Consider the following 57,671-nt stretch of genomic DNA (forward strand, 5'->3'; position numbering starts at 1 on the left):
GATCACAAAAAATAGCGCAACGACCGGTTTGGTGAGGCCTTCTTTGTAAGAATAATAGTCGCCCAACCTTTTTAGCACCGGTTTAAGCACTTTCAGCATTAAAAAAACGTAGGATGCGGCCAGTATAATGGTATAAACCGAACTGATAAATGAGCCCGCTTTGACAATGGCGATAACCGCAGCAAGGATACACCAGGCGGTAATGTCGTCTGTCGCCGCGCAGGTAATGACCATCGTGCCTAGTTTGGTGCGCGACAATCCGCGCTCTTGTACAATGCGCGCGAGCACTGGAAAAGCGGTGATACTCAATGCGATTCCGATGAACAATGAGAAAGAAAGAAAGCTGATGCCATCCGGTGCGAACTGCTGGTAAATGTACAGTGCCACACCTACGCCAAGCGCGAAAGGAAGGATAATACTGGCGTGGCTGATCACAATTGCTTCCTGCGCTTTGGATTTTAACACTTTGAGGTCCAGCTCCATACCAATGATGAACATGAAGAGGATCAGACCTACCTGGCTGAGGAATTGCAGGTTACCCAATGATTGGGTAGGGAATAGGAACGCGGAAAAACCAGGAAAGACCATGCCCACCAGCGATGGACCGAGGAAAATCCCCGCCGCAATTTCTCCGATCACCGTCGGCTGCCCGATGGATTTACAGATCCAACCGAAAATGCGTGCAACAATGATGATGGTAATGATTTGGAGGAGGAGAATGGCAAGCGGGTGGGTGATATTGTGGCCGAAGGTGTCCAAAAACTGGTCCCAGGAGGAACCGACAATGGCTTTGCTATGGGCTTGGGTACTGGCTGTTTCGAGTAGTGTGCCCTGTCTGATGAAAAAGTACAGCAGGGCTGAAAAGGCACCAATGGTAATCGTGTAAAAGAGTACGTTGCGAATATTCTTCATTTTTCCGGATTGGAGTGAAAACCGCAAAATACTATAATTGACAAGACTTGCCAAGTCTCCAAGACTTGGTAAGTCTCGCTCGGGAATCCCATTGTTACCTATTTATTAAAACAGCGTCTCAATAGGAAACAATAATCTAACATGTCCAAGCACTTTGAGTCTCCTCTGGAAGAGGGTTGCTACTATCATATCTTTAACAGAGGAAACAACGGCAATAATCTGTTCTATCAAAGTAAAAACTACATTTACTTTTTGAGAAAATACGATGCATATCTGTCTGACTATATTGAAACATATTCTTACTGCCTAATGCCAAACCACTTTCATATACTAATAAGAGTTAAGGATAGGCAAGAATTTAAGATCAAAGAAAAGGAATTCCCCAAAGCTGTCGATATGGAACGTTTCACAACAGAAGAATTGATCAGCGAGCTGTTCAGGCGCTTTTTTATGAGCTATTCGAAAGCCATTAATATTCAGGAAGGAAGGACGGGGAGTTTGTTTCAAAAGATTTTCCGTCGAAAGAAGGTTGACAATGATCTCTATTTCACGAGATTGGTTCATTACATACATCATCAGCCGGAGCATCATGGGTTTAGTGACTGGGACTATAAAAGTTACCTTTGGAGTTCGTATCGTAGGTTGTTGATAGATACTAAGACGAGCTTGATGAAGGTAGAAATGATGGATTGGTTTGGAGGTAAAGAAAAATTTTCAAAATTCCATGAACTGTCCTTCGACAAAAAAGTAATTGAGCATTTGATTGTTGAGGAGGATTGAAAAAAGACTTGGCAAGTCTTGAAGACTTACCAAGTCTACTTTCTCCTAACTCCACAACCGATCATGCGATCGCTTGTCATTCCAATCAGGCGTGGGCGCAAAATAGCTTTTGTCTTTTGGATTGAGGTGTTTTTTAACTTCTTCGTCAACCAGCTCGATGCCAAGTCCTGGTGCGTCCAGCGGAACCGGTGCGTAGCCTTTGTCGATCAGCTTGCGGCCGTCGGTTGTTTTCACAAGGCTTTCCCACCATGGAACATCTACCGAATGGTGTTCAAGCGCGAGGAAGTTTTGAGTGGCAGCTGCGCAATGGACATTGGCCATAAAGCTCACAGGTGTACCTGCAAAGTGCATGGCCATCGCGATACCGTGGTCTTCGGCGAAGTCACCGATGCGTTTGGTTTCCAATAACCCGCCGGAAGATGCAAGATCCGGGTGGATAATGTCTACCGCACGTTTCATGATCAGGTCTTTGAATCCTTCTTTCAGGTAAATGTCCTCGCCAGTCAATGTCGGCGTTTCCAGTGCGTCGGAAATGGTTTTCCATTGATCGGTATACTCCCAGGGAACCATGTCTTCCAGCCAGGCGAGGCGGTATTTGTCCAGTGCTTTTCCAAGACGAATACCATTATTTAAGTCAAAATGGCCGTAATGGTCGGTGGAGAGTGGAATTTCGTAGCCAACTACGCTGCGAACGTCTTCCACGACTTTCGCCATTTCATCCAATCCTTTCGGCGTAATCTGAATGGCAGTGAATGGGTGCTTGGTATTGGCATAGGAGTTGTAATCACCGGCCCATTGTGAAAAGCCGCCACCCCAAACCTTGTTATTCACCACACTGTTTTCCTTGTTCCGCAACATACCAATAGACACGTCCATTTTCAGCCAGGTATACCCCTGGTCCTGGGTACGGAATTTGATTTTCTGTTTAAATTCATTGAGGTCATCCGATTCAGGCGTGTCAGCATAAAGCCTTACCTTATCGCGGTAACGGCCTCCCAGCAACTGCCAGCAAGGTACGCCGTACGCTTTTCCGCAAAGGTCCCAAAGCGCCATTTCAACCCCGCAAACACCTCCCGCCTGGCGACCATGGTAGCCAAATTGCTTAATAGACTTGAAAAGCATCTCGACATTACACGGATTTTGACCAATAATGTGACTTTTCAAAAACAATGCATAACGCTCGTCAGCACCGTCGCGCACTTCTCCCAAACCATAAATTCCCTGGTTGGTATCAATGCGGATAATAGGTGTACGGCCTACATTCTGAACAATGCAGTACCGTAAATCAGTGATTTTAAGCTCAGAGGGTTTAGAAGCTCGGTTCACCTTTGAAGTTGCCTGCGCAATAGTATCCTCAGTCGACATGGACATAAAACCGCCCAATGCAATACCGCCTACTGCTGTTTTTCTAAGAAAGTTCCGGCGGCTGTCCTTGGTCGCCCGATCATTAATTTCGGCCAAAGTAGCTTCCTTTTCCGCTTGCTCTACTTGTTTGTTGGAAGCAATGATGTCTTTTAGGATGTTTTTCATTGTTGTAAATTTTTGTGGTGAAGAATTTCGAAATTGAGAACCGATGATGTTAATTTTTGGGTGACAAGTCAGTCCTCAATAATTCCGCTCTTTCAAATAGTCATCTAGCTCTTTCTTCGTCATCGGCAACTTGCCCGGGTAATTGTTAACCCAGTTCAAAAAGTCCTTTGAAATTACATCAGACCATTTTGTATCGATTTCGCCAGGCGTGTACTTACCTTCCCGCAGCCGCAGGTGACCAAATTCGTCGCGCAATGCGGTTACCTCAGAAGTGAGTACCAGTTCCTCCACCAAATGGGCCGGAATGAAGATCGTCCCGTACTTTTTCGCTAGTACCACATCACCGGGAAGCACCGTTGCACGACCAATGCGGATAGGCGTATTGATGTTAGAAAGCATCATTTGCTGAATGTAAGAAGGATCCTGCCCCTTCATCCATGCATTGAAACCTTTGATTTCACTCAGCCCTTCCACGTCCCTCACAGAGCCGTAAAATATCACCCCGCGTTTGGATTTGGCATAAATGGAGTTTCCGAGGTTATCGCCGATCAAAGTTCCGTCCGCGATTTTTCCATAACCATCGGCCACGTACACGTCACCTTCTTTCAACACGTCGATGGGCCAGGAGTTGGTCCCGCCCGTTTGTACGCGGCCTTCTTTTTTACCTGTTTCTTTGACGAGATCAGCCAAATCAGGACGCAGGGGCACATACTGGGCGGTCACTACCCGGCCTGTCATGGAGCTGTCGGTATGAATGAGCTGCCATTCGCCTTCAAACTGGTTATGATAGCCCTTGTTTCTCAGAACACCCCATGCTTCTTCCATGGAAATGTTCTTTAATCTTGCCAAAATGGCGTCAGAAACCTTCGGACGCCCGTCGGGTGAGCGCTCGCCCTTCCATGCGGAGGTGTAGGCTTTGATCTGATCAGGAGTGGGGGAAATCGATTGTGCGTTCGAAACGAATCCCAAAAGCACAAGCGCTCCCGCAAACAAATTTTGTTTAAGCATAAAAGAAAAATTAAGGGTTAAGGATTATGGATTATTATTTGTCCCAAAATACCGGCGTACCCAGCTCGTCTGCACCCATTCTTGCTACTGCTTCCTTGTAATTAGCCTCATTAACAGACTTTTCTCTAACCGGGTATACCAGTCTTTTTATAAAGTCTTTCACCGAAGGATCTTTGCCGGGATAAGTGTTCACCGGCAGGGTAGGGAAGCCGCTCCTGCGGAAATTCGCCCACGCTTCGGAACCATTCAGAAAGGACGAAACCCAGTACTGGTTATTGATTTGTTCCAATGCTTTTGCGGGAGCAAATGGGTTCGCAGTCAGATATTCATCCTGGCTGGCTGTCGGAATAGTTGCCAACACATCGTATGTGGCCATTTGTGCCATATGCGCTTTAACCCCGGCTTCGTAAAGCGCTTTCACATCACCGGTAGCCCAGCCTCTCTGCACCGCTTCGGCCAGTAAAAGAGAAGTTTGCGAATAGGTAATAAAAAACTCAGGGGCATCGATTTTCCCTGTTGTCCGGCGGTTGATCTGCGAATATTTAAATGCCGAACCGATCTTTCCCGGAAATCCTGGCGCACCGGTGAGGGTTGATTCATTGTAGCCATAAGGCATCCCTTCCTGGCTAGCCGGCGTTGTATCTTCTGCTCCGGCGGTCGCAATCGGGTTGCTGGGTGTTTCATACTTCACGGCAATCACTTTCAGTCGCGGATCTTTGGTCGTTTTCAGGAAATCCACAAATGCTTTGCCGAGGTATACATTGGCTCTTTCCGTTCCCTGAAAATAGCCAGCCAATGGATGGTTAAATGTGCTGTTGAAGGCGATCAGCGCATTATCAGCATTGGAACTTTGCAGTCCGCCTGCTGCTGCATCGGTCGCTTTGGCTACGTATTGTTTTGCTTTGGCCGCATCGATTTTGGAATAGCGCATGGCTGCACGTAGCAGCAATGAATTGCCCAATTTTTTCCATTGTGCAATATTCCCTTTGAAAAACAAATCCCCGCTTTCAATTGGCTTGGAAGCGTCCAGTGCCTTGGTACCTTCTTCCAGCTCTTTCAGAATGTCCTCGTAAATGGCTTTCTGATCGTCATATTTGGGCAAATTGATCCCTTCCAAAAATGCTTTTCCAGCTTCAAAATAGGGTACATCTCCATAAGTATCTACCAAAACCATAAATACATACGCCTTCCATACGCGCGACATATTGTAGAGGTTAGCGCGCGCAGGATTGTCTTTCGTTTGGGCGATAACGGTGGTTAACAGGTTTACCGGGCCGTTTTGCAGGTACAGCGAGTTGAAATTTGCATTGGAATTCGGATCGTAAACCGTATTGTGATTGCCGCCTTCCATAACACCGGTATAAGGTGAGTTGATTTGCTGTACAATCTGCATTTGATAAAACTGCGTAGCGATAGCGGACCCGAATTCAGCATTGGAAAAAAGGTAAATCGGATCAACGCTCGTAGCGAGAACAGGATTTTTGTTCACGTCTTCAAAGCCTTTATCGCAGGAGCTGGCACCAGCAAGGACTGCAATGCTTGTGATATATATGAATATTCGCTTCATGAATTTAATAATTTTGAATGACTGAATGACTGAATGAGTGAATGAGTGAATACTTTTCTTTTTCTATTGTCCCTCTCGTCCCTTTGTTCCTTTTTTTACAATTTAAGGTTCAGATTGAGCCCGTAGCTTCTGGTAGTAGGGAGCGTATGGGTTTCTATTCCCTGTAAATTGTCTGAGGCGGATACCTGTGCTTCGGGGTCGAGGTTATCGATGTATTTCTTGATCATCAGCACATTGTTACACATCGCAGAGATGGTCAGGCCTTTGATGAATGTCTTATCTCGAAGGAACCGTGAAAGATCGTAGCCTACTGTAATGCTTCTCCAACGCACAAATGCGCCATTGTAGACAAACGGGGTAGCTATACCAGTACTTCTGTAAGCCGTGTAAAATTGTTCAGCTTCCACTTTTGTTGCATTGGGAGTGCCATCGGCGGCAACACCATCCAATAGAACGCCACCTTCTCTGCCCACCAGTGATGGTTTTGACAATCCTTCGCGCAAGAAATTCAGGTTAGAATTTGAAAGGACCTTGTTTCCTGCTTTAAAATCTATCTGGGTTCCAATGCGGACACCTTTCACATTCACTGAGTTTACCCACGCACCAACCCATTTTGGAATGGCGCTGCCGTACGTCATGAGGTTGCCTTGCTGTGGAAGACCTCCGGAAGTGACAATGCGTCCCTGAGCATCCCTTTTATAGTCAAACCCGCGCAGCGATGCCAATGGATGGCCTACCTCATGAGATACAATCCCGAAGAATTCGCCGGTACCTACATCAAATCTTTGCTGACCTGCTGCGAGTTCAAGTACCTTACTAATGTTGTAGCTTCCATTAAAGCTTGTTTCCCAGGTGATACCGTCCGTTTTTACCGGTACGATCGTTAATAAGAATTCAACACCCTGGTTGCGCAGTTTTCCAACATTCACTTTTGTCTGGCTGAATCCTGAGGAATTTGATATATCAACATTCAAGATCTCATCGACAGTGTTTTTCCGGTATAATGAAAGATCCAGGTTAAGCCGGTTATCAAAAGTTTTCATTTCAATACCTACCTCTGTTTCTTTTACTTTCAATGGTCTGAGGTTAGCGTTCGGGCTTACGGCCGAAGGCAGGTTCCCCAAAGCTGTTCCGTTAAAAGGATTGGCATTGATACCATAGTAAAGGTTATTGGAATAAGGATCGGTATCACCACCTACTTCTGCATACGCAGCACGTAATTTACCGTAATTCAACCAGTTAGGTGCATTGGCGAATGCCTGGCTAAATACAAAACTTGCGCTGACCGAAGGATAGAGATAGCTGTTGGATTCGGGGTTAAGCGTTGAGAACCAATCGTTCCTGCCCGTAACATTCACAAACAGAAAGTTCTTGAAAGAAAACTCAGCAGCTCCATAAATGGAATTTACCTTTTTCTTGCTATAACCGTAGTTCGGATTTTTCACCTGACCATTCGTTATCGTATAAAGGTCGCGTACGTAAAAGTTGGTCACTGCTGTAGAAACGTTATCGCTGATCTGCAACATCTGGTTGCCACCCAATGTGATATCAATCCCAAAATCGCCGAATGTGCGGTTTCCTCCAATCAGGATGTCCAGATTCCTTTCGCGGAATGTTGCAATATCCTGATAATAGTAGCCATTGAATCCAGTTGTCACTGCACCAATCGACCTTGTGCCAGTCGGACGATTGTAATTATATGGCCGGGTGTAATAATCCTGCCCAACGCGGCCTTGTACAAATAACCATTTGGTAAAATCGTAACGAACCGAAGTGTTACCGAATATCCGGTCACGGCGCACATTCTCGAAACGATCGTAGGCTACCCAGTAAGGATTATTACGGTTTGTAAAGCGCGATAGAGGCATTTCGTTTCCATTTGCGTCTTTCCGGTTTTTCAGCCAATCGGCATCAATACTGGTTGCCATGGTATAAATGGTCGTATTCGCATTCATATCCTGGATACCAATCTGCGGCGGATTTTTATTGTACTCGTTCGAGTAGTTGGCATTCAGCTGCGCGGAGAGCTTTTCTGAAAACTTATAATTGAGCCCCAGGTTAAAGATCCTCTTATGGTATGCCGAATTGGGTATGATTGCATTGGCATCAGTATTGGCAAATGAGAGGCGAAAATTGCCTTTTTCATTGCCTCCCGAAAGTGCTACTGAGTTAGTGAAACTGGTTCCGGTACGATAAAAATCCTTTATACGATCTTTATTTGGCGAGTACGGCTGGGTACTGCCGTCAAACTGAGGTGTCGGCTTACCATCAAACTTTTCTCCAAATGCGAACACACCTGAACCCTGTGCCTCAGCGGTGTTGGTAGGTCGTTTTCCAAATTCCCCCTGGCCATATTCATATTGGAAGTCAGTGTAGTCCAATGCTTCCTGCGCCTGGAAATTAGAGTTGACTTCTACGCCGATGCCGGTCGTTTTGCTACCACTTTTGGTCGTAATGATGATAGCGCCATCTTTGGCACGAAAACCATACAATGCCGCTGCTGCCGCACCTTTTAAGACAGTCATCGATTCAATGTCGTCCTGGTTAATGCTTTGCAATCCGTCGCCGGCATCGGAAGATCCGCCGGTAGGATTACCTGTCCCGTTTCCTGCGGAGCCACCCGCGGATACGCTGCTATTGTTGATCGGGATTCCGTTTACAATAATCAGTGGAGAGTTATTGCCTCCAAATGAAGACTGTCCGCGTATACGGATCTTCGTGGATCCGCCCGGCCCGCTCGCGGGAGGCGTTACATTTAAACCAGCCACTTTTCCTTGTAAGCTGTTTCCAAGGTTGGTAGTACGGTTGGTTGTAAGTTCCTCAGTATTAACAGTAGCCGTGGAATAGCCGAGTTTTTTAGCATCTCTTTTGATACCTAAGGCAGTAACCACGACCATTTCCAGGTTTCGAACATCGGGTTTCATCGTCAGATCATAAACCGACTGGTTTCCCAATGCTAATTCTTCCGGTGAGTAACCGACGTAAGAAAAAATCAATGTGCCGCCTGCATCGGGAACGCTCAGCTGGTATTTGCCATCCGTATCGGTAGCAGTTCCGGATTTTGTTCCTTTCACCACAATGCTCACGCCGGGTAGTGGCTGGCCTTTTTCGTCGAGGATTTTTCCGGTAATGTTGCGGTCAATGATAGCCGGATCATCGATGGGCGCAGGCAATGCACTGCCTGGTTCGGCAGCGGTTTTAACTAGCACTACCTGTTTTCCTTCGATCTTGTAAGTAATGTTGATCGGCTTGAAAAGCTCATTCAGTACATCGCCGAGCGGACGATCAACGGCATTGATCGATACCTTTTGCTGGGCGCGGATCAACGCAGAACTGTATGTAAAACGGATCTGGGTAAGCTTATTCAATTTTGTCAGTACGGTCTTGATTTCTTGGTTGTTAACCTGGATGGTCACCTTCTGATTGAGAACATCCTGGGCTCCTACTGTACCTGCTGCGGAGATGGTCGCAAAGATAAAGGCTATAAATAATTGGTAAAGTGATATTTTCATAACCCCGTAGAGTAGCCTGGACAAGTGTAGGTGTTTTTTCATACTTTTGGTTGTTTTGTTCAGTATTGGAAAAGATGGGACAAAATGCCTCCTGAACATCTGAAAAGATGTGAACGAAATGGAGGATTAGGGCCGGTGATGGTGCAATCATCACTGGCTCTTTCAAAAATTTGGTAATGAATTACATCATAGGCAAGAGGTGGTTTGTTATGCTGGATTAAAGTGGTTGGTTACATCCTTTCGAGCTGATCACGATCTGCCCGTTCACCATTTCGTAGGTGGCGTCGATGGCCTGACAAATAGCATTCATTCGCTGTTTCAGGGTTTCGTCGTTGAACTGCGCACTGATTACGCAATCGGCCAATATTTCGGTATCATACACGATTTCAATTCCGTATACTTTTTCAAGTGCCTGCAAAACCTGCGTCACAGGCTTGTCGTCGAATATCAATTCTTTTTGAGTGATCGATTCTGAGAGCATTTGCGGGTTGGCCACTTTGCCTTTTTCCAACCTGTTTTCGTTTCGGATAAAAACAACCTGCTGGTTAGGATTAAGCACCACGCCAGATACTTTGCTGCTGGTATTGGCTGCAATGGTCTCGTATTCTCTTTTGGGATAAACCGATACCCGACCGGTTTTGACGACCACCATCTCCGTATTTTCCTGATCAAAGGCTTTTACCCGAAAACTGGTGCCGAGAACTTTGATAACCGTTTCGGCGGTGTATACCAGGAAGGGTTGCTCCGGATTTTTGGTTACATCGAAAAACGCCTCGCCGGTCAGGTACACCCTGCGCTCGCCGCCGTTGAACTGTTTTGGGAAAGTAATGGTGCTTCCTTTCGCAAGAGTTGCCACGCTATTATCGCTGAGCAATACGGTCATTTCCTGCTTATCCCGGTTAGTACGAACTACCATGGAGTCGGCCTTGGCTGCAACAGACTGAGCGACGTTAGCGCTGGCTCTGGAGCTCTGGTTCAGATAGTACAGCAAACCAAGGCCTGAGACCAACAGCACGACGGCCGCAGCTCTCCATATTGCCGCCCAGCGTATTATCTTATTTTCAATATGTTGCTTTCTTAGTTCAGCTAACCGTGTGATCTCTTGAATTTCGTGGCTGAGCACTTCGTCTGACAGGTCGTCTTTGTAAATTTCATGCACAGCCAGCACCAGTTCTTTTGCCTGGGTTACGATATACCTTTTGTCCGGATTTTCTTCTGTCCACCGATGCCAGAAAAACGAAATTTCCGGAGTGCTGTCTATGACCCAACGCCGGAACATGTCGTCAATCGCCAGTTCTTCGACGGTATGTGAACGATAATTGATCATAACTTGATTCTTATCATTACCGCAAACCGTTTTGGTCCGCAGTAAAAGGGTTATTTATAATGTATGTCAGATATACACTTATATATAACCAAAAAAATCAAATTATTTTTTGAAATAATGCTATGGGGGCCTTGCGCTATATGAAGAATGAGCCAACGATCAGTGCCCAAAAGAATTCGGCAGGCACCCATATATCCTTGATTTCCTTCAAAGTACGGTAAAGCAGATTGGAAACGCTTTGGCGACCCAAACCCATGATCTGGGCAATGTCCTCATTTTCAAGATTTTGGTAAAAACGCAGATAAATAATTTCCTGCTGACGCTTAGTGAGCAAAGTAATGATTCTTTTCAGTCTTCCGTTTTGGAAACGGATATTTTCATCGTCAATGATATTGGATTCAATGGAAGGGTCCACGTTTTCGCCATCAAAAAAAACCTGTTTGGGTTCCTGAAAACGTTTCAGGCGAATGCTTTCCTTGATGAGTTTGTGACGTAATGCTTTGAGCAGATATGACTTTACAAAAGCTGTTTCGGACAAAAAACTGCGGCGTTCCCACAGGTCTAGATAAAGCTCCTGAATGGAATCGCGGATGAAATCGGGATCGGAGGAGAACTTGGAAGCGTAGTTATAAAGCGCACGGTAATGCACCTGGGCAATTTTTCCCAGGGCTTCCGAATCACCGGCTTTGAACCTTTGCCAAAGCTGGATATGGAGGTCAGAAGGGTGATTGTTATACTTCGAACTGTTCAAATCGTATAATTATTGACATTGTGTTATTAATTCAATGAATTATGCTAATCAAAGTAAAGCGTAGTTTTAATCTCCTGGTTATTATAATGTTCAAAATAGAGACCTGGCAAGTCTGCAAGACGTTGACGCCTAGTCTTGCCAAGTCTTTTTAACCTCTATTTTAAAACTTTCAATTTCCCTTGTATCAATGTGTAATGGCCTGGGAATGTGCATACAAATTGGTAGGTACCCGTTTGTTTTGGGATAGAGAGACTTAGCAAGTCTTAAAGACGGGGACGCCTAGTCTTACCAAGTCTTTTTAACCTCTATTTTACAACTTTCAATTTGCCCTGCATCAGCGTGTAATGCCCCGGGAAAGTGCATACATACTGATAGGTACCCGCTTGTTTCGGTGCTACAAAGTAGATGGATTCTGATTTTTCCGGCTCTACAATGTTGCTATGAAACAGCACATCATTGGATTTGGGAACATAATTCAGCTCTGAGCCTTTTAATCCAAGATTCAGACCTGCTTCGCCCACCGCATTGGCTGTACCTGGCTTGGTAATCACCAGGTTGTGCAGCATATCATCGTTGTTATTGAAAACCACTTTGATGCGGCTTCCGGCCTTCACCTGAATCTCCGAAATGTCGAATTTCAATCCGGGAACAGTACCGATCGTAATCACCTGATCAGGGCCACCAGTCCAGCTGGCAGGCATTTCCGTAACCCTTTTCGCAGATGGAGCCGACTCGGTCGTTTCTGTTGTAGGCATAGTGCTATGGCTGCTGTGGTCAACAGCTTTCACGGTGGTAGTAAACTGTGAAGCATTAACCGCATTACCACCCGCAATTTCGTTCAAAGTATAGTAGCCGGTAGCGTGCAGCAATGCATTTCCGTCCGCCGCTTTCACGCCATCCGCCTTCACTTCATGAATGTATCCTTTGCGTAAAACAGCCGGATCAACGACAAGCCTCACGCGTAGGCCATCCTCTGAAACCACAATGCCTTTCAATGCAAGTTCCTGTGTATTCACGATCGGGCTGCCGTAAGTGGAGTGGTATTTGTAAGTGAAGCTGTTCAATTTATATGCGTCCTGGCTTGCAGCAGCTTTTTTGTCAACCGGGCTAGTGAATGTGATTTCAAAGCCGTCGGGCATAGAGCGCACTGTTTTCATTTCAAATGGCATTTTCCCAGTCCATACCAGTCGCTGGATCCCGAACTCTTCTTTTCCCGTCGCTGACCAGCCACGGCTGGTTTGACCTACAAAAAGAGAGCCATCCAGTCCCCATTCCAAACGCAAAATGCCTGACATAAAGCCTTCACGGAACGGAAAAACAGTTCCCTGCCATACGCCATTCACTTTTTCAAGATCTACACGGGTAATGATGCTATGTCCCTGGTCTCCCACGAACATCTGCCCGGCAAAAGGTCCGAAAGCTCCGTTGGTAACATCTTCTTTAAAGTCGGAAGTAGAAATACCCACCAAGGTATGCGGAAACCAAACAGCCGGAGGTTTGATGCCCGGTACTCTTTTGGCTACGTCATATAATGGTTCTCCTGTGTTTGGAATGTCGCTGGCGCTTAGTTTAACTGGTGAGCCTTCTTCTTTGCTCCATTTCAAACCGGCAGGGTTTCCTGCGAAATCACCTTTTTCCAAATGCGTCATACGACCTGAACCTACCCAGTCACCCTGGTTTTCAGTATAGAAAATATCACCTTTGTATGAGCCAAAACCTGATGGCGACCGAAGTCCTGTCGCATAAGGAGTAAGCTTGCCATCTTCGCCTAGTTTCAGCATCCAGCCTCTCCATTTGGATTGGCTCGCACCGCGACCTACCCAGTCAAGATTGAGCGTTACCAGTAGTTCGCCATTTGGCATCGCTACCGGTCCGTACGAATATTGGTGGTAATTGCCTGAAAGAGGCCATTTTGCAAATGAATCGTAAACATCCGCGACGCCGTCGTTATCGGTATCGACTAGTCTGGTTACCTCTCCGCGCTGCGAGATAAGAAAGTCTTTGCCGCGGTTTAGTAATCCCAATGGTTCATGCAAACCCGTCGCGAACCGCTGGAATGAAGGCTGTCCGTCACCTTTCAGGTAAGGGTTACCGATCATCCATACCTCACCGCGGCGGGTTGATGCCGCCAGCCTGCCGTCGGGTAGAACCTGCATTCCGCCCACTTCCATTTTAATGTTTTCCGGGATCGGAATGGTAACGATCCGGTAAAAGTCATCCTCTTTATTGGGCTTGGATTGGGCATAAGCCGTGACGCAGCCGAAAGAAATCAGGGTACTTAAAAGAATATTTTTCATTGATTGAAATCAAGTAATGCGAATAAATGTGTTGAAGCCTGGCAGTCTACCAGAACATGGAATAGCTGGTTGTGCCTGAAACCGGAAGAATCAATTCCTTCACCTCGCCAACCGGCCTTATAATGACCTTCACTTTTTTGTCAGTCTGAACATAATAGCGATCATCCACCTGGTACAGGCCTTTTTCGATTTCAACGATTTGTTTTCCACTCGCCAGAAGAGAGTAAAGTGGACCGTTAGCATTGCCTTCAACCGTAAATGTGCGTGACAAGCTACTTCCACCCGAAGTAAGCGCATCACTCACCGTCGCTGAACCAATCGCATATCGGAACACGGGATAACCCTGCGCATTGATCTTATAACCCAGGAAGTTAATGTTAGAAGAGTCCGGCCATGCTTTGCCCGCATCATCCAAAACAGCCAGGCTGCTTCTTCCTGATACATGAACTTTCAGACCCGCCGGGAAAAGCAATTGCGGCTCGCCGCGTTCGTACCACATTTCGGTCACATCGGCAAACTTACCACGCCATGCCTGTATCAGCGCGCCACGGTTGAGATCAACGGTGTAGTTCCATCCATCAGGGCTGCCTACTGATATACAATGGGTACGTTTGTATTTTTCACCATTCAATAAAATGAATGAACGAACCATTTCCGGGCGCATGTCGGGCGTTACGCTGATGTAAGGCTTGGGCTCAGGCTCGGGTAGTGATGATAATACGTGAAGATCGTATGGACGAATACCCGCTTTTTCGACCCTAAGGCCCAATGCAGGCTGTCTCCAGGGAAAGCGTGAATAATGTATTTTGAACTGATGCTTACCCTGGCTCAGATTCACCGAACCGGTGTGGCTTTCCTGTGAAGTACTTTCTCCGGCTGCAATGATGCTCTTCCCGTCTACATCAAGAGAGAAAACCGGCCCTGAATAAATGGTAGTAAAAATGTATTCACCCGCTTCGGTCACGTCCAGGTCGCCTTCATAAACCAGGTGAAATTCACGCATACCGTTTGTTACTTCCTGGGTCAATATGGCTGATTTGCCTTCGTGGTCGATTTTGCTGTATTCCTTGCTGTCCCATTTGTCGGAGTAAACCTTGTAATTCAGGTTGGCAAGGGCGAGTGGCTTGCGGCTTGCCAGTAACTGGTAGCCAATGTTACGAAAAGCAATGGAGCCCTTCGTTACTTCCAGCGATATGGGCTGGCCGTCACCGGTTGTTTTTGAATTAGGAAGATAGACAGTTTCCAAAACAGTCACTCCATTTAATGCAAGGCTATTAAGTCTGGCAGAATTGGCAAGATTCGGAACCGACGCGTCGTACGACAGTTCGATCGTTTGCCATAAACCAGGCGCTTTCGCTGCGTTCTGGGTTGGAAATTGTCCTACATAGCCGGAAGTGCTGGCGCTGGCGGAACCTTGTTGCTTGCTGCTGTCCGAAATACGAACTTTTTGTCCACCAGGCAAGATCAGGCTTCCTTCGGCGCCAGGAGATACATTGAACTCGGCATACAGGCGCAGGTCGCTGGCTTTGAGTTTCGTGGTGAGCGCGTTACCGGCATTGCCAAGCAGCACGCCTTCGCCATTCTGGGTTTTAACTTTGGCTGCTCCCGCTGGAAGTATGGAAATATTCCCTTGCACGGACCAGTTGGCACTACTACTTTCAAAGGAACTGAGGTCTTTAAGGGGAAGAGGAGAATAGTTTCCTTTAACCGTTTGTCCCACAACCATTACCGGACAGGTCAGTAGCAGAAGGGAGACTTTCTGAATCAAATGATGCATTGGATATATTAAGTGTATTGTTTACAATTAAAAAGCTAAGTTCGCACTTTTTTCTACTAATATACCCGGATTTATTATGAATTTTTTTCAAGGGAAATAAGGGGTGGTGCCAATGAAAACGACTGCCAATTGACGGCAGTCGTTTTCATTGTTATACAAAAGAGAATATCAGTTTGCTGTTTTTATTTTTTTGTACAGGTACAAGTGTTTGCGCAGGTGGCGTAGTAACCTGTGCCGCAGGAAATACTGCAGCAAGCGTTGGAGCAGGAGACGGTTCCAGTACCACCAGATGTGGAACAACCGCCAGGCACTAACCCTGGTTGGTCTCGTAAAGCGCTATGCTGGCCTGAAATGGAAATTCCAATCGTATTTATTGCAGATGCTGCTAAGTAATTTTTCGGCAGCTTAGCCAATGTCTCCGCTAACGGTTGGCAATTAATTATAAATTCATGTTTTTGTCCTGTCAAAGGATTATTTATGATTAAAGCATATTTTAAAAATAGGATTTCATACTGCCCAGAAACTAGTTCGATTCCTTTCCAATCCTTTTCTTCCAGATAGATTTTTACTATTTGAGGCTTGATGTGACTATTTGAAATCGTCAGTTGTAGTTTGTGCTGCTTGTTTTCAATATTTTTTTCAACAGTGACCTGACTGACTTCGGAATAAAAGCCATCCGTCTGATTTGCCAGATTATTTGCATCAATCAGAAACATTGGTTTGTCTGGGTCTTTCGCATTTTTTTCACATGAAAGAAATATGAATACAAACGCCAAGCTGAACAATCCTACTAGCAATGAAATCCTTTTCATAATAGTATGTAAGTTTAGTGTGGTTCAAAGGTAATAACGCTGATCAGCAACGTCAATCCCCCTTCAAGGGGGATTTTTTGTGTTCATTTGGGTATTGAATACAAAATTCAAGGAGGGAGATCTCCTTATCATCTTCCCGAACTTTTTCCAGTATATTTTTTCTGTGTGATTTGATGGTTTCAGTACTTACACATAATACCTCGGCAACTGCTTTGGATTTCAGCCCCCTGGCAATCAGCCAGATGATCTCAATCTCCCGTTTTGTGAACATATCTCAACGTTTATGTTTTGGAATAAATCTGTTGATTGATACGGGTTGTAATGTGAAAAGTAACGGGGAAATTTTACAAAAATCCGGGAGGCATTTTCAAGGATGTTTAACCCCGTTGAATTTTGTGGCGCCACGTATAGCCTTACAGGTGCGACTTTTATTGCCTTTCGCTAATTAATTTCGCCGATAATCCTATGCGGAAACCACAAAGCCGGATAGCCCGATTATTAACAAAGGCTGTACTATTCCTAACAAAAATGTTAATCTGGGAAGTCGGTCGCTAGAAGTAACCCTAATTAACTTACTAATAAGTCAATAACTTGAATATCGAATGTATTTTTTGTGATTCAAATGTTTTAAATTGACAGGAATTCAGAGTCTTTGTAGTAGTGAGATCATTTTTACAGGAAAGAGTGTAGTCCGGCCGTGGCCGCGCACAATGCAATGATACCGTTGCCTGACCTCCTGAGAATTTGTTGATGTCGGACTGTTAGCGAACAGTTTGATTTGTTTATATAATGTTAATAAATACTTAACACAGTTTGTGCGATTAAATAAGACTTTTGCGCTTTGTAAACCATGTATTTTTCCCTTTTAACAATTATAATCAACCGTTCTAGCTCATGACAAAAAAGTTTTACTCACACTTACGGCTGGATATTTTCAGACGAAGTACGCAGGCTTGTTTACTACTCGGATGTTTGCTGTTCTCGCAAATATCAATGGCTCAGATTGTTGTGACTGGGCAGGTCAAATCCCAGGAGGATAGCCAGCCGATCCCGGGGGTAAGTATCATCGGTAAGGGATCAACCAACGGGACCATTTCAGATGCAGATGGGAAATACCGTTTAGAAGTATCCGAAAAGACAACAGACATCATTTTCTCTTTTTTGGGCTTTTCCAGCCAGGAAGTGAAAATCAATGGTCGTAACACCATTGACATTACCCTGAAAACAGATCTGCGTCAGCTTAATGAGGTGGTTGTGACTGCATTAGGTATCAAGAAAGACATACGCAGAATTGGTGTCGCGATCCAGACTGTTGACGGAAATGCAACGGTGAAGGCGAGGGAACCGAATGCGATCAATGCATTGGCAGGTAAGGTTGCCGGACTTACGGTGGGTGTGCAGCAGGAAATGCTCCGCAAGCCTAACATTCAGCTTCGAGGTAATTCCGATGTACTTTTCGTGGTAGACGGTGTTCCGGTAAACTCGGATACTTGGAATGTTAGCCCGGATGACATTGATACTTATTCTGTATTGAAAGGTGCTTCGGCATCAGCGCTTTATGGATTCCGTGGTAAGAACGGTGCCATTTTGATCACTACCAAAAGGGGGTCCAAAGACAAACGTGGATTTTCAGTTGATTTCAATTCATCGACGATGGTGGATAATGGTTTCTATGCAATTCCAAAAGTGCAGGATTTGTACGGACCAGGCGACCACGGCCGATATGCATTCGGCGACGGTAAAGGTGGTGGTTTGAATGATGGTGACTATGATGGTGGCTGGGGACCGAAATTTGAAGGCCAGAGCATCCCGCAATATGATAGCCCGGTTGATCCCGTAACAGGTGTACGCTCGGGAACGCCGTGGGTAGCGCGTGGAAAAGACAATTTGAGCCGCTTTTTGCAGCCAGGTATTTTGTCAACCAACAACATTTCAGTATCTGCTACCGGTGAAAAATACAACGTACGTTTTTCTACGTCACATATGCACCAAAAAGGTATTGTTCCAAATACGAAGCTGAACATTACCAACTTCAACATTGTAGCGGATTACAATTTCTCCAAAAAGCTGACATTCAATTCTTCGCTTCAATATAACCGTCAATACACTCCGAACATCCCGGATGTGAATTATGGGCCTAACTCGATCATTTACAACATTGTATTGTGGGCAGGTGCTGACTGGAACGTAGACGATATGAAAAACTACTGGCAGCCAGGTAAGGAAGGTATTCAGCAGATCTATGCGGAATATCAGCGTTACAATAACCCTTATTTCATGAGTTATGAGTGGTTGAGAGGTCACCAGAAGTCGGATATCATCGGCCAGGCGGCTATGACTTACAAGTTCACCGATTTCCTGGAAGCTACTTTCCGTACCCAGGTGAACACGTGGAGTATGTTCCGCAGCGAAAAAATGCCTTATTCGGCTGGTGCTTACGATCGTGACGAGCGTCGTGGTGACTACCGTGAAGACCGTCGAAACCTATTCGAAAACAATACTGACCTGCTTATCAAATTTGATAAAGACATTCTTCCGGGATTGAATGCTAAGATCTGGGGTGGTGGTAATATTCGTAGCTTCGAGTACAACTCTCAGTACACAACGACTGACTATCTGAACGTACCAGGACTTTACAACTTTGGAAACTCCGCTAACCCGGTGAAAACATCCAACTTTATCTCGGATATGCGTGTGGCTTCTGCTTACTATTCTGCGGATTTTACATTCAAAGATTTCTTCACGATTTCTACAACAGGTCGGATGGATAAGTTGTCGACGCTTCCAAAAGGTCACAATTCGTTCTTCTATCCTTCGGTTGCCGTGTCAACGGTTATTTCTGACTATACCAAACTGCCGGCAGTGATCTCCTTCCTGAAATTGCGCGGATCATATGCGAATGTAAAAGACGGTCTGACATCGGCTAACATTGGCGCAACACCGGGTGTTAGTTACTTTTTGGGATATGGAGAGCAGTATAGCTCTTCTTACGGCGGACCAAACTACCAGAACTCAGCCGTATACTCTACACCATTTGCTTATAACAACAAGCCTGCGGCGTACTATACCAACACATTGAATAACCCAAGTATCGTTCCCAGCACGACTTCTCAAACCGAAGTGGGATTGGATATCAGGGTCATGAACAACCGTTTGGGATTGGATGTGGCTTACTATGTGTCGAATGACGGACCCAGCATCTTCGCTTTGCCGATCTCATCTACCACAGGTTATACAGCTGCATTGGTAAATGGTATCAAAACCCAGAAAAAAGGTCTTGAAATTTCCTTGACAGGCTCACCGATCCGCACAGAGAAAGGATTTAACTGGGACATTGTAGCTAACTATTCAACTTACAAACAAACACTTACCGATATTTACCCAGGTCAGGACCAGTTCAATACATTCTTTAAAGTTGGTGACAGACTGGATAAGTTTTATGGTCGCGCATTTGCAAAAACGGCTGACGGACAGATCATTAATGACGCCTCAGGTCGTCCGATTTACTCGACTCAATCGAGATATCTGGGCAATGCCAATTCCAAGTTTGTTTTTGGTATCAACAACAAATTCTCTTACGGAAACTTCAACCTTGGCTTCCAGTTTGACGGACGTATTGGTGGTGTGATTTCTAACTATGTTCAGAAACAGACTTTCCGCGGCGGACGTCACATCGCATTGAACCAGGGACAATTGGGAGCTTCCCGTGAAACGGATTATATCGCTTTCAAAAACAATACTGAAAACAAAACGTATGTGGGTGAAGGTGTTCAGGTAGTAGGTGGAACAGCGCTTAATTTCGACGCAGAAGGAAACATTACCAACCTTGGCGAGCTGAAATTCACGCCGAATGCAACTGCTCAGAACGTACAGGACTGGGTAAGCCGCTACTACAATTCGGATGAAGGTAACCTCATGAGCCGTTCATTTGGTATGCTGCGTGAAGTAGTGATCGGATACAAGTTTCCTGCTGCAATGCTTGAAAAAACCAAGTTTATCCGCAATGCTTCGGTATCATTGGTAGGCCGCAATCTGCTTTATTTCGCCGAGAAAAAGGATGTGGATCTGAACCAATACATCACAGATGGTGGCTCAGGCCTGCAAACTCCTTCGGTACGCCGTTACGGTATCAATGTGAGCCTTACATTCTAACACGTAGTCCCGGACAGGTTGTCCCGGACAGGAAGTCTAAGACAGATTATTTCAAACAATCCAATTCTGAACAATGAAATTCAATCATAAACTTATCGGATTATGCACGGCTTTTGCACTGATGCTATCAGGCTGCGAAAGAAGCTTCGAAGAACTCGAAAAAGATCCAAACCGTCCTGTAACTGCTCCGGCATCCCTTGTTTTGCAAGGCATCGAGTCTGACATGTACGGTAACATTGGTACCCCTTTCAGTGATGAAATGCGTTGGAACCAGTTTTATGCGATCAATTATAATTACTACGGTAACAACGAATACAACTGGTCGTCATTCACAGATCATTATGCTACTTTGAAAAATGTAGTTAAAATGGAAGAGGAAGCGAAACGCGCCGGCTTGGCAGACGTAAACGTTTATTCAGCGGTCGGTAAGTTCTTCCGCGCATTCTTTTTTGATCAAATGTCGGTAAGAGGCGGGGACATTCCAGCATCAGAGGCTTTGAAAGGGTTGGAGATCATTACTCCGAAATATGATTCACAAAAGGATGTGTACATTCAAATCCTGGCGTGGCTGGATCAGTCTAACTCCGAAATGACGTCATTGATCGCTGGCGGGAATTCGAAGCTGACCGGAGATTTTTACCTGGGAGAAGACCTCGCGAAATGGCAGAAAGTGGTTAACAGCTTCCGTTTAAGGATACTGATCCGGTTGAGCAAAAAAGAAGGCGAAGCCGGAATGAATGTTAAAAGCCAGTTTGCCGAAATTCTTGCTAACCCAACAAAGTATCCTCTAATGGGTGGCATGTCTGATAACCTGGAATTCAAGTCAAACCTTTTCAATAAGTATCCATCTAACCCTGATAACTTCGGTTTTGATGCGACACGCCAGAATATGGCCCAGACTTACGTAGGCTTGCTGACAGCGCGCAAAGATCCGCGCGTCATGGTGACGACTGAGCCCGCTGGCGCACAGCTTAAAGCAGGCAAACTTCCTTCCGATTTTACCGCATTTATCGCAGCAAACTCAGGAGAAGACCTTTCGGATATGTCAAACAAAGCTGGTAAAGACAACGGACCAGGTTTTGCGCCGGGAGAATATTCTTTCCAAAGCAGATCACGTTATTATTCGAACTACATTGGCGAAAGCACATTCCTCGTAGGCTATCCTGAAATGTGCTTCAACATTGCAGAAGGTATTGCCAGAGGCTGGGCCACAGGCAGCGCAGAAACGTGGTATAAGAAAGGTATTCAGGCTTCTCAGGAGTTTTATGGTGTTAAAACAGGCGCTCTTACGATGACTTATTCCAAAACAGGAGGACGTGCCGCATCTGACTTCGCGAACTATACCGTCAATTTCAATTTTGACGACTACTATGCGCAGCCGATCGTGAAGTTTGCAGGAAACAACATTGCAGGCATCGAGCAGATCGTTACCCAGAAATACCTTGCATTCTTCATGAACTCAGGTATGGAAGCGTATTTCAACTATATCCGGACCGGTTTCCCTAAATTTATGACAGGTGTGGGAACAGGTAACTCAGGCCGTATCGCAGTTCGCTGGCAGTACCCACTTTCGGAGCGTACGACCAACGAAACAAACTACAACGCCGCAATCCAGAGCCAGTTCGCAGGTAAGGACGACATCAACCAGCAACTTTGGTTGTCAAAATAATAGAAGGTTCAAGTAAAAAAGAGAGGTCCGCAAATCAGCTTTGCAGACCTCTCTTTTGTTGTTGTTTTAGCTGTTTTGTCATCCTGAGCGCAGTCGAAGGGTCAATGCGCTTCCAACCAGTTCCCACCAACCCCAATCCCCGTCTCCATCCTCACTGCCATTGGGATCGCATTGCGCATGAGTTCATCTACTTTTTCTTTCAATAACGGTACTTCGTCGCGGTGGGCGTCGAATACCAATTCATCATGCACTTGCAGGATCATGCGGGATTTTAGTTTTTCATTGGCTATAAAATCATGAATGTTGATCATCGCAACTTTGATCATATCCGCCGCAGAGCCCTGTATTGGCGCGTTAATGGCATTTCGCTCCGCATAGCCGCGGTTCGTCTGGTTTCTTGAATTAATATCCGGCACATACCTCCTGCGACCCAGGATCGTCTCCACAAATTCCTTTTCCCTTGCCTCATTGACCACTCTGTCCATATAACCCTTCACGGCCGGGAATTCTTCAAAATACGCCCTGATGATCTCGCTGGCCTCTCCGCGCGCTATTGCGAGGCGCTGCGCCAGCCCAAATGCTGAGATCCCGTAAATGATACCAAAATTGACCATTTTAGACTTCCGACGCATATCAGAAGTGACTTCCTCCAAAGGCACTTTAAACACCTTGCTGGCCGTAGTGGCATGAATGTCACGTCCCTGGTTAAATGCCTCGATCATACTGACATCACCGCTGAATGCCGCCATAATGCGCAGTTCAATCTGCGAATAATCCGCAGAAAGGATCTGGAATTCATCAGTATCCGGTACGAATGCCTTGCGGATCTCACGACCGCGCGGCGTACGGATGGGAATGTTCTGTAAGTTGGGATTGGTAGAGCTGAGCCTTCCGGTAGCTGCCACAGCCTGGTTATAGGAGGTATGAATGCGGCCAGTTTTGGCATTGACCAATAAAGGCAAGGCATCTACATAGGTGGATTTTAATTTTTGTAATTCCCTGTAATCCAATATTTTCCTGGCAATGGCGTGGTTATTTTCCAGTTCGGAAAGAATGTCCTCCCCAGTCGCATATTGACCGGTCTTGGTCTTTTTTGGTTTGTCGATCAGCTTCATTTTGTCGAAGAGCACCTCGCCGAGCTGTTTGGGAGAGCTGATGTTGAATGATTGTCCCGCAATCTCGTAGATCTCCGATTCTGTTTGTCTCAGATCCAGTTCCAGCACACCGGACATGTCTTTTAAAGTACCAATGTCAAGCCTTACACCGGTACTTTCCATCGAAGCTAATACTTTCAAAAGCGGCATTTCGACGCCGTGAAACAGTTTTGAGGCATTCACCTTTGGAAGCTCCCTGGAAAAGATTGTGTTGAGCTGCAATGTAATGTCGGCGTCCTCGCCCGCGTATTGCGTGATCTCGGGTATCGCCACATCACGCATAGTACCTTGCTTCACGCCCTTTTTACCGATCAGCGAAGTAATCGAAACGGGGGCATAATTCAGGTAGGAAGCCGCCAGAATGTCCATACCGTGGCGTTTATCAGGTTCCAGAAGATAATGTGCCAGCATGGTGTCACTCAACTTCCCATGAACTTCAATGCCATAGTTTTTCAGTACCAGCAGGTCATATTTGATATTCTGGCCTATTTTTTCAATGGCTTCATTTTCAAAAACTCCCCTGAAATTTTCAACGATCTCCTGCGCTTTTTCTTTGTCTGCCGGTACGGGTATGTAGAATGCCTCTCCCGGAAGATATGCAAATGACAAACCTACCAGCTCCGCGTCCATGGTGTCCAGCGAAGTTGTTTCCGTGTCAAAACAGAATGCTTCCTGCAAACCGAGGTAGTACGCCAGGCTTTTTTGCAGTTCGGGCGTGTCGACAGTGTGGTACCGGTGGAAAGTGTTGTCAATGGTACGTTTGTTGGTCGGGATTCTCAGGTCTTCGTAAGCTTGGTCGGGTGAATCGTCGTCCGCTATATTTTCGCTGATGATTGCTGGTTGTTTGCCCAGTTCTTCCGTAGGGTTACCGAACAGATCCAGCTGGCCCTTTTTGTCTTTGGTAGCCGGCTTGGGCGCAGCAGGTGAAGAAGAAGTTTGGCCTATTCCTAAAACCCGCTGTTTAAGCGTTTTGAATTCCAGTTCGTCAAACAGCTCCACGATCATATCGGAATTAACTGCGCAAATGGTCAGGTCTTCCGCATCGAATGGTACCGGTACATGCACGTCGATCGTGGCCAGCTGCTTGCTGAGAACCGCTTTGTCCATATTATCACGGATCTTCTCGCCGAGTTTTCCGCCAATCTCGTTTGCATGCGTGATCAGGTTTTCAATGGTATCGTATTCGGCGATCAGTTTTTGAGCCGTTTTTTCGCCTACGCCCGGGATACCCGGAATGTTGTCCACGGCATCGCCCATAAGGCCCAGTATGTCAATCACCTGGTCTATCCGCTTGATCTGCCAGCGTTCGAGAATCTCCGGAATTCCTAAAACTTCGGCTCCTTTTCCCAGGAAGGCAGGCTTGTACATATATACGTGCTCCTCTACCAGCTGCCCGTAGTCTTTATCCGGCGTCATCATGAAAACCTCAAAACCCGCGACTGACGCTTCTCTGGCAATGGTACCGATAATGTCATCCGCTTCGTAGCCGTCGAGTTCGAGCACCGGAATACACATGCCTTTCAGCAAACGTTTTACGAGCGGAATGGCCACGGAAATGTCCTCAGGCTGCGCCTCGCGTTGTGCTTTATACGCTTCATATTGTATGTGTCTGAAAGTAGGGGCAGAGGTGTCAAAAGCGACTCCGATGTGTGTGGGCTTTTCCTTGATCAATACTTCCAGCAATGTGTTGGTGAAACCGAAAACCGCGCTGGTATTCAGTCCTTTGGAAGTAATTCTGGGCGCCTTGATAAATGCGAAATGTGCGCGGTATATCAACGCCATGGCGTCAAGAAGGAAAAGCTTGTGAACGGGTTTATCCATGAGGTAAGTTTATTAACGAAACTCAAATATAATGTATGTGCAGAGACTGAAATGGATTGCTGGCGGATTTTTGTAGATTGTCGGGAAGAAAACATCAATAGTTTTTCCCATTTCCGCCGTATAAAAAGCTATATACTTTTAAATCATTTATAACATTTAAAACTTATTATATTTTTTAATTTAAATTAACAGTATCACTCTTATTATACATTTAATAAAGCCCGGACTTATGCGAATTATTTTAATGTTTTTAGCTGTTATCATTTTTTCCTGTAACCAAAAAAAAGAAGTGAAAGAAGCATATCAATGGCCGGGAGCAACTCCTCCCGTAGCAGAAATGAAGGATTACGAAGCCGGAATGCACGGTGACAAGCGTAATGATGAGTATTATTGGATGGCAGATTTTTTCAAAGAAGGCCCCGACAGCACCAATGTTGTGGATTATTTGAAAGAAGAAAATGCGTACACCGACACGATGATGGCGGGTACCAAGAAGTTTCAGGAAAACCTTTTTACTGAAATGAAAGGTAGGATCAAAGAAAAAGACGAGTCAGTACCCGTTTATAGCAGCGGCTATTGGTACTACACCAGAAGCGAAGAAGGACAGCAGTATTTTAAATATTGTCGAAAAAAGGGCACATTGGAAGCTCCTGAGGAAATCCTGCTGGACGTAGATAAAATGGCGGAAGGACATGCCTACTACTCGGCGGTGGGTTTCAACATTAGCCCTGATAACAAGTTACTGGCCTATGGTGTAGATACAGTCTCGCGCCGGCAGTATACTATTTATATCAAAAACCTGGAAACAGGGCAGAACTTTAAGGATGTAATTTATCCGGCGAGCGGTGGGTCGGAGTGGGGCAATGATAACAAGACATTGTTTTATACGGCAACCAATCCTAAGACATTGCTGAGCGAAAAGATCAAGCGTCACGCGCTGGGTACGGACGCTAAGAAAGATGTGGTCGTTTATACCGAAAAAGATAAGAGCAACTACATTGGTGTAGGCAAAACGAAGTCGGAGAAATACATCATTATCGCGTCTTCGGCGACCATGTCGTCGGAATACCGGATACTGGACGCTGATAAGCCGGAAGGAAGTTTTGAAGTTTTCCAGCCCAGAATAAAGGATGTGCTATATGACATTGATCATCAGGACGACAAGTTTTTGATCGTGACCAATAAGGACGCGCTCAATTTCAGACTGATGGAAACACCGCTTACCAAGACAGGCGTGGAGAACTGGAAGGAAGTGATTCCGAACCGAAAAGATGTTCTGCTGGAAGGAATCGATGTTTTTAAAGATTATCTCGTCATCACTGAACGTAAAAATGGCTTGCTGCAACTCAGGATCAGGGACTTGAAATCAAAAGCGGAGCATTATGTGGATTTTGGAGAACCAGCCTACACTGCGTACACTGGCTCCAATCCGGAGTACAATACGAAGACACTCCGGTATGTGTACACTTCGCTAACCACGCCAAATTCTGTTTATGACTATGGCATGGACTCAAAAGCGAAGGAGCTGAAAAAGCGCCAAGAAGTAGTAGGAGGGTACAATCCCGAAGAATACGTGACGGAACGCTTGTACGCCACTTCGCGTGACGGTGTTAAAGTTCCCATTTCTTTGGTATACAAAAAAGGTACCGAAAAATCTGCGGAAACGCCTTTGCTACTTTACGCTTACGGCTCCTATGGCAATAGTATCGACGCGGGATTCAGCAGTACCAGACTTAGTTTATTGAACCGTGGCTTCATATACGCGATTGCACACGTACGCGGCGGCCAGGAAATGGGGCGTCAATGGTATGAGGACGGCAAATTGTTCAAAAAGAAAAACACATTCTTTGACTTCATCGACTGCGCAGAATATCTGGTGAAGGAAAAATACACGTCATCAGCACATTTGTTTGCAGAAGGTGGCAGCGCGGGTGGTTTGCTGATGGGCGCGATCTCCAATCTCCGCCCGGATCTTTGGAGAGGAATCATCGCCGATGTGCCATTTGTGGATGTGGTGACTACCATGCTCGACGAAAGTATCCCGCTGACAACCAATGAGTTTGATGAATGGGGCAATCCCAAAAGCAAAGAGTCATACACGTACATGAAATCGTACTCTCCGTATGACAATGTGGAGAGAAAAGCCTATCCGAATATGCTGGTAACTACCGGGTTGCATGACAGCCAGGTTCAATATTTCGAGCCTGCAAAGTGGGTTGCAAGACTCAGAACGCATAAAACCGATAAAAACGTGCTGCTTCTAAAAACCAATATGGAAGCCGGGCACGGTGGTGCTTCGGGAAGGTTTGAATATCTGAAAGAAGTGGCCTTGCAATTTGCATTCATGTTTGCTTTGGAAGGCATACACGAATAAAGAGAGGAGCCGAAATGCTTTCCTGTTGTCACGTTGAGCGGAGTCGAAATGCAAACGCGAACTGCATGAGCCCTTCGACTCCACTCAGGTTGACAAACAGAATTACCTTGACTATAAATGACAACCTAACTACAACTGGGCCAACGAACCCTCTACATCTGCAATAATGTCGTCAATATGCTCAATACCCACAGAAATACGTAACTGAGTAGGATGTACGCCAGCTGAAAGTTGCTCTGTTTCAGATAATTGTGAATGTGTTGTCGATGCGGGGTGAATGATCAATGTTTTTGCATCGCCTACATTGGCCAGGTTACTGATTAGGGTCAGATGATCCACGAAGCTCTCTGCGGTTTTCTTATCACCTTTTAATGTGAAGGAAAGGACGCCACCAAATCCACGTGTGAGGTATTTTTTAGCCAACGCATTGTACTTATTTCCTTCCAGCCCAATGTAGTTCACGCTTTCCACTTTTGGATGTTTTTCCAGCCATTGCGCCAGTTTCAATGCATTTTCTGCAATACGTTCAACACGTAATGTCAGCGTTTCAAGGCCTTGAAGGAATAGGAATGAGTTGAAAGGAGCCAATGACGGACCCCAGTCGCGCAGGCCTTCCACACGGGCACGAATGATGTATTGAATGTTACCAAAAGGTCCGCCGATCCCAAAAACATCATTTAAAACCAGTCCATGATAGCTCGGCGACGGCTCAGTAAACTGTGGGAATTTGCCATTGCCCCAGTTGTAAGTACCAGCATCCACGATCACACCGCCGATGGATGTACCATGTCCGCCGATCCATTTGGTGGCCGACTGTACTACCACGTGTGCGCCGTATTTGATAGGCTGAAATATAGCCCCAGCTGCTCCAAACGTATTATCCACGATCAATGGAAGGTCATACTTCGTAGCTAATGCTGAAAATGCCTCGAAATCAGGGACGCTGTAACTTGGGTTACCAATGGTTTCCAGGTAAATGAATTTCGTTTTGTCGTCGATGAGTTTTTCAAAGCTGCTCACATCGTCGCCGTCGGCAAAGCGCGCTTCGACACCGATGTTTTTAAAAGAATTTTTGAACTGATTATATGATCCACCGTAAAGGAAAGACGTCGTTACAAAATTATCGCCGACAGTTGTGATGTTATTGATCGCCAAAAACTGCGCGGAATGCCCCGAGCCAGTTGCAAGTGCTGCTACGCCACCTTCCAATGCTGCCACTCTTTTTTCAAAAACATCATTGGTAGGATTCATGATCCTGGAATATATATTGCCAAACTCCTTCAATGCGAACAGGTTAGCGGCGTGTTCAGCGTTGTTGAACACGTATGAGGTAGTCTGATAAATGGGTACTGCTCTTGAATTGGTAGCAGGATCTGGCTGCTGGCCGGCATGAAGCTGCAAGGTTTCAAATTTCATTTTTAGAACGTTTAAAGGTGGATAAAGATCAAATGTATTAAAATAAAGATATATAGTATACTGAAACAGTAGTCTTTTGTTTGCCGAATAATAAATAGCATTTTATCAACAGGACCAATGTCGATAGCTATGAAGCAATGATAGTCATCAGGTTATCGCACTGGCCTTTTAATGCCAAAAGCGTTTCCTGATCCGATACTGTTTTGTCGGGACCGATCTTGTGCTTGATATTTGGAATGGATAAGGAAGAATGGTCGTTTCGGCGTGTGCCCAGTGCTGTGAGCGTGAGCAGGAGGGAAGCGAGGGCTTTGTCGCCGCCGGTATTGAGGGGAGAAGCGCTGATTGCAGAAACGGGTTTGTCATTCAGATCACCCGTCGCGACAGTCCAGTCCAGCGCGTTTTTCAATGTGCCGGGTACACCAAACGCATACTCGGGCGTGCAGATAATGACGCCGTCGGCCTGTTGGATGGCTTTTTTGAACCGGATTACTGCCTCCGTATCATCAAGGCCCGGACTGAAATGGGGGATTTCGTCCAGGCCCTGAAATATTTGAAAATGGGTATCCGCTGGTAAAAGACCTTTGAATGCGCTTAAAATGATGGTATTCGTCGAATCAGGACGTAAGCTGCCCGAGATTCCCAGTATGCTGAAACTTTTCATACCGGTAATTTACGGAGGCAATTCTGAGATAGCAATGCCCGGGGTAGGGTATTATTTTGCCATTACATTGTAAAAATTGTAGTCGGTCATCGGCGCATCCGTAAAGCCCAGGTTGCGCCCCATCGTAACGATCTGTCCGCGGTGATAGGTGCTGTGGTTCATACAATGCATAATGTACTCGAAGTTAGGGAAATTACATTCAAACCACTGGCTGATCACCAGCGTATCTTCCTGCAACATGTCAATGCCCAGGTTTTCAATGTAAATCGCCATTTCTTCTGACTGGGCAATAATGCGTTCGAAGGTTTCTTCCAGGTTTCCGGTAAAATCTTCGTCCTCATAGCTAATCTGCGGACGAATGATTGAGTACCAGTAACTTTGCGTCTGAAGTATATGGATCAGCGTTTGTCGAATGGTGTTGAAGCTGGAATGGACCTCAATTTCCAGAACTGCGTGTGGCTTGGTTTTGAGCCAGTTAACCAATGTACAATTAGCCCAATGATTGTAATCGGTGTAATTTTTCATCAAATACGCAAGACTGGTTTCCACGGTTGATAGTACTGTTAGCTCCGACATGTTGTTCTTTGTTTAAGTGCAATACAAAGAAAAGCCAGGCCCGTGACAACAGTGTGTCAACAGTCATCCGGATTATTTCAAATTTTCGGAAATCTGTTCAATGAGCTGCCTAACCATGTTTTTGAGGGTTTCCGGCTCCAAAATTGTAGCGTTTGGAGCGATCATCATATACCATCTGGCAAAGCCTTCCAGCGACGGGCTTAGAAACGACATTTCAATGTGATCGCCTTTCTGGATTTCCGACACGAAGCCATAATAGGTACGCTGGTCCCGCACATATCTGGAAACCTTTTTTTCCAACCTGATCCGAACCAGCCGCATGTTGTCAGACTCCCAAGTACCCGACATGAATTCTTTGAGGGGAGCGTGCTTGTGCTCGAAAGGCTGCTCAGTCAGCTCACATTGCAGAATCCGGTCGGAGCGGAAATTACGGTAATCATTTCTTAAGTGACAGTAGGCAATGGTGTACCAGTAGTTATTTTCGTGGTAAATGCCCACCGGTTCAATGATCCTTTCGGCCGGGTCAGTAGCACTTAGCGGGTAATAGTTGATCTTGCAGATCTTTTTTTCGGAGATACTTTTGAGCAGTACATCCAGGGTGTTACTGTTCTGTTTGTGGAACGGTTTGTAGTCCTGTCGCATTTCAATGTGGTTTTCCAAGTTTTCCACCATTGATTTTTCACTGGTGCGCAACACCGCCTTCACCTTATACATGGCCGACTGGTACTGCGACTGCGTGGAAAGATCAGTAAACTTTTCCATCAGCTTTTCAGCGGTGATGAATGTACGCGCCTCCTCTTTGGTGAACATGACGGGAGGCAGGCGATAGCCTTCCATAATGGAATAACCAACACCTGCCTCCCCTGAAATAGGCACTCCGGCTTCCGCCAACGAGCTGATATCTCTGTATACGGTCCTCAAACTAATTTCAAATCGCTCTGCGAGATCCTGAGCCTTTACAACTTTGCGGGATTGAAGCTGGATCAGGATGGCTGTAATGCGGTCAAAGCGGTTCATGGTGTCGGATAATAGGTCCGGCACAAAAATAATCTTAAAGAACCGGTTCTCTCAAATTAAATGCGTCCGAAATCAATTCAAATGATTTAACACGGTTCGCGGCACTGTCCGCCATCGTGGAAATGATGATTTCATCTACTTCAAATTGCTGTGCCAGCTCGGTCAGCTGCTCTTTGACGTCTTCCTGCGTACCCGAAATAATACGCCCGCTGTTGTATCTGATGCGTTCCAGTTCACCGGCAGAGAAACGGTATTTTTTGACAGTTTCCGCGTCGGGGAACGGGCCGAATTTGCCTCTTTCGAATTCGACCAGGATATAATCCATCATTTTACGCATTTGCGCAGCCTTTTCCTCCGTCTCCCCGCAAAGCACAAATACCGACAGGATTGCATGTGGCTTTTCGTATTGATCCGAAGGCCTGAAACTTTTGCGGTAGGTTTCGACTACATCCGGGCGCACAAAGCCGTTGATAAACTTCGCTACTGCTAATCCCATCCCGAATTTGGCGGCGATACTACTGCTTCCGCCGCTGGAACTCAATATCCATTGCATCGGTATGGTAGGCGACTGTGGTGTGGCATAGATAAAACCTCGGTCGGTACCCGCTGTATCTCTAAAAAAGTGCTGTAAGTGCTCTAATTGGCGTAAATAGCTGGATTCGCTGAAATCATTGGAGGGATTGAGCAGCGAAGAAGTAATCCTGTCCGTACCTGGCGCACGGCCCATACCCAGGTCTATACGGCCGGGGAAGAGTGTTTCCAGCATCCTGAAATTCTCTGCTACCTTTAATGCGCTGTGGTTAGGAAGCATAATTCCGCCCGATCCGATCCTGATGTGCTGGGTGGCATCGGCCAGCTTGACCATCAGTACTTCCGGCGTTGATCCTGCTATGAAAGTTGAATTATGGTGCTCAGAAATCCAAAAACGGCTATAACCAAGGTCCTCTGCGAGCTTTGCGGTGGCAATGGTCTCCTGAATTGCTTCCTGAACCGTAGATCCTTGTCGTACAATGGATTGGTCCAGTATTCCTATTTTAATATCACCCATGATGTCGTTACGTATTTTATAATTAACACCGGGACTACAAATTGTATTCCTTTTCTAAGCAACAAAGGGCTTCCCTGAGGGAAAGTAACGTTCTCGTAAGACGGAAGGGGAGGAGGTACCGGGAAGCGATTACAGCGAACGCTTCCAATATGTAGAGCGCCCGAACAATGGAATTCCTACGTAGCTGCGAATTTCAAGCGTTTCATCTTTGAATTTCATCAGGCAGTTGTAGGTTTTCCCGCTTTTGGGGTCGTACATTTTGCCATTATCCCAAATATCTTCGGTGAAAGTGAAGTCGTGGAGGATATCAATGTTATGCAGACTGCGCGTCCGCAAACTCTTATCGGTATTGCTAATGTCTTTTCTGAATGTTTTGCCGTCAGCTTCGAAGTAATTTTGCGCCCACATTAGTTTGCCGAGGTACTCGCTGCCATTTTTATAAATCTCGATTCTCATATCTTTTTCCTCATTCAACCATTCCCCTAAAATCTGGTCGGCGACTATATCTTGTGCTTTCGAAAGAAAGGATAGGGAAAGAAAAAATATTAAAAATGTTATTTTATACATTCGGGCAGGAGTAATTTGAATTGAGTGCAAGCTGACGGTTCTCTTTAAAATGTTCAAATTTTCGATTTAGACAAAATATGCCTGTTTTTCTGTGAAATTGGTAAAAGCTGTTTTATGTACTCCAAATACGTTTTTCTATCATTGGTTTTTTAATTAACATTGATAGATATTTAATTTAACACTGTTAATCATTTTTTACAGCAAGGTCACCCTAGTTTTAGTGCTAATCTGCTATGTCACTTTTCTGGCAATATACGATTCTTATTTGATTATGAAAAACTGAATTATTCCAAGATCAAGCCAGCGAATTTTTAATCGGCGTACATAACTATTTTTGTGGCTTGTGCTAAACTCTTACTCGAATTAATCCTATTTTTGATACTAGCACTCTAAAAACAGTGCGCGTAAACCTATGAGTCATACTGCACCTCCTGTTCCGATTAATGAAATGGAGCGGTTACTAAGCCTCTCCGAATTTGATATAGATTATTCAGACCATTATGAGACATTCAAAGACCTTGCCAAACTAGCAGCAAAAGTAACTGGAACGAAGATTTCCCTGGTAAACCTCATCGATTCGCTTACCCAATGGACCATTTCCAATTACGGACTGGATCTGGATCAGATGTTGCGGGAGGATTCAGTTTGCCAGTACACGATTATGGAAACGGATCATTTTGAGATCGACGACCTCAGTCTTGATGATCGTTTCAAAAATAAATTTTACGTTACCGGCGATCCCAAAGTGCGGTATTATTACGGGATACCACTTAAAACCAGCACAGGATTGAACATTGGCGCACTTTGCGTGCTGGATCAAGAACAAAAATCGCTTGATCCTGAGAAAATTGAGCTCCTGAAGATCATTGCCGATGAGATCGTCGCCAGGCTTAAAACCTATAAGGTTATGGAAGGCCTTAAATCCAAGCTGCTCGAAGCAAAACAGACGCAGAAGAAGGTGGCGCATGATATCCGTGGGCCGTTAGGTGGAATCGTCGGATTGGCGCAGATCATTCGCGATCAGGGAGATAGCAACCAAATGGATGAAGTACTAGAATTCATCAATCTGATCCATAAGAGTGGTAATTCCATCCTGGACCTGGCGGAAGAAATCCTCGAAAGTCACAAAGAAAAAGGGCCTGTCGCTCCGTCTGTTAATGCCAAGGAAAATGAATTTAACCTTGCCGTTTTTAAGGACAAATTGGAAAAGCTTTATGGCCCCCAGGCCAAGCATAAAAATGTCAGTTTTAATGTATTCACCACGCCATTGACTGAGAAAGTACCTTTTGCAAAGAATAAACTGCTTCAAATTACCGGGAACCTGATCTCCAATTCGATGAAATTTACGCCGGAAGGGGGCGAAGTGCGCGTGGATCTGCGGCTGATCATTGACCCGAACTGGCCCGCGTTACAGATCCTGGTGAAAGATACAGGTGTGGGCATGAGTCAGGAAGCTATTACAGCCATTCTTTCAGGTACGGCTTCCTCGACGGAGGGCACGGGTGGTGAACAGGGCTTTGGTTTCGGTCTTGCGTTGGTTAAACATCTGGTAGACAGCCTGGAAGGTACCATGAACATTACTTCCGAGCCGGGTAAAGGAACAACTTTCGAAATCAATTTGCCGCAAAATATGTAAGGTAGTAAAGGCATGCAGGGTTACGCGCCTGCATGCCTTTTATTAATCAACTGGACGGGACATTCGCTCTTCCAGTTGATCTAAAATCATGGGCCAGGCTTCCTGATGCTTGTTTTTAGACTCCTCAGTCAGGAAGCCAGCGTGTGTGAGGCTCAGGAATGTTCCGTTTTCATGTGCTGAAAGTTCGACAGTCAAAACAGTCTCGACGCCCTCCGTTCCTCCCTCGCCTGAAACCCAGGTCATCTCGATTCTTTCGCCCTCCTCAATGCTCAGGAAACGCCCATAATGTGGATGTCTGGCGCCTTGATAGGAAGTTTCGAAGTAAAAAGCAGTGTTGGGTTCCGCTTTTCCCAGAAACGAGCCTGGTGAGGCAAACCATAGGTCAAATTCTGTTGTCCAGGCTTTAAATAATTTCCCTGCCGGTAAAGCAACCAGGCGTTCAACTTTCAATCCCAGCGGACGCGATGCGAGGTCAGGCGGGCATATAACTGCGGTTTTGGTTTCCATCATGGTGAAAGGTCATTGCTACCAGCATTGTGAATAAAATCATGCCTTACCGTCGTGATTTTTGTTTTATACCGAAGACGTGACCAACTTTACCCATATAGTAGAAGATAAAGCCAGTTGACTGGCTACTGAAATAACGTAACAAAGAGAGCAAATTGAAACTATACAAAGGTTTGGTAGCTGCAACTGTGGATGCATTGCAGCAGATTTTTATCAAAGGCAGACAAGCTGACAAGGTTGTTGAGCAGGTACTGAAATCCAACAAGAAATGGGGAGCACGGGACCGGGCCTTCATCGCTGAAAATACCTACGAGATCGTGCGCTGGTGGCGACTGGTGAAATACGCCGCTGCTATCAAGAAAGCGAGCGAGGAGAGCGATTTCTGGGACATAGTGGGCACCTGGCAACTCATCAAGCCGACGCATTTGCATCTCGAATCAGATCATATTCTCCCTGAGTGGCCGGAGTTCGAGAATATCAATGCAGAATCTGTAACGGAAAGATACCGGGAAGGCCTGGAAACCAGAAAAATAGCGGAATCCATTCCGGATTGGATCGACGTAACAGGTGAATTGGAGCTAGGGAAGAAATGGGACATCGAACTGGCCGCATTAAACCAGCAGGCACCGCTTACTATTCGTGTCAATTCGTTGAAAAGCAACAATGCAGACGTAGCAGCGCTTTTTGGCGAGGATAATTGTGCAGTCGTACCCCATGTTCCCAGTGCATTTATTCTGAAAAAAAGGCAGAATGTACTCAACCAGGAAGGCTTCAAGCAGGGCTTTTTCGAGGTGCAGGATGCAGGCTCTCAGCTGATAGCGCTTTACCTTGACATCAGGCCCGGTATGAGCGTGATTGATGCCTGTGCAGGTGCGGGTGGCAAGACGTTACACATAGCGGCTTTGCTCCAAAACGAAGGTTCTATCTTAGCCATGGACATCGAGGACAACAAATTGACCGAATTGAAAAGGCGGGCAAGCAGAAATGGTGTGAAAAACCTGGAAACCATGCTGATCGAGTCCGATGAGGTTATTAGCCAGCTTTCGGAAACCGCCGACCGGCTGTTATTGGATGTTCCGTGTTCAGGTCTGGGCGTATTGCGCAGGCACCCGGATACGAAATGGAAGCTGAAACCTGAATTTCTGGAAAACATCCGCAAAGTACAGTGGCACATTCTGAGTACCTATTCGAATATGGTTAAAAAGGGCGGTAAAATGGTGTATGCCACTTGTAGCGTGCTTCCTTCTGAGTCGGAACAACAGGTAAAGCGTTTCTTGAAAGCGGAAAAGAAAACGTGGAAACTGGTTTCAGAGCATCGCACCTCCGTTTCAAAAGACGGGTTTGATGGTTTTTACATGGCATTGCTCGAACGGAAGTAATCCTGATAGGAGGAATATTTAATCCGCTGCCGAATTAGTTCCCTTCAAGCAGTTTTTTAATCTCAACCAGTATAGGGTTCCAGCCTTCGCCATTATTGTATGAATCCTGGTATCTCCGCTCGCCATCCGCGACGGTACTGTAATCGCCCTGTGTCACATTCAAAATGGTTTGATCTCCATCAGGAATCAGCTCATACGTGACGCTCAGGTAGTTTTCTGACGTGTCATCAATGTCGGAGTTAGGATCGATGGTCGTGTATTCGAGAAATTTTTCGGGCTCTATTTGCACGACTTCTCCTTTCACAAACACCATTTCATTGCCTTCGTATGTTCCTTTCCAGAGCAGTTCGCTACCTGGTTTCCAGTCTGATACCGTCTCGGAGCCAAACATATACTGTTTCGTTTGTTCCGGATTGACCAGCGCGTCCCACACGGCAGCCACCGGCGCGTTAATAGTAATGCTGTTTTTGATAATAAGTGGCTCGGCCATTGGTTTGATGTTTTGATGAATGATTGAAAGAAGAAATTCGAATTGCCGATACAATATTAGCAGGTTTTGAGGAGTCTGAAATTGCGTATTACGGATTATTTCTAACCAAATAAGGTGTTATACCAAACTTCTTTTTGAATGCATTATTGAAATGCTGGGGCGTAGCGTAGCCCAATTGGAGTGAAATTTCGGCTGCGGTTTTTTCGGTATCCAGCAAATATTGCCTGGCCAGCTGCAAACGCTGGTCTGTCAGATAGCCAAAGACAGTATTATTAAAAGTCTCTTTAAATCCCCGTTTCAATTTATATTCATTCAGACCTACATGCTGCGCGATTTCGGATAGGTTGGGCGGGCAATGCACCCGTTCGTTGATCAGGTCGCGCACAGCGATAATCTTCTCTTTATCCGTCTGATTTTTGATAAATACATCTTTTTTGTTTTCAGAGGCACTCACAGCATCCGCACAAAGCACTAGCAGCTCGATACTTTTGGATAACAGGAAGAGCTTTTTGATCCCATCCGCATATTTACAATGGATGATCTGCTGTAAAACCTGCTGAATGGGCGAGTCAATGGTGCCCCAACTGTTGGAAAGGATCGTGCTTTTTCCCTCCATAATGTCCTGTGAGAACCGTTTGAGGGAATCACTTGCATGCTCTGTGAAATGAATGAAAAGTGCTTTGGGGAATTGTATCCCAAATGTCTCGATTTCCAGGGTTTTGGCATGGACTACCATGTCAAATTCATTGGAATACATGATGTTATGATGCCCGCCTACCAGTTCAAATGTCTTATTAAGCTGCTTATAAGTAAAGCTGTAATCGCCCTTCATGCCAAAATGCATCCTGACCACATCGGTATTACTACTCGAAGAGAAGGTTGATAACTCGGTAAATTTGGAAACAGCGTGGCCAATGCGCATATCGTCGCAATGCCAGACAATCCCAGTCATTTTGCCTTTTTCAAACTCCCTGCTCTGCTTTTCTTCCATTGATATAAACTATTTTTTGCCTTTACCCAGCCACAAAAGCGTGTTCAGAATAAATTGGGTTTGCAATTCATTATTGAATGTGAACGACAATTCTTTATCGGTTTTATTGTCGTAATCAATGTCATTGTGACCCATATTCATGTACAGCATTTTATATTTTTTATTAGTCCAGGCCACAGGATAATAGCCACTATGCCATATTTCATGCTGTTTGGGGCCCGTACCGAGCGGAAAACTAGTCGGATCAATGGATAGCAGGATTTGAATGTCCGGATTTGTCGTGAGGTCCTTTTCCCACCGGTACCATTCGTTTGGCGAAGCTTTAAAAGTTGCAGGAATACCTTCCAAAGAGGCGTTTGTCTTGTCTTCGACTTTCAAAATCGCCGAGGTCGGCCGCCATGTATTGCTTTTATATTGGCCCGAACCCAGAAATTGATTATGGTACCAGTCCCAGTTTTGAGGGTAAGCCGAGGGCGTGAGTGCGAAGGCTGCAAAGTGAAAACCGATCCACCCACCGCCATTTTCCATGTATTTCTGAAAAGCCGCCCGTTGTTCGGGCGCATCGGGCCGGGTGTCCAGAAACAGTACTACCTGATATTTGGAAAGAAATTCACTGTTCAGATTAGTCCAATTGCTCGTTGAATCATACGTGAAATTGTTTTTCCTGGCCATTTCGGGAAATTGCTTGTGGGCCTCTTTCACGAAGCTGATATGCGCCTTATCGTTTTTGCCCGTAAAGAATGCAATTACTTTAAAATCAGACTTATTTTGAGCATTTGCTTGCTGTAAATGAGATAAAGCAAATGTGAGTAGAAGCATAAAAACAGCATGATTTCTGAATGTTAAGAACATGATTACGACTGGATTAGGAATAGGATTTGAACAGTTCAAATATAATTGAAAATCATCAGGCTGATTCAGGAGTTCACCAGCTAGCTGAATTTCTGTTTCAGTTTAGCGTTCGCATTCCCGATGAGTGGTTTACCATGTCCAAAAACCGCCGTGTCAAAATCATACGCCGCCGCTTTCAGAATGCTCTGAATACCAAGCTGCCTGTCTTCATAAACAGTGCTGAAATCCAATCCGAACATATTGGCGCAAATGTCGCCGGCGATGAGCAAGCGTTCTTTTTTCAAAAGCAGTGAAAGATGGCCTTTTGAATGTCCTGGTGTATGTATCACCTCAATTCCGCCTGCGATCGGAAGGATATCACCGTCCTGGATTCTCTCGTCAATCCGGCACATTTCTGTTTCGTTTGGACTGTCTTTGATGAAAATGCGGTAGATGATCCAGTTTGCAAGGCCTGGCGACGGCTGATGGGGAAGTCTCCCACCAATACCCGCTTCCACGAGGATCGCGTCGTCCGGGTGCGCATACACGGGTACTTCGAGCGTACCCTTAATGTCCGCTACGCTACCGCTATGGTCCGGGTGGCTGTGTGTGAGAATGATCTGTTTAATGTCGTCAGGGTTTTTGCCGCCGTTTCGGATAGCCTGGAAAATTTTGTCCCTGCTGTTTTTGAAACCCGTATCAATGAGCGTGAGGCCATTGTCCTCGATGAGGAATGTGTTCACACTGCCGAGCGGGATCTGGTAAAGGTGCTGCGTGATTTGTTTCATGAGCAGGAGTTAGGAAGGATTAGTCAGGCAATGTGCATTTTAGTTTTTAAAACGGGATTGATTTTTCATTTTATTAATTAATGATATCGTTTCCGACCAATCTGTTGTTGAATTGGAAGACAGCATATTTAGGTCTTGGTAAAAGCGATCTTTTCTGAAAAGCTGCTCGGCGACAAGACTATTTTTATCAATCGCAACATTTCCCCAATCTATACTTACCGCAAGCTCAACTCTTTTTGCCATATCTGAGAAAAAACTTTTGGCGAATATTTCTATTTCCCGTAAAAAGAAATTATAGTTTAAGGTATAATCGCCATTGGGAAAGAGCCATAGAAAGATATTTGGCCTAATTTGGTAATTGGCCCTCCAAATTATCTTTATTTGGTCACAGTACCTAAAGAACCAGATATTTGGTCCGCCAACTAGATGATCTGCCGGAAGACCTCGTGAATAAATCCAGGAAATCAGTTGTTGCTGCTCATCCAAGTCATGGTCGTTTAACTTGTACTTTGCTCGTAACTCTTCCAAATAAGCAATTGATTGATTTTGAAAGCGTTGAAATGCATGGAAGTTCTTGATCTCTGGAAGTATTTGAGACGGCAAAGGCTGACCTACGGTTTGAAAGATTTCCGTAAAATCTTCAATGAAGCGTATCAGGTAGTAACTATTATATTTTACGCCATCACATAATATTGCATTGGCGTCGGATGCGTATTCATAAACACTTTTAGTACCCAATTTAAGATATAGATAGCCATCAGTTAATGCAAACCAGTTCATGATCGGATGTTTAACAGTTCCCAACGGAATAATGTCCTTTATGTCCGTGAGTTTATAATTAATTAGGCGTAAATCAGAGAATGCGGAGAAAGCCATAATGTGCTATATGTCACGTAAATCGTCAATATTATAGTATCGAATACTTGACAGATCGAAATCATTTTCGGTTATCAGCGTAGCTATAACCTGACTTACACTGCCTGTTGGTGAGAGTGCTAAAAGTTCGTCTTGGAGCAATTCACGGGTGAACTCTTCAATGTTATCGTAGCCTCCAAGTATAAACCAGGGGAATCCTTTTTCTGAAGAGACAAACACTATGGGTAGGTCAAACAGCCCCTGATCACCATGTAATTTTTCATTTCCGATTGGATATTCCTCTAATTCACCGATTAAAACTGGACTTTGAGTTATGACGACTTTCTTCATGAATAGCGTCAGAAGCAGGGTTCTTTTTTTACATTCAATGTCATAAGCAAGATTTTCCAAGGTCTGGCTGTAATTGGGATAGCTAGGTTTCTTTGTTCTTAATAATACATATTTCTCGCTGTGTTCATTAGCGGAATTGTACTGATACAGACTAAAAATGGTAATAAGGCTTGCCATAATTTCTTTGCTAGCGGGTCACTATTTGAATGTTGGAATTTTCTATGGGTGTAATCTACGCAGGTATTTTTTGAGAGGTAAAATGTGTTTATCCATTGGTCAGTGTGTTTTATTATAGGTAATTCCCCACTACTTTTGATTGTATATAGCGATTTAAAATAGCAGTTAAAGTCCACATATGAATTATTCCCTCATTGCCCAGCAGACTGGCATTACTGAGAAACAAGTTAAGAATACCATTCAGCTTTTTGAGGAAGGCGCAACATTGCCTTTTATCGCCCGTTACCGCAAGGAAGCAACCGGCGGACTGGACGAAGTGCAGATCGGTGCCATTAAGGATACCTGGCAAAAGCAGCTGGACGTCGAAAAACGCCGGGAGGCCATCCTGAAAAGCATTGAAGAACAGGGAAAGCTGACCCCAGAACTGAAAACGAAGATCAATAATGTGTTCTCTCTGACAGAGTTGGAAGACATTTATCTTCCCTATAAACAAAAAAGAAAGACCCGCGCCAGCATGGCCGCTGAAAGAGGGTTGGAGCCATTAGCACAACTCATTTTTTCGGGCAAAGAGTCTGATCCTGAACATAAAGCCGCATCATTTCTCAATGATCAGGTACCTGCGGTGGCAGACGCATTGCAAGGCGCGAGGGATATCATAGCTGAATGGATCAATGAGAACCAGGACGCCAGGGCACGAATTCGCCATCATTTCCAGCGTGGTGCTATCATTACTTCGAAAGTGAAGAAGAAAAAAGAGGAAGAAGGCGCCAAATACCGTGACTACTTCGACTTTTCGGAGCCTTTGTCCAGAATACCGTCACACCGGTTACTGGCTATCCGGCGAGGCGAGGAGGAGGGAATGCTTAGTGTAGACATTTCTCCTGACGAGGATCAATCGCTGGAAGCATTGGACAGGCTGTTTTTGAGGGGTTCGTCCGCTTGCAAGGACCAGATGGAACTAGCAATCTCTGACAGTTATAAACGCCTCCTGAAACCTTCTATCGAGACAGAATTCTCGAATTTGGCGAAGGAAAAAGCGGATGTGGCTGCTATACAGGTTTTTACCGAAAATCTTCGGCAGTTATTGCTGGCATCGCCACTTGGACAGAAAAATGTGCTGGCGGTAGATCCGGGTTATCGGACGGGCTGCAAAGTAGTTGTCCTGGATAGCCAGGGAAATCTGCTGGCCGATCATGTCATTTATCCGTTTGATAAGCCAGCTGATGCAAATGGACGACTCAGTGATCTGATCAATAAACACAAAGTCGAAGCAATAGCTGTGGGCAATGGTACCGCCGGTCGGGAGACAGAAGATTTTGTAAGGAAGCTTTTGGTGAGTGCGGGCAAGTCCGACTCGATTGGCCTGTTTATGGTAAGCGAGCAGGGCGCATCCATTTACTCTGCCTCGGAAGTGGCGCGTGAAGAATTTCCGGATAAGGACGTCACGGTTCGTGGCTCGATTTCCATTGGCAGGAGATTAATGGATCCACTGGCTGAGCTCGTGAAAATTGATCCGAAATCGATAGGAGTAGGTCAGTACCAACATGATGTGGACCAAAATTCATTGCGAAATGCTTTGGATGTAGTCGTGGAGAGCTGCGTAAATTCCGTAGGCGTAAATCTCAACACGGCAAGCAAGCACTTATTGCGCTATGTTTCGGGCCTTGGACCTGCATTAGCGCAAAATATCGTGGATTTTAGGGCTAAAAACGGAAACTTCAAATCGCGGCAACAATTATTGAAAGTTCCGCGTCTGGGTTCGAAAGCATTTGAGCAGGCCGCTGGCTTTTTACGTATTGAAAATGCTGTTAATCCATTGGATAATAGTGCAGTACATCCAGAACGTTACGATTTGGTCGAGCAAATGGCCAAAGACACGGGTGCTAGTATCAAGGAATTGATGCAAAAAGCAGATTTGAGAAAAAACATTAAGCCTGAAAAATACATTTCAACGGAAGTGGGTCTTCCTACTTTGAAAGACATTCTGCTGGAACTGGAAAAACCTGCCCGCGACCCGCGCTCGGAAATGAAGCAATTCGAATTTGATAGTTCGGTGCGCAAACCGGAGGATTTGAAAGTTGGGATGATACTACCAGGAATAGTAACTAACATTACTGCCTTCGGCGCATTCGTCGATGTGGGCGTTAAGCAGGACGGCCTGGTGCACGTATCACAAATGGCGGACCGTTTTATCAAAGACCCCAATGAGATCGTCAAATTGCAGCAGCACGTTCAGGTGAAAGTTACCGAAGTCGATCTGAGCCGGAAGAGGATTGCTTTGAGTATGAAGTTGTAACGAGCCTTGGCAAGTCTTGTAGACTTACCAAGGCTTACTACTTTTTATAAAACATGCATCCGGTCTTCCTCCAAAATCTTCTTAATATTTTTCATGACATTGATCCAGTTTTCTTCCGCTTTAACTACGTCTTCATCCGTTTCCAGATTATCCTGCGTGATCGTTAAAGTGGTTTCGTCGTCGTATTCTGAAATGTGATAAGTAACGTGAGCGTAATTGTCTTCGAAATCGTCGGTTCCTGACAACGGGCTCCAAAATGTAAAGCCTAGCACGCGTTCAGGGATAATTTCAATGATGTTGCCTTTATCTTCGTACGGCCGGCCTTCCCAAACGCCACGGAAAGTAATCGGACTTCCCAGTACCCAGTCGGAATCAACCTCGGCACCGTGCATGTATTTCTTAACAATTTCGGGATCTATTAATGCTTTCCAGACTGATGAGGGGCTTGCATAAATAGAAATGGATGTGGTCGCAATCAGTTTTCTGTTCATAGTTCATCACAATTAGGTCCTATATATGTACCGATAAAATCATGCCACTGGAATCCAATCAATCGGTGGCCTGACTATTTAACGTATATTCAAATACAAACCAATCAACCCCAATGCAGGAATTATATTTTACACAAAAGCTTCCGATTTCGCTGGACGAGGCCTGGGATTTTTTTTCTAATCCGGCAAACCTGAAAGAGATCACGCCTGCTCATATGGGTTTTGTAGTATTGAGTAAGCATCAGGGGAATACCATGTACGCGGGGCAGATCATTCGTTACATTGTCAAACCGGTATTCGGTATTCCTCTGAAATGGTGCACAGAAATTACGCATGTAGTTGATAAGCAGTACTTTGTCGACGAGCAACGGTTTGGCCCGTATGCATTCTGGCATCATCAGCATCGGTTTACTGCTGTGGAAGACGGCGTGCTGATGGAGGACATTCTACATTACAAGGTACCGTTCGGTTTTTTGGGAGACTGGGTAAGCGCTTTGTTTGTTGAAAATGAGGTCAATAAGATCTTTGAATACCGTAAGAAAATCCTCACAGAGCGATTTCCTGGCTAAAAATTGTACTGTACGCGACAAGTAAGGACATTATCGGGAGCATCGGATTCAAAGCCCGGCAGCGCCGATTTTTCATTTCGAACGATCTCATAGTAAAACATGAATTTGAGCGACTCATTGGGGATGTACACATAGCCCGCTCCAAAGGTATCGTAGCGTAAATCGGCCTTGCTGAATCCATTGACGGCAGATACCTCCTTACCTGCAACCTTCGTATTAGCGTCGTACCAGTCATATTTGAGCACAAACTGGTGTTCGAGACTTCCCAGATTCTGCACAAAGTAGAAGTAAGCGCCATTGAAATTACGTGTAAACAAAGGGTCTTTCAGGCCATTGGTGACCGGATAGACACCCGGCGTTTCGCTGGTAGCAAGTGTTGCAGTTTGCTTTCCGCCAATGTATTCTGCCCGGAATTCTGTCTCACCTTTTGTATTTGGGAATGATACCTGGAAATCTGCTCCGGCGTAGTTTCGAGGAGTAGCTTTTTTATAATTGCTTGAAGATGAATCGCGTAGCATCACGTATTCAGATCCTTTGGTGCGGGTCGCATACAAAACGTTAGACTGGCTGGTAATTCCGCCTATATAGCCGGAAACTGCCGCTGAAAGCGTTGCTCCGCCCATTGCTTTGATCTGTGTTGGTTTTAGACTGAACTTGCCGATCACATCCTTATGGCTGTCATAATCCATTGGGCCCGACATTCCCTGACCATTAAAAACGCCGATATCAAATTTAAACTTCTGTATCCATTCAACGTTCTTGCGGCTGGTCACAGTCAGCATCAGCCCAATATCCCGCTCGGTTTTCATTAAGATCTGCGACATTCGTCCCCGTTCGGGCGTCTCGCGATTGGATGAGGAAAGGTTCACTTCGTGGCCAAATGGTCTGGCAAACATTCCGGTCGTGAGCGCAAAAATCTTGAATTTGTTTTCGTAAAACCGTCCCCAAAAATCCCGGATTGCAACACCACGTTCGGTGCCGTCAAATTGGAAAACAAAATAAGTGGTGGGATCATTGTGTTCATTCAAATGCGCATAGTCCACGCGCAAACGACCGCGCCGAAGCATAAAACGATTATTGGACAATGCCGGGAAATTGCCTCCGTTATAGCTCTCGGCTCCTTCTTTGGAAATGAGTTGAAATTGTGGCTGGATATACCCGCTGATCCGTACCCTATTGTACCGCTCATAAATCGACAACATCCCTTTGCCCATCTGGTTGGTCGTATCCACAAGATCCATCAGAAACCTTTGGGCAGTGACCTGGGTGGTTGTCAATAATATAAATAGTAGTAGCAGTCCGGTAATGCGGAATTTCATCAGTAGTAAAGTTGGTGTCGGCAAACGGGGTACAAAGAACTTTATTTTCCGCTAATTATCTTACCCTATGCCTATAAGTTTTTCGGAGGTATGGAAGTCACATTCCTGAGTGAATCAGCGGAACAATGTAAGTATAGTATGTTTGATATTTTTTAAATGTTTTTAAAGTATTATATGTATTTTACTTTAAGAATTTATTATATGTTTATATTTTTGTTAAATATTTGATATACATTGTTTTATGTATTTTTACTTTTAATAAGTTATAAAAAAACAGAAAGATAAATACTTATATAAAGTATCTATCTTTCTGTTTTTTTATAAAAGCTTAATATGTATGGATAGGTTTGAATTTATTCGCCGATTAATTCAAATTCTACTTTCTGATCATACTGAAAATTGCTTCGTTTAGTATTTTTAAAAAGTATTTAATGTATTGATTAATATGATACTTTCTAAAAGTTAAGTATTAGCAAGAAGTATTATTAGTATGCTACGGTGAAGCGTTTTTGAATGAATTTCGGTTGTTCGATCTCATCTACAATCGCCACTGAAAGATCTTCCACAGAGATAATACTTCTGCCTTTTTCATTGTAAACGGGTGTATCCAGACTGGTTCGGTAGCTGCCTTTGCGTTCGCCGGAAGTGCCGGGATGCATCTCTATGGCAGGGCTCAGGTAGGTCCAATCGAGGGTAGTATCGGCCCTTAAGATGCTCAGATACTCTCTTGCAGCACCCGCTCCGGCTTTGTACTCTTCCGGGAAATGAGGAGTGTCGATCAGTTGCACTCCTGGCGCTACTTCAAGGCTTCCTGCACCGCCTACCACAAGCAGACGCTTCACGCCAGATTGCGCTACGCCAGTTTCAATGGCTGCGGCGCCTTGCAGATATTCGGTGTAAATGTTGGGATTGGTCCAGCCTGGATTGTAGGCACTCACTACGGCATCATGTCCCGCCACTGTCGCAGCAACTTCGTCCGCATCGAGCACATTTGCTGATGTCAGGGTGATCAGATCACTTTGCACCGAGACCTTGGTCACGTCGCGTGCAATGGCCGTTACCTGGTGACCGCGTGAAACGAGTTCTTTCAAAACTTGGGAGCCCACAAATCCTGTGGCTCCGATCAATGCTACTTTCATTTGAATTGAATTTTGAATGGTTTAAAATTTCTGGAATAAAAAATGTTACAGTTTTGGGCAAAAATTTCAGGCAAATTTGAGGCAAAAGTCAGCTAATGAGGTCTTGCTTAACCCCAGTAGCAGGGTTTTTTCGGCGTCATCGTATAAGTTGTCCAGATGGTCATTGATTTTTCTTCCAACGACGCAATCCGGATTGGGAGAATTAATGCCTTTTCCCAGGAGATCTATCTGCTTGACGGCCTCGTATACCTCCGACATGAATATTTGACCTGACGGCTTCGCGAGCCTGCTTCCGCCAGCTTTCCCTTCCTTGCTGATCACCAGTCCGTGATCGCGCAGATTGGAGAGTTCTTTGCGTACCAATACGGGATTAATGTTGATGCTCCCCGCCAGATACTCGGAGGAATTCCATTCGTCATCTGCAAAGGCGAGGAGTGTCAAAATGTGAACCGATATGGCAAAACGTCCGCTGTTCATACTGTAATATTTATAGTTACAGTACATTGATTTGGGTTAGGAAGTTCCTGGTTGGTGGATTTTTTTGCCCTGCTTTCGCTTTGGCTAAAGCCGGAATATGGGGGGCGGTATGTACCCCCGGCTGAAGCCTGGGGTTTGTGTATGCGATTGGGTAAATTGACTTACAGTGACAGCGAAGTACGGAGGTTGAAGTATTTTACTTTATATATGACCCTTTCATTTAATGCAATCACATCTTATTATAAGTAAGATACATTTAAATAGTAGAAAATATATATAACATTCAGTAAAAAGTATTACTTTCCATACATATTAGGCATTTAGAATGTTATATATGTATGGGAAGTGATAATAGTATTTTACTTTTCGATAGTCGTATATGTAAGTGTCATTTATAATGTATAAATATTTTTATACTTATCATATTTATTATTATAATGAAATGTATTAAAAGTTTGAAAATATTGTAGTGATTTATATGTATTAAAAATTAAGTTTATACTATACTTTTTGAAAGTATGATAAGTATTTAATGTATAAATTATTCTATTTTTAACTATCTGATAATAAATGTATTATAATTTAAACAACGATATAAGATCGTCATCTAAGAATGGTCAACCCACCCTTGTACGACCTTTTGGTATACTGAACCACGAAGTAATAGTAGCCTCCGGAGATGTTGGTAGGGCACCAGTCGTTGGGTCTGACCTTGGAATAGAAGACTTGTTTACCCCAGCGATTGAAGATTGTGATGTCTTTGAATTGGTCGGAACAGACATCGCCGGGTAAATCCTGGAAGACGAAACAGTCGTTTTTGCCGTCGCCATTGGGCGTGATCACATTGGGGAACTCCGGAAATGGTGCGGATTGTCCGTCTCTCACGGTCACTTTTACCGTAGTCGTATCGCTGGCAGCTGCGCAACTTTTGTCTTGTGTTACGAAATCGACGATGAATGTCTGCTCGGGCTGACCGTCGAGCAAGGCGCAATCGGGGTTCCATGAGTAGGGTGAAGTGACGGATTTGATCCCTGTTTTCGCTGCGAAAATCATACCCGCGTCGCTCAGACTGAACCCTCGGCCCGCCGCCGTGAGAGAGATCGAATTGGTATCGGAGTCGCTGGCCAGGACATCAAAAATGATTGGCTCGCTGTTGCCAATGTTATATACCAATTCCTGAATGGTCAGCGAGGTTTTGACAGCCGGTGGGTTGTTCGGTGACTCGTCTACGATAAAGTAGATCGGCTTCGCTGCGGCTAGCGGATTACCAGCACAGCGCATATCTTCGGCTTTGAAATCGACCACGAGTGTGTCGCCTTTCTTGGCATTGCAAGGCGGTATCCAGGTGAAGGTTTGCTGCACGGCCGCGACCCCGGTCACAGGTTTGAAATTCATCCCCATATCGGCCATATTGAAATCCCTTCCGCGCCCCGACAGCGCCAGACTGTCCTTGTCCGCATCTTTACCAAAAACCGTGAATGTGACGGGAACGCCGGCGGCGACGTGAATGTAGTCGCCGGTGAGGGAGGTAGTGACGCTGGGCGCGTTATTTCCGCTGTTCTCGCGTCTGATATAGATGTTCAGCGTGTCCATTAATGGTATAGGGCAACTTTCGTCTTCTGCGATAAGCTCGATTTTAATGGGTCGGTTGTCATAAGTGACAAAGCATTCATCCAAACAAATCTGGAATCTCAGCGTATCATTCGCTTTCGAGGTGCGGAATTCAGCTGGTAACAGCGTGAAGTAATTCTTGGTATTGTTCACAGCCTTTCCATTGATCCTCACGATCTGATTGATGGATGGGTCGGTGACCATTACTTCAAAACAGTTTGGATCACCTTTTTTGATGGTAATGATCTCGTTTTCCGTGTAGTAGGTAGTTTTTCCAAGCGGCTTGAACAACAGTTTTGGAGGCTCCATTTTGGGGCAATCCACAACTTTCAACTGGAAATCACGGGTTAATGTCCCGATCTTCTGCCCGTTCCGGTATTCGTCAACCTGGACGGCAAATACATAAAGCCCGACACTGCCGGGCGTGACGGACAGCATTCCGGTGCTCCGATTGACTTTCAACGGGTCGGGCCCTGGTATAATGTTGGCGACGGAAATACCATCAACCCAGTCGAGACGGGGATAATTGGAAGAGCCGCGTGAAGGAGCACTGGGATTGGTTTTGTCCGAAAAGCCCTGCATCGGGGTTACTAATGTATAGGTAAGGCTGTCACCGTCGGCGTCTTTTCCTCCAAAATCAAAAAAGAATGGTGAATTCACGCAGGCATAGTCACCTTTGATCGCCGGGAAAATAGGGGAGGAGTTTTTGAAATTAGCATTGTTTTTGATCAATGCGGGAAATTCGAGATAAAAAAGACTTCCCGCGTCACCCGGTGCTTTAATGTTGGTAATTGTACCATTCCGGCAGCATCTGTCCCATACCATATAGTATCCCTGCGAATCGTTGAAATCGTTGGCTTCCAGGTGTAATGTGGAGCTGTAAGTGATCATGTAAGTCTGCAGTGTAGATATTCCACAGAGCGGATTTGCATAGGTGACCGATTTTCGTTCTATTTTTGGGGCTTCAAGCCAACCGATTGCCACATTGTCGCGTTTTCTGAAAACGTAGATCGTGACTGCGGGATCTTCTGCGCCGGGATTACCATTGAGGGCATCGAAGTACATGGTGAGCCCAATATTGTAGTTGTAGTAGGTGTCAGAATTTTGAGTGATGAAGAGCTGGCCACCGACAATATGCGTCGCTTTGGCTTCGGTAAGGGCAAACAGCATCATAATAAACAAGATGAACCGTTTTTTCATGGCATGATGTGGCAGTAAAAATTACGCGATAGGAATTAGAATTAGTAAATTAAAAAAGAAATAATGCTTAAGAATAACAAATACGAATACGTTGAAATTACCGATTTCGCGGCAGAAGGCAAATGTATATTTAAATCGGAAGACGGCGTAGTTTTTGTAGAAGGAAATGTGGCTCCTGGTGACATCGTTGATTTACAAATCGTCAAAACCAAGAAAAAATTAAAGGAGGCCATTGTTACCAAAGTTCATTCCCTATCCAAATTACGTACCGAACCCTATTGTTTACATCATACCGTTTGCGGCGGGTGCAAATGGCAACATATCAGTTACGAACATCAGCTGCGTTTCAAAAGACAACAGGTTGTTGACCATTTTGAAAGGATCGGTAAGATCAAAAATGTAGAGATCAACCCGATTGTCGCTGCACCTAGGACAGAATATTACCGCAATAAGTTGGAATTCACTTTTTCAAATTGGCGGTGGTTGACCAAAGAGCAAATGGATTCGGGTCAACCATATTCCAAAAATGCACTGGGCTTTCACGTGCCGAAGCGTTTTGACAAAATTTTCACAGTGGATCATTGTCACCTGCAACCTGACCCTTCGAACACGATCCGGAATTCCTTGCACCATTTTGGTGAGCTGAAAGGTATTCCTTACTACGACGTACGTTTTAATGTAGGTGTATTGCGGAATGTGGTTGTGCGTACAGCCAATTCTGGCGATGTTATGGTGATCGTACAATTTGGCCAGCAAAATGACGAAGCAATTACCGATGTAATGGAGTACATGAAGCATACCCACCCGGAAATCACGTCCCTGAACTACATTGTGAACCTGAAAGGCAATGATTCTTACCAGGATCAGGAAGTGATCAATTATTCAGGTGAGAATTTTATACGGGAAACGATGGAGGATCTGACTTTTCTGGTGGGGCCCAAATCGTTTTACCAAACCAATTCGGAGCAGGCATATCAGTTGTTTAGTGTTGCCAGGGACTATGCTGGTTTGACCGGCAATGAATCGGTTTATGATCTTTATACCGGTACAGGTACCATTGCCAATTTTGTAGCCCGTCAGGCGAAAAAGGTAGTGGGCGTAGAATATGTAGAAGCAGCAGTGCAGGATGCGCGCAGGAACTCGGAATTGAATGGGATTACGAATACATCATTCTTCGCAGGCGACATGAAGAATATTGTGAACGAGAGCTTTCTCGCGAAACATGGCCGCCCTGATGTGATCATCACGGATCCTCCACGCGCGGGTATGGATGTGCCCGTTGTACAAACCATTCTCAAAGCCGCACCCGACCGCATCGTGTACGTAAGCTGCAACACAGCTACGCAAGCACGCGACCTGGCGCTGATGTCGGAAGATTATGAAGTAACGAGAGTGCAGCCGGTGGATATGTTCCCAAATACGCATCACGTGGAAAATGTGGCGTTGTTGGTTAGGAAAAGCTAGATGAAACGGAACTGACCCTCTTTTTGTCAGCCTGAGCGGAGTCGAAGGGGATTGCAGTGTGCATTTCCCTTCGACTCCGCTCAGGCTGACAAGCTAACTAGCTTTGAAACAGCTTCTAAATCAAAACGGAGGCTCGCTATCCGGCCCCTTGTAGTCAAAATTACTGAGGTCGTTTGCGCGGCTTCTTAATGTTCCGCCGCCTGCTGGTGCTGGTTTGCTCTGGCTTTCGAATGAGGCGATTGGGTTGGAAGTGACGATGGGCCTGTCTACTGAGAATGGTACAGGTGTAAATCCGGAATCCAGATCGGTGAATTTGGTGTACTTGCCAATGAACCGCAATTGAACCGTATCCAATGAACCTGCACGGTTTTTTGCTACAATTACTTCCCCAATTCCGGCAACTGAGTTACCCGCTTCATCTTCGGTAATACCATAATATTCGGGACGATAAAGGAAGAGTACCATATCTGCATCCTGCTCAATGGACCCGGATTCCCTTAAATCCGATAGCTGAGGCCTTTTTTCTCCTCCACGCGTCTCTACAGCCCGGCTTAGCTGCGATAGTGCGATCACGGGCACATCGAGTTCTTTTGCCAGGTTTTTCAGCGAGCGCGAGATCATCGCGATTTCCTGCTCGCGGTTACCAGCTCCTTTACCGCCGGTATCTCCGGTCATTAACTGGAGGTAGTCAATCACGATCATCTGAATGTCGTGCTGTGCTTTTAAACGGCGACATTTGGCACGGAGTTCGAGAATGGAAAGGGCAGGGGTGTCGTCGATAAAGATCGGCGCATTGGTCAGCCTGTGAATACGGTGATGAAGTTGCTCCCACTCATGCGGCGCCAGACTTCCTTTACGTATTTTTTCACTATCGATTTCAGCCTCGGCAGATATCAAACGATTCACAAGCTGAACCGAGGACATTTCGAGGGAGAATATAGCCACCGGCATATTGAAATCCACGGCCGCATTCCTTAGTGATGAAACCACGAATGCAGTTTTACCCATACCGGGACGAGCCGCAAGGATCATTAATTCTGTTTTTTGCCAGCCGGATGTCAATCTATCCAGTGCACTGAAACCGGAAGGTACTCCTGTCAAACCGTCTTTATTATTCTTTTTCTGATCGAGTTCGGCCAGCGCCTGACGCATTAATGCGCCCATATCGGCGTAGTTTTTCTTGATATTGGATTCGGAGATGGAGAACAATGCTTGTTCTGTCTTGTCCAGTAGTCTGAAAACGTCCGTAGTGTCTTCAAATGCTTCCCGCTGGATCTCCGACGCGACCTTAATGAGCTCACGTTTGATGAAAGCCTGGGAAATGATCCGAGCATGGAATTCGATGTTCGCGGCTGAGTTAACCTTGCTGGTCAGCTCCATAATGTAAGACGCGCCGCCGATCAGTTCCAGCTCTCCGGTGCTCCGCAACTTGGAGGTCACGGTAAGCATATCGATAGGCTCCGAATCAGCAAAAAGCGTAATGATCGCCGTATAGATCCTAACGTGCGCCTCCTTGTAGAAGCTGTCGGGCCGGAGGATATCCGCAACCGCAGTCAGGGCATCTTTTTCGATCATCAAAGCACCCAGTACTGCCTCTTCAAGATCGATAGCCTGAGGAGGTAACTTGCTGAATGTCTGTTCGATACCTGGTGATCGCGTTCCGAGTGGTTTCCTGGCGGAACTACCTGCTTTTGATCCTGCTTTTGAGAAGTTGTTGGGGCCCTTTTCGTTTTCCATGTTAAGACAAAGTTAAACAATGGAGACGCGGAACAAAAGAAACCGGGGCGAACTTAAATCATTAATTTTTTTTGCTGAAATGCTGCAATTCCTGTTCGTCTGATAATGAAAGAGTTGATCAGAATATGATAATTTTTCGTTGTTAGATTTGGCATTGTAATTGTAATTTCTCAATCTATGTTTTACAAATGTTGGTTATTATTACTAAATTTTAAGACAAATAGACAAACACTAAACTTTAAATCATTTGCTGGAAAAAATCATCACGCTCGAAGACGTATCAATGGTTGATTTTTTGGGTATTCATAACTCGAATATTAAAGAAGTCGCCGCCGCTTTCCCCGAAAGCAAAATTATCTCCCGCGGAAACGAGATCCGCATCCAGGGTACCGCCCCTGAAATTATCCGGATTACGGATGTAATGGACTCACTGCTCACACATTACCAGAAGTATGGCAAGGTGACGAATGACAATGTGAAAGGCTACCTGAATGGGATAGTCAAATCGCCGGTGGCACATGGGGAAGACGATGATGATGTCATCATCTATGGTAACAAAGGACTGGTAGTCAAAGCGAAGACGCCCAATCAGAGGTTGTTGGTAGAGCAGGCAACTAAGTATGACCTCGTGTTCGCAGTAGGCCCGGCCGGTACAGGTAAAACATATACTGCTGTGGCTATTGCGGTCAGGGCTTTGAAAAATAAGGAAGTTAAGAAGATCATTATTACCCGGCCCGCCGTAGAAGCGGGGGAGAACCTTGGCTTCTTGCCCGGTGATCTGAAAGAGAAAATCGATCCGTACCTGCGCCCGATCTACGATGCGCTCGACGACATGATCGCGCCGGAAAAATTGAAATTATATCTGGAAAGCCGCGTGATTGAGATCGCTCCGCTCGCCTACATGCGGGGACGTACGCTGAACAATGCATTCATCTTGCTGGATGAGGCGCAAAACACCACGCCCATGCAAATGAAGATGTTTCTGACACGTATGGGCCCGGCTTCCAAGGCGATCATTACCGGTGATAAGTCCCAGATTGACCTTCCCAAAAACCTGAGATCGGGATTAATCGATTCACTCACGTTGTTGAAAGGGATCAAGGGGATTAGTTTTGTTGAATTGGATGGCTCGGACGTTGTAAGGCACCGGCTTGTTAAGGATATTCTCGCTGCTTATGAAAAATCGGAGCAGTAGTCTTCTGTTGGGCCTTTTGCTGACTTTGGGCAGCGCTGAGCTGGTATCGGCACAGCTTTTCGGTACATTGCCGGAACGTTGTGCCAGTACACAGCGGGATTCTGTCAGGCTTGCCAAAAATCCCTCTCTGGTCAATCTTCGTTCGAGATCTGAGGAAGTAATAGAACGGCACATTCATGCAAATAGAGTAAATCTGCGAACTTCTGCGGATGAGCTTATTACCATTCCGGTGGTAGTGCATGTGGTCCATAACCAGACTGATCGGGCAGTGGGCGGCGCCAGTAATGTGAACATTTCAGAGGAACAGATCCAAAGTCAGATTGATGTACTCAATGAAGACTACGGCAACACTTCCGGCTACAAAGGATTCTATACCGATTCATTGTCAGTAGACACGAAGATCCGCTTCAAACTGGTAACGGTTTTGCGGACTTTTAATGTCAAAACGCAGTTCAGTCCGATCACCGATGCGGACGATCTTGCGGAGATTTCACCGGCATGGTCTACAAACCGCTACCTGAATATCTGGGTATGCCGCCTGAGTGACCGGTACCTGGGCACATCTCAGTTTCCCGTTGTTACCGAAATTACAGACAGGACCAGTGGTCTCGCTACGTCGGAGAATGAAGAAACCGATGCATTAACCGACGGTCTGATCATCGATTCGAGGTATTTTGGGAGAAACTCATCAGCGATCACCAGCTCGATTTACAACTTGGGAAGGACCACTACGCACGAAGTAGGGCACTGGCTAGGGCTGATCCACATTTGGGGTGATCGGAACTGTGGTACTGACTACTGCAATGATACGCCGACAGCTTTTACGAAAAATGAAACAACCGATCTTACCTGCGCGCCGGTTTATTCACAATGCCGCACCGCTATAACCAGGAATATGATCGAAAATTACATGGATTATTCGCCAGACGCCTGTATGAGCATTTTTACCAATGATCAGAAGGAGCGAATGCATGCGGTATTGGCATTGAGTCCAAGGAGGGTCAAGCTGGTAGAGTTTTCCAAAATCACGGGCGACAAATTACTGGTGGACATTTACCCAAATCCAGTGCATGAGACGCTTTTTGCCAATATTTTTACCCCTAATTTTGAGATTTACACCGTCGGTGTTTTCAATCAAAAAGGGCAACAGATCGTCCCGGATATGACGAATCGTACTAATCTCAACGTAACATCTTTCCCAAGCGGCCTGTACTTCTACAACGTAACGACCGCGACACAGACGATTACCAAACGTTTTGTAGTCCGGTAGGCCTATGCTCGCACGCGCCCCGTTTATCAGTGTAGTACTGTGTTTCATTTCAGGTATCTTGCTGGCTGACTGGCTGATGTCTTTTTTTGATATCAACCAGTTTGTCTTCATTGGTCTGGCATTATTGCTGGGCGTTATCTCCTTTGTTTTTTATTTCAAAAATGCCAAGACAGCATTTGGAGTCAGTTTTTCATTGTTTTTGTTGCTGGTAGCGGCTTATTGCAAAGTATCCGCCGAGGAGAAACGTACAGGCGAAATCAATTCACTTCAAAATATCCGGTACTCGGCCTACGAGGCTGAGATCAGGAGCCTTCCTGAGAAACGTCGCCGTTCATTGCGTTTGGAAGCAACCGTCACCCGTATTTTGTCTGATACTCATTGGGTTGACACTGATATCCATTCATTGATCAGCATTGATGCCGAGTCCGATGTAATTCCAAAACCCGGCGACCGCATTGTCGTTCGGGGTAATCTGGAAAGACCTCTCGAAGCCCTCAATCCTGCGCAATTCGACTATCGGCAGTATTTGCGCAACAAAGGCATCCTTTGGACAGATTATTTGCGGAGCGGCTCGTTTCAGGTCATAACCATTGTTGAACAACAAAATAATCCGGTGGTATGGAGCATTCAGATTTCACAATGGGCTGATCAAAAATTTCGCGAACATATACGGGGGGATAAGGCTTATGGACTGGTTAAAGCCATGTTGCTGGGGCGGCGTGATGATCTGGGCACAGATCAGGTGGACGATTATGTAGCTTCGGGCACCGTGCACATTCTGTCCGTTTCCGGTATGCATGTTGCGATCATATTCCTGGTAATCAGTTTTTTATTAGGTTGGGTCAAGCGCTGGAAGTACGGTCGATTTGTGTACCTGTTTTTGGTGATCCTACTTTTGGGTTTTTACGCTGTGGCTACTGGCCTTCCGCCTTCTGTTCAGCGCGCTACATTAATGTGCATTGTATTTGTAATAGCTGAGGTTTTCAGCAGAAAGCATCAGGCGATGAATACATTAGCGGTATCTGCATTCCTCATTTTACTGTTTGATCCTTCCGCATTGTATGATGTGGGTTTCCAGCTTTCTTACCTGGCGATGTCTGGAATTTTCCTATTATACGAACCGATATTAAGTATCTATAATCCTGAAAATCTTGGTAATCCCGGAAATCGTGTCCTAAAGTATCTCTGGCAGGTAACAGCATTGTCACTAGCGGCTCAGCTGGCTACATTTCCATTGAGTTTATATTACTTTCATCAATTCCCGACCTACTTCTGGCTGGTGAACCCATTTGTGATTTTGTTCACCAATATTCTGCTGCCAGCTGCCATCGTGCTGCTTTTGGTAAGCACTATTCATGTGATATGGATACAATGGCTTGTCGGTAAGGTGGTAGAAATAACAGCCTGGCTGACTGACTTTTCAGTAGCTGTACCAAAGTTGCTACCGGGTTATTTAATCGAAAATCTTCATCTGGGTCTATTGGAGGTGGTATTCCTGTACGTATTGTTGCTGATGATATGGTACGCCTGTTTTGCAAAAGAATATAGCTATCTCAAATACGCCTTCGCAGTATCAGCATTGTTTGTCACCCATTCGGTTTGCATGAGTCTGATCACGTATACAGACCATGATAGCGTGGCGCATCGGGTTCCCAAACATGCTGTGATCAGCTTCAAGCATGGCCGGACATTGTACATTGCCTGCGATTCGGGATTTCCTGCCGATCGGGGTGCCTATGATTTTTATATCAAAAATTATGCAGTCAGTAAGGAAATTGGCGATGTCGTTTTCGTAGTTCCCAAAGCGAATTAAGCCAAATTATTGCACTGAATACACTGTGGAGATCTGGTTGGCTATTTTCCTATCCCAGAATGCTTGTACCGAATCATTCAGTCCGTGGCCGGTTTCGCCATCGTATTGCTCCTGGTCATGGTTCATTTCCCTGAATGCTTCCAGAAACTGGTACTGTATCTCACTATCATAATCTTCCATGGTGAGGTCAGCTTTTCGGAGCCTGTCTTTGAATTTTTCAACAACCAGTCTGGTAATGTCGAAATGGATCTGTTCGTGCCTCAATGTGCCTGCATTACGCGAATCTGTGCGCGCCCAGGACATGCTTTTGACCATAAATATTTTGAGACCGATTTCAACAACCAGGTCATCATCCTT

The 57,671-nt window shown here is 45.3% G+C and carries 43 protein-coding genes (1 of these 43 running past the window's edge); 12 read left to right on the top strand and 31 right to left on the bottom strand.

Features of this window, described 5'->3' with window-relative positions:
• The coding region (locus ABIO93_RS10575; RefSeq protein ID WP_348067304.1) for a cation:proton antiporter at positions 1-912 on the bottom strand (912 nt) is incomplete at its 3' end.
• Positions 913-1,053: 141 nt separating this feature from the next.
• On the opposite strand from ABIO93_RS10575, the gene ABIO93_RS10580 reads away from it, so the two are divergent.
• Entirely contained in the window at positions 1,054-1,692 is a 639-nt protein-coding gene (locus tag ABIO93_RS10580) for a hypothetical protein (RefSeq protein ID WP_348067305.1), read from the top strand.
• A gap of 45 nt (positions 1,693-1,737) precedes the next feature.
• Here the strand turns inward: ABIO93_RS10580 and ABIO93_RS10585 are convergent, their stop codons facing one another.
• The 9 genes from ABIO93_RS10585 to ABIO93_RS10625 form a co-directional block, all read right to left on the bottom strand.
• Entirely contained in the window at positions 1,738-3,222 is a 1,485-nt protein-coding gene (locus tag ABIO93_RS10585; protein WP_348067307.1) for a mandelate racemase/muconate lactonizing enzyme family protein, read from the bottom strand.
• A 75-nt stretch (positions 3,223-3,297) separates the two neighbouring features.
• Positions 3,298-4,230, bottom strand: coding sequence for an RraA family protein (locus tag ABIO93_RS10590; protein ID WP_348067309.1), 933 nt, complete (start codon positions 4,228-4,230; stop codon positions 3,298-3,300).
• 34 nt (positions 4,231-4,264) lie between these two features.
• Positions 4,265-5,797, bottom strand: coding sequence for a SusD/RagB family nutrient-binding outer membrane lipoprotein (locus ABIO93_RS10595; protein WP_348067311.1), 1,533 nt, complete (start codon positions 5,795-5,797; stop codon positions 4,265-4,267).
• 95 nt (positions 5,798-5,892) lie between these two features.
• The gene (locus ABIO93_RS10600; protein ID WP_348067313.1) at positions 5,893-9,351 is read right to left on the bottom strand and encodes a SusC/RagA family TonB-linked outer membrane protein; all 3,459 of its coding nucleotides are present in this window, start codon (positions 9,349-9,351) and stop codon (positions 5,893-5,895) included.
• Positions 9,352-9,526: 175 nt separating this feature from the next.
• On the bottom strand, positions 9,527-10,636 hold the full coding sequence (locus ABIO93_RS10605) for a FecR domain-containing protein (protein ID WP_348067315.1): 1,110 nt from the start codon (positions 10,634-10,636) through the stop codon (positions 9,527-9,529).
• 136 nt (positions 10,637-10,772) lie between these two features.
• Positions 10,773-11,387, bottom strand: a complete 615-nt coding sequence (locus tag ABIO93_RS10610; RefSeq protein ID WP_348067317.1) for a sigma-70 family RNA polymerase sigma factor — start codon at positions 11,385-11,387, stop codon at positions 10,773-10,775.
• A 305-nt stretch (positions 11,388-11,692) separates the two neighbouring features.
• The gene (locus ABIO93_RS10615) at positions 11,693-13,684 is read right to left on the bottom strand and encodes a plastocyanin/azurin family copper-binding protein (protein WP_348067319.1); all 1,992 of its coding nucleotides are present in this window, start codon (positions 13,682-13,684) and stop codon (positions 11,693-11,695) included.
• Positions 13,685-13,730: 46 nt separating this feature from the next.
• Positions 13,731-15,461, bottom strand: a complete 1,731-nt coding sequence (locus tag ABIO93_RS10620; protein WP_348067321.1) for a family 16 glycoside hydrolase — start codon at positions 15,459-15,461, stop codon at positions 13,731-13,733.
• Between the two features lie 182 nt (positions 15,462-15,643).
• Positions 15,644-16,273 carry a hypothetical protein gene (locus ABIO93_RS10625; RefSeq protein ID WP_348067323.1) on the bottom strand — a complete coding sequence of 210 codons (630 nt, stop codon included), beginning with the start codon at positions 16,271-16,273 and terminating at the stop codon, positions 15,644-15,646.
• 894 nt (positions 16,274-17,167) lie between these two features.
• Between ABIO93_RS10625 and ABIO93_RS10630 the strand changes: the two genes are divergently transcribed.
• Entirely contained in the window at positions 17,168-20,425 is a 3,258-nt protein-coding gene (locus ABIO93_RS10630) for a SusC/RagA family TonB-linked outer membrane protein (protein WP_348067325.1), read from the top strand.
• Positions 20,426-20,498: 73 nt separating this feature from the next.
• Positions 20,499-22,094: a SusD/RagB family nutrient-binding outer membrane lipoprotein gene (locus ABIO93_RS10635; RefSeq protein ID WP_348067327.1), complete on the top strand. Its 1,596-nt coding sequence runs from the start codon at positions 20,499-20,501 to the stop codon at positions 22,092-22,094.
• A 101-nt stretch (positions 22,095-22,195) separates the two neighbouring features.
• On the opposite strand, the gene polA is transcribed toward ABIO93_RS10635, so the two are convergent.
• A complete protein-coding gene (gene polA / locus ABIO93_RS10640; RefSeq protein WP_348067329.1) occupies positions 22,196-25,069 on the bottom strand; it encodes a DNA polymerase I in 2,874 nt (957 codons plus the stop codon).
• A 289-nt stretch (positions 25,070-25,358) separates the two neighbouring features.
• Between polA and ABIO93_RS10645 the strand changes: the two genes are divergently transcribed.
• Positions 25,359-27,443 carry a S9 family peptidase gene (locus ABIO93_RS10645; RefSeq protein ID WP_348067331.1) on the top strand — a complete coding sequence of 695 codons (2,085 nt, stop codon included), beginning with the start codon at positions 25,359-25,361 and terminating at the stop codon, positions 27,441-27,443.
• 129 nt (positions 27,444-27,572) lie between these two features.
• Here the strand turns inward: ABIO93_RS10645 and ABIO93_RS10650 are convergent, their stop codons facing one another.
• From ABIO93_RS10650 to ABIO93_RS10675, 6 genes are all read right to left on the bottom strand, one after another.
• Positions 27,573-28,859 (bottom strand): O-acetylhomoserine aminocarboxypropyltransferase/cysteine synthase, encoded by a 1,287-nt coding sequence (locus ABIO93_RS10650; RefSeq protein ID WP_348067333.1) that lies wholly within the window; start codon positions 28,857-28,859, stop codon positions 27,573-27,575.
• Between the two features lie 127 nt (positions 28,860-28,986).
• Positions 28,987-29,520 carry an NADPH-dependent FMN reductase gene (locus ABIO93_RS10655; RefSeq protein ID WP_348067335.1) on the bottom strand — a complete coding sequence of 178 codons (534 nt, stop codon included), beginning with the start codon at positions 29,518-29,520 and terminating at the stop codon, positions 28,987-28,989.
• Between the two features lie 51 nt (positions 29,521-29,571).
• Positions 29,572-30,096, bottom strand: coding sequence for a DinB family protein (locus tag ABIO93_RS10660; protein WP_348067337.1), 525 nt, complete (start codon positions 30,094-30,096; stop codon positions 29,572-29,574).
• 72 nt (positions 30,097-30,168) lie between these two features.
• Positions 30,169-31,137 (bottom strand): YafY family protein, encoded by a 969-nt coding sequence (locus tag ABIO93_RS10665; RefSeq protein ID WP_348067338.1) that lies wholly within the window; start codon positions 31,135-31,137, stop codon positions 30,169-30,171.
• Between the two features lie 10 nt (positions 31,138-31,147).
• Positions 31,148-32,161 carry an LLM class flavin-dependent oxidoreductase gene (locus tag ABIO93_RS10670; protein WP_348067340.1) on the bottom strand — a complete coding sequence of 338 codons (1,014 nt, stop codon included), beginning with the start codon at positions 32,159-32,161 and terminating at the stop codon, positions 31,148-31,150.
• 129 nt (positions 32,162-32,290) lie between these two features.
• Complete coding sequence (locus ABIO93_RS10675; protein ID WP_348067342.1) at positions 32,291-32,728, bottom strand: DUF2147 domain-containing protein; 438 nt, start codon at positions 32,726-32,728, stop codon at positions 32,291-32,293.
• 412 nt (positions 32,729-33,140) lie between these two features.
• Here ABIO93_RS10675 and ABIO93_RS10680 point away from each other — a divergent pair, with 412 nt between their 5' ends.
• A complete protein-coding gene (locus tag ABIO93_RS10680; protein ID WP_348067344.1) occupies positions 33,141-34,364 on the top strand; it encodes a GAF domain-containing sensor histidine kinase in 1,224 nt (407 codons plus the stop codon).
• Positions 34,365-34,406: 42 nt separating this feature from the next.
• Here the strand turns inward: ABIO93_RS10680 and ABIO93_RS10685 are convergent, their stop codons facing one another.
• A complete protein-coding gene (locus tag ABIO93_RS10685) occupies positions 34,407-34,874 on the bottom strand; it encodes an SRPBCC domain-containing protein (protein WP_348067346.1) in 468 nt (155 codons plus the stop codon).
• 152 nt (positions 34,875-35,026) lie between these two features.
• Between ABIO93_RS10685 and ABIO93_RS10690 the strand changes: the two genes are divergently transcribed.
• Positions 35,027-36,250: an RsmB/NOP family class I SAM-dependent RNA methyltransferase gene (locus ABIO93_RS10690; protein ID WP_348067348.1), complete on the top strand. Its 1,224-nt coding sequence runs from the start codon at positions 35,027-35,029 to the stop codon at positions 36,248-36,250.
• Between the two features lie 34 nt (positions 36,251-36,284).
• Here ABIO93_RS10690 and ABIO93_RS10695 read toward each other — a convergent pair whose 3' ends face one another.
• From ABIO93_RS10695 to ABIO93_RS10720, 6 genes are all read right to left on the bottom strand, one after another.
• Entirely contained in the window at positions 36,285-36,740 is a 456-nt protein-coding gene (locus ABIO93_RS10695) for an SRPBCC domain-containing protein (RefSeq protein ID WP_348067350.1), read from the bottom strand.
• Positions 36,741-36,828: 88 nt separating this feature from the next.
• Complete coding sequence (locus ABIO93_RS10700) at positions 36,829-37,731, bottom strand: AraC family transcriptional regulator (RefSeq protein WP_348067352.1); 903 nt, start codon at positions 37,729-37,731, stop codon at positions 36,829-36,831.
• Between the two features lie 9 nt (positions 37,732-37,740).
• Complete coding sequence (locus ABIO93_RS10705) at positions 37,741-38,550, bottom strand: ThuA domain-containing protein (RefSeq protein WP_348067354.1); 810 nt, start codon at positions 38,548-38,550, stop codon at positions 37,741-37,743.
• A 113-nt stretch (positions 38,551-38,663) separates the two neighbouring features.
• A complete protein-coding gene (locus tag ABIO93_RS10710) occupies positions 38,664-39,350 on the bottom strand; it encodes an MBL fold metallo-hydrolase (protein WP_348067356.1) in 687 nt (228 codons plus the stop codon).
• Between the two features lie 39 nt (positions 39,351-39,389).
• Positions 39,390-40,226 (bottom strand): DUF5984 family protein, encoded by an 837-nt coding sequence (locus tag ABIO93_RS10715; RefSeq protein ID WP_348067358.1) that lies wholly within the window; start codon positions 40,224-40,226, stop codon positions 39,390-39,392.
• Positions 40,227-40,232: 6 nt separating this feature from the next.
• Complete coding sequence (locus ABIO93_RS10720; RefSeq protein ID WP_348067360.1) at positions 40,233-40,733, bottom strand: hypothetical protein; 501 nt, start codon at positions 40,731-40,733, stop codon at positions 40,233-40,235.
• A 178-nt stretch (positions 40,734-40,911) separates the two neighbouring features.
• On the opposite strand from ABIO93_RS10720, the gene ABIO93_RS10725 reads away from it, so the two are divergent.
• On the top strand, positions 40,912-43,029 hold the full coding sequence (locus ABIO93_RS10725; RefSeq protein WP_348067362.1) for a Tex family protein: 2,118 nt from the start codon (positions 40,912-40,914) through the stop codon (positions 43,027-43,029).
• A gap of 44 nt (positions 43,030-43,073) precedes the next feature.
• Here the strand turns inward: ABIO93_RS10725 and ABIO93_RS10730 are convergent, their stop codons facing one another.
• Entirely contained in the window at positions 43,074-43,520 is a 447-nt protein-coding gene (locus ABIO93_RS10730) for an SRPBCC domain-containing protein (protein WP_348067364.1), read from the bottom strand.
• Positions 43,521-43,633: 113 nt separating this feature from the next.
• Here ABIO93_RS10730 and ABIO93_RS10735 point away from each other — a divergent pair, with 113 nt between their 5' ends.
• Entirely contained in the window at positions 43,634-44,089 is a 456-nt protein-coding gene (locus ABIO93_RS10735) for an SRPBCC family protein (RefSeq protein ID WP_348067366.1), read from the top strand.
• On the opposite strand, the gene ABIO93_RS10740 is transcribed toward ABIO93_RS10735, so the two are convergent.
• From ABIO93_RS10740 to ABIO93_RS10755, 4 genes are all read right to left on the bottom strand, one after another.
• Positions 44,086-45,408, bottom strand: coding sequence for a porin (locus tag ABIO93_RS10740; RefSeq protein WP_348067368.1), 1,323 nt, complete (start codon positions 45,406-45,408; stop codon positions 44,086-44,088). The two genes, ABIO93_RS10735 and ABIO93_RS10740, sit on opposite strands and share 4 nt — an antisense overlap.
• 485 nt (positions 45,409-45,893) lie before the next feature.
• Positions 45,894-46,547 (bottom strand): NAD(P)-dependent oxidoreductase, encoded by a 654-nt coding sequence (locus tag ABIO93_RS10745; RefSeq protein WP_348067370.1) that lies wholly within the window; start codon positions 46,545-46,547, stop codon positions 45,894-45,896.
• Between the two features lie 66 nt (positions 46,548-46,613).
• A complete protein-coding gene (locus ABIO93_RS10750) occupies positions 46,614-47,024 on the bottom strand; it encodes an Rrf2 family transcriptional regulator (RefSeq protein ID WP_348067372.1) in 411 nt (136 codons plus the stop codon).
• A 603-nt stretch (positions 47,025-47,627) separates the two neighbouring features.
• Positions 47,628-49,835, bottom strand: a complete 2,208-nt coding sequence (locus ABIO93_RS10755) for a gliding motility-associated C-terminal domain-containing protein (RefSeq protein WP_348067374.1) — start codon at positions 49,833-49,835, stop codon at positions 47,628-47,630.
• A gap of 63 nt (positions 49,836-49,898) precedes the next feature.
• Here ABIO93_RS10755 and rlmD point away from each other — a divergent pair, with 63 nt between their 5' ends.
• Entirely contained in the window at positions 49,899-51,299 is a 1,401-nt protein-coding gene (gene rlmD / locus ABIO93_RS10760; RefSeq protein WP_348067376.1) for a 23S rRNA (uracil(1939)-C(5))-methyltransferase RlmD, read from the top strand.
• Positions 51,300-51,419: 120 nt separating this feature from the next.
• Here the strand turns inward: rlmD and dnaB are convergent, their stop codons facing one another.
• Entirely contained in the window at positions 51,420-53,036 is a 1,617-nt protein-coding gene (dnaB, locus tag ABIO93_RS10765) for a replicative DNA helicase (protein WP_348067378.1), read from the bottom strand.
• A gap of 247 nt (positions 53,037-53,283) precedes the next feature.
• Here dnaB and ABIO93_RS10770 point away from each other — a divergent pair, with 247 nt between their 5' ends.
• Genes ABIO93_RS10770 through ABIO93_RS10780 form a run of 3 tightly spaced genes read left to right on the top strand, consistent with a single transcriptional unit; the run spans position 53,284 to position 57,314 of the window.
• Positions 53,284-54,231, top strand: coding sequence for a PhoH family protein (locus ABIO93_RS10770; protein WP_348067380.1), 948 nt, complete (start codon positions 53,284-53,286; stop codon positions 54,229-54,231).
• Entirely contained in the window at positions 54,212-55,501 is a 1,290-nt protein-coding gene (locus tag ABIO93_RS10775; RefSeq protein WP_348067382.1) for a T9SS type A sorting domain-containing protein, read from the top strand. The genes ABIO93_RS10770 and ABIO93_RS10775 overlap by 20 nt, the downstream gene beginning before the upstream one ends.
• A 4-nt stretch (positions 55,502-55,505) precedes the next feature.
• Positions 55,506-57,314: a ComEC/Rec2 family competence protein gene (locus ABIO93_RS10780; RefSeq protein ID WP_348067384.1), complete on the top strand. Its 1,809-nt coding sequence runs from the start codon at positions 55,506-55,508 to the stop codon at positions 57,312-57,314.
• A 6-nt stretch (positions 57,315-57,320) separates the two neighbouring features.
• Here ABIO93_RS10780 and ABIO93_RS10785 read toward each other — a convergent pair whose 3' ends face one another.
• A protein-coding gene (locus ABIO93_RS10785) for a hypothetical protein (RefSeq protein WP_348067386.1) crosses the window boundary here: on the bottom strand, positions 57,321-57,671 show its 3' end. It continues 735 nt past the right edge of the window; 351 of the gene's 1,086 nt are visible here — the last part of the coding sequence; its start codon lies beyond the right edge, outside the window; its stop codon occupies positions 57,321-57,323.

Source organism: Dyadobacter sp., from assembly GCF_039919315.1.
GTDB lineage: Bacteria > Bacteroidota > Bacteroidia > Cytophagales > Spirosomataceae > Dyadobacter.

Coding starts and splice junctions, on each gene's coding strand:
- ABIO93_RS10580 (WP_348067305.1), top strand. CDS start 1,054: ATGTCCAAGCACTTTGAGTCTCCTCTGGAAGAGGGTTGCTACTATCAT.
- ABIO93_RS10585 (WP_348067307.1), bottom strand. CDS start 3,222: ATGAAAAACATCCTAAAAGACATCATTGCTTCCAACAAACAAGTAGAG.
- ABIO93_RS10590 (WP_348067309.1), bottom strand. CDS start 4,230: ATGCTTAAACAAAATTTGTTTGCGGGAGCGCTTGTGCTTTTGGGATTC.
- ABIO93_RS10595 (WP_348067311.1), bottom strand. CDS start 5,797: ATGAAGCGAATATTCATATATATCACAAGCATTGCAGTCCTTGCTGGT.
- ABIO93_RS10600 (WP_348067313.1), bottom strand. CDS start 9,351: ATGAAAAAACACCTACACTTGTCCAGGCTACTCTACGGGGTTATGAAA.
- ABIO93_RS10605 (WP_348067315.1), bottom strand. CDS start 10,636: ATGATCAATTATCGTTCACATACCGTCGAAGAACTGGCGATTGACGAC.
- ABIO93_RS10615 (WP_348067319.1), bottom strand. CDS start 13,684: ATGAAAAATATTCTTTTAAGTACCCTGATTTCTTTCGGCTGCGTCACG.
- ABIO93_RS10620 (WP_348067321.1), bottom strand. CDS start 15,461: ATGCATCATTTGATTCAGAAAGTCTCCCTTCTGCTACTGACCTGTCCG.
- ABIO93_RS10625 (WP_348067323.1), bottom strand. CDS start 16,273: ATGAAAAGGATTTCATTGCTAGTAGGATTGTTCAGCTTGGCGTTTGTA.
- ABIO93_RS10630 (WP_348067325.1), top strand. CDS start 17,168: ATGACAAAAAAGTTTTACTCACACTTACGGCTGGATATTTTCAGACGA.
- ABIO93_RS10635 (WP_348067327.1), top strand. CDS start 20,499: ATGAAATTCAATCATAAACTTATCGGATTATGCACGGCTTTTGCACTG.
- polA (WP_348067329.1), bottom strand. CDS start 25,069: ATGGATAAACCCGTTCACAAGCTTTTCCTTCTTGACGCCATGGCGTTG.
- ABIO93_RS10650 (WP_348067333.1), bottom strand. CDS start 28,859: ATGAAATTTGAAACCTTGCAGCTTCATGCCGGCCAGCAGCCAGATCCT.
- ABIO93_RS10655 (WP_348067335.1), bottom strand. CDS start 29,520: ATGAAAAGTTTCAGCATACTGGGAATCTCGGGCAGCTTACGTCCTGAT.
- ABIO93_RS10660 (WP_348067337.1), bottom strand. CDS start 30,096: ATGTCGGAGCTAACAGTACTATCAACCGTGGAAACCAGTCTTGCGTAT.
- ABIO93_RS10670 (WP_348067340.1), bottom strand. CDS start 32,161: ATGGGTGATATTAAAATAGGAATACTGGACCAATCCATTGTACGACAA.
- ABIO93_RS10675 (WP_348067342.1), bottom strand. CDS start 32,728: ATGTATAAAATAACATTTTTAATATTTTTTCTTTCCCTATCCTTTCTT.
- ABIO93_RS10680 (WP_348067344.1), top strand. CDS start 33,141: ATGAGTCATACTGCACCTCCTGTTCCGATTAATGAAATGGAGCGGTTA.
- ABIO93_RS10685 (WP_348067346.1), bottom strand. CDS start 34,874: ATGATGGAAACCAAAACCGCAGTTATATGCCCGCCTGACCTCGCATCG.
- ABIO93_RS10695 (WP_348067350.1), bottom strand. CDS start 36,740: ATGGCCGAGCCACTTATTATCAAAAACAGCATTACTATTAACGCGCCG.
- ABIO93_RS10700 (WP_348067352.1), bottom strand. CDS start 37,731: ATGGAAGAAAAGCAGAGCAGGGAGTTTGAAAAAGGCAAAATGACTGGG.
- ABIO93_RS10705 (WP_348067354.1), bottom strand. CDS start 38,550: ATGCTTCTACTCACATTTGCTTTATCTCATTTACAGCAAGCAAATGCT.
- ABIO93_RS10710 (WP_348067356.1), bottom strand. CDS start 39,350: ATGAAACAAATCACGCAGCACCTTTACCAGATCCCGCTCGGCAGTGTG.
- ABIO93_RS10715 (WP_348067358.1), bottom strand. CDS start 40,226: ATGGCTTTCTCCGCATTCTCTGATTTACGCCTAATTAATTATAAACTC.
- ABIO93_RS10720 (WP_348067360.1), bottom strand. CDS start 40,733: ATGGCAAGCCTTATTACCATTTTTAGTCTGTATCAGTACAATTCCGCT.
- ABIO93_RS10725 (WP_348067362.1), top strand. CDS start 40,912: ATGAATTATTCCCTCATTGCCCAGCAGACTGGCATTACTGAGAAACAA.
- ABIO93_RS10730 (WP_348067364.1), bottom strand. CDS start 43,520: ATGAACAGAAAACTGATTGCGACCACATCCATTTCTATTTATGCAAGC.
- ABIO93_RS10735 (WP_348067366.1), top strand. CDS start 43,634: ATGCAGGAATTATATTTTACACAAAAGCTTCCGATTTCGCTGGACGAG.
- ABIO93_RS10740 (WP_348067368.1), bottom strand. CDS start 45,408: ATGAAATTCCGCATTACCGGACTGCTACTACTATTTATATTATTGACA.
- ABIO93_RS10745 (WP_348067370.1), bottom strand. CDS start 46,547: ATGAAAGTAGCATTGATCGGAGCCACAGGATTTGTGGGCTCCCAAGTT.
- ABIO93_RS10750 (WP_348067372.1), bottom strand. CDS start 47,024: ATGAACAGCGGACGTTTTGCCATATCGGTTCACATTTTGACACTCCTC.
- ABIO93_RS10755 (WP_348067374.1), bottom strand. CDS start 49,835: ATGAAAAAACGGTTCATCTTGTTTATTATGATGCTGTTTGCCCTTACC.
- rlmD (WP_348067376.1), top strand. CDS start 49,899: ATGCTTAAGAATAACAAATACGAATACGTTGAAATTACCGATTTCGCG.
- dnaB (WP_348067378.1), bottom strand. CDS start 53,036: ATGGAAAACGAAAAGGGCCCCAACAACTTCTCAAAAGCAGGATCAAAA.
- ABIO93_RS10775 (WP_348067382.1), top strand. CDS start 54,212: ATGAAAAATCGGAGCAGTAGTCTTCTGTTGGGCCTTTTGCTGACTTTG.
- ABIO93_RS10780 (WP_348067384.1), top strand. CDS start 55,506: ATGCTCGCACGCGCCCCGTTTATCAGTGTAGTACTGTGTTTCATTTCA.